We start from the raw sequence: 40797 nt of genomic DNA, 5'->3' as shown, positions 1-40797 counted from the left end.
TCTATAGCCGTTTCGCTTTTTTAGTCTCATATTGATCTATCATTTTCATAGTTTGATCGTAGACAGGATAGTCGACCATTTTCCCACCCACTTGAATTGATGCAATGCCTTGTTGTTGGGCGTCTTCGAAGGCTTCTTTGATTGTTTTTAGCTGTTGTGTATTCTTCGCTCGTTACTGAATAAACGCTATGAAGCTGTTCAATTTGATTCGGGTGAATTAATAGTTTCCCTCGAAAGCCGAGCGCTTTATGATACATGCTCTCTTTTCCAAATCCATCTGAATCTTTGAAATCAGTATAAACAGAGTCGATCGGTGACTCTAGTCCTGCGGCTCTCGATGCAAGGACGACTTGTGATCTGGCATGAAGTAATGAAGTCCCATCTTCTGTTTTCTGAATGCTCAAATCTAGACAATAGTCTTCCGCACCAAACGCTAATTGACGAATAGTTGGAGAAGCCTTTGCGATCTCCATCACATTCCACATACCTTCAGCGCTTTCAATGATTGGTACGATCTCATTACACCTCGACGTGAGTGCTTCAATCTTTTGAATATCAATTGCACTTGTCACCTTTGGAACCATTAACGAATAGCTGACAAGTTCTTCAACTGCTCGTAAATCGTCTTGCCAATACTCCGTTTCTAAATCGTTGATTCGTATAAACAGTTGTCGTGGCGATTGTTGTTGCAACGCGTGAATGAGCATCGCTCTAGCATCAGCTTTACGCTCTTTTGCCACCGCATCTTCTAAATCAAAAATTACTGCATCGGCGTCTGACTCAATGCCTTTTGTAATCAATTTCTCTGAACTCGCCGGAACGAACAACCAAGAAAGTGGTCGAATCATTGTTGTTTCAACACTTTATTTAAAAGTTCATGCTTTTCTTTTGGTGCGTAATCTTTCTTGTAAACCATCATTGTGCGAAGGAAATGGATGACAATTTTGCCGTCTTGATTATAGCCATACGTCTTAATCCGAACGATGCCAACGTTATCTCGAGACTTTGATTCTCGCTTCTCTAGTATTTCACTATAGGAATGAATCGTATCGCCTTCAAAAACCGGATTAGGAAGCTTCACCTCATCCCACCCTAAGTTCGCCATGACGTTTTGTGAGACGTCTGACACTGATTGACCTGTGACGAGCGCAATCGTAAATGCCGAATTGACTAACACTCGGTCGAAATCCGTTTGCTCTGCGTAAACCTTATCAAAGTGGATGGGATTTGTATTTTGTGTAAGTAATGTGAACCATTGATTATCTGTTTCTGTTACGGTTTTGCCTAGCGGATGAGGGTAAACATCTCCGATTTCAAAATCCTCATAGAACCTTCCATTCCACCCTTGCTTGATTTCATTAACTGTCACATTCAACACCCTTCCTATTTATTATTCACAAACGTTGCAGTAGTATAAAAATAACGAATGTTTATACATCATTGGAGTGAACGCTATGGATATGTCTCAACTAAAAAAACTTCATTATTACTGCTGAACAAGGCAGCATGACAAAAGCTGCTGATCTGCTTATGCTCTCACAACCTGCATTGAGCCGTTCGATCACATCACTAGAGACTGAATTAGGCGTTCCATTGTTCGACCGTAGAAACCGTAAAATTGTTCTTAACCGTTTCGGCAAAACGTTTCTTACCGAAGCGAAACAGATTCTTCAACGATGGGATCACACGCGAACGTCGATCTCAAACATGGTTGATCCTGAATCTGGGAGCGTATCGATTGCATTTGTCCACAGTTTGGGAATTGCGTACGTCCCTAAATTGTTAAAGACGGTAAAAGAACACGAACCGAAATTTTCTCTTTCCTTACAAGAAGTGAACGCCAATGCCATCATCAAGAGTTTGTTAACGAATGATATCGACTTTGGCTTTGCTACACAGTTCCAAACATTCGCCGAGCTAGAATACCAACAACTGTTCAAAGACAATCTCGTACTCGTCGTTTCCATTGATCATACGTTTGCCAAAAGAGATCAAGTCGTTACTCTTGATGAATTAACCAAGGAACCGCTCATTCAATACAGTCCCGGAACCGAGCTTAAGAAATTACTCGACGCAGCTTTCGCGGACAAAAACAAGTCGATGAACATCGCCTATGAAGGACTTGAAATTAACAGCATTATCGGAATGGTTAAAGCCAACTTAGGTGTAGCGTTTATGGCTGAGTCGATTGTCGATTCCTTATCGATGACCGGTCTTAAGAAAGTTGCTGTTGAGAACTTCAAAGTGGAACGCCCGATCTACTTCATCCACAAAAAAAACAAGGTTTTCTTTCCAATGCTGCGACTCACTTCAAGCAGATGGTGTTGGACTTCCACCACCTACCACCCCGTTAATACGAACGAGGCATTTTTAAGACATGTTGCCCGAGGTATGAAAGGATCATGTTGTTATTCACCGGGGCGACTTGATACATTCTCGTTTCACGGAACTTCCGCTCTACATCGTACTCATCAACAAAACCGTTGCCGCCGAATGTGTTAATACACGCATTTGCGGCTTCCCAGCTCGATTCACTAGCCAAATACTTCGCCATGTTCGCTTCTTCCCCGCACTTCTCGTTTTGGTCAAACTTCGTTGCGGCTCTGTCTCGAATCGCTTCTGCTGCCTTAACATTGGCATATGCCTTTGCAATTGGAAATTGAATGCCTTGATTAGAGCCAATTTTGCGATTGAATACTTCACGTTCGTTTGCATAGTTGGTCGCTTGATCGATAAAGAAATACCCGTCACCAATCGCTTCAGAGGCGAGCAATATTCGTTCTGCATTCATCCCATCTAGAACGTATTTAAAGCCTTTTCCTTCTTCACCGATTAGTGCCTTTTTCGGAATGTGCATATCTTTATACCAGATTTTATTCGTCGCATAATTGAACATCGCTCGCACCGGCTCAATAGCGAGTGAGTCTGGTTGGTTTGCACGTATTTCTCTAAGATCGATAAGAAATAGGCTAATGCCATCTGTTTTCTTTTCGACTTGTTCAAGTGGTGTTGTTCGTGCGAGTAGCATTAATAAATCTGACTGCTCGATTCGACTCGTCCAGTTCTTGTGTCCATTCACAACGTACCCATCGTTCGTCTTTACAGCTTCCGTTTCAATTGCCGATGTGTTTGAACCCGCTTGAGGCTCTGTAATTGAAAACGACTGAAAACGGATGTCACCTTTTGCAATACCTGGTAAGTATTCTTTTTTCTGCGCTTCACTTCCGTGCTTTAAAAGCGCCCCCATCGTGTACATCTGTGCGTGACAACCTGCCGCATGACCGCCGCTTCGATGAATTTCTTCAAGAACAACGTTAGCTTCTGTAATGCCATACCCTTTTCCACCGTATTCTTTTGGAATTAATACCGATAAATATCCTTTTTCCGTTAACGTGTTCACAAACTCATACGGATACTCACGGATTAGATCTAAATCTCTCCAATATTTATTTGGAAACTCACGAAGCAACGCACGAACTTCGCTTCGTAGTGTCTCAACATCTACCTCATCATGTTTGACTACCATGCGACACCCTCCTTTTGTTTCTTATATTGTAATCGCTTTAAATGTCAGAAAACAATCGCAACTGTGCATGGAATGCATAACAAAAACGCATCGATGCAAATTCTGAATCTAACTTATGCAAGATTGCGATTGTTCTTCATAAGAGGGATCGATAGACTATGACTAACTTAAAAGAAGGAGGCGTAGCGTATGCAACCACTAAAAGGCATTACTGTCGTATCAATCGAACAAGCAGTCGCCGCCCCATTTGCAAGCCGCCAACTAGCAGACCTAGGTGCTCGCGTCATAAAAATTGAACGTCCTGAAGGTGACTTTGCTCGAGGTTACGATGATACCGTGAATGGCATGTCGAGTTTTTTCACTTGGCTTAATCGTTCTAAAGAATCCGTCGTCCTTGATCTAAAGGATAAAGAAAATAAAGAACTACTAGATTCGATCTTGAGTCAAGCCGATGTTTTCCTACACAACTTAGCGCCTGGGGCAATCGACGACTCGGGTTTAGTAGTAAGCCACTTCGTGAACAGTATCCGAACTTAATTACTTGCAGCATTTCTGGATACGGGGAAACCGGTTCTTACACGAATAAAAAAAGCGTATGATTTGCTCATCCAATGTGAAACAGGCGCTGTTTCTGTTACCGGGACCGAAGACACCCCTTCGAAAACGGGCATTTCCATCGCTGATATCGCTGCTGGGATGTACGCTTTTAGCGGTATTCTTTCTGCTATTATTGCTAGAAGTCAAACGGGGAAAGGAACCCACTTAGAGATCTCAATGCTCGAAGCGCTCGGGGAATGGATGGGATTTCCGATGTACTACGAAGGGATAGGCGGTAAGAAGTTGAATCGTACCGGTGCAGCACACGCATCCATCTATCCATACGGTCCTTTTGAAACGTCTGATAAGACGATTTTCATTGGTGTACAGAACAATCGAGAATGGACAATGTTCTGTGAAAAAAATCCTTGAGGACAAGACGCTAGCGACCGATGTTCGCTTTGCGGATAATGCGCGCCGCCTCGCCAACAAAGAACGTTTAGGAGCAATCATCCAAGAGGAGTTGCAAAACCTTCTTTCAGCAGATGTGATCGAACGGCTCGATTCAGCTTCTATTGCCAATGCCAACCTTAACGATATGACTGCATTTCGAAATCATCCTCAATTAAAAGAACGTTCACGATGGACGAAAGTTGGCAGCCCCGTTGGTTTTGTTGACGCGCTACTTCCACCGATCAACAGTGAAGACTTTGATATTGTTATGCAACCAATCCCAGAGATCGGCGAGCATACCGAGCGTGTGAGAGAGGAATTCCAACAAAAACGAAGAGAACAATCGTTGTGATACTCCCCCTCTTACTTAGATGGGTGGAATGCCAGGAATGATGTAATTCGAAATCAAAAAAAAGCTGTTGAGAGTCAACAGCATGCTAATTAATCCTATGCAAATATGTAGCAAAAACGAGCAGGGCGACAGCCATTCCTGTCGTCCAGTTCAGAAACGGAACATGAAATAGTGTCGTATAAATAAGATTTAAGCCGATGATCACGACACTACAAAGAGCGAGAAATGGTACGACAAACCGTTCAAACTGAATGGACCTTCCGAATAATTGAATCATATGATTCCTCCTATTGATCAAACCAATCGTCTTCTTAAAAACTGACGTATGGATCGCATTCGCTCCATAACCCAAGTTGCTACTAAGCCAAGAAGAACAGGCAATAGCGAACGAGCCGCTTGCAACACCTCTTCATAGTTGCTTCCTAGGAGGAATGAATGACGAGTTACGTTCTGATCTATAATTGACAAACCCACATAACAAATCCCTGCAAATAGTAACAGTTGGAAAGGCATCACTTAAACTACTCCTCTCATCTAGTATACGTTCATTTCTAATTCACATCACCCAAATAGATAACCGCTTCACCTGTTTGTAAGACTTGGGCTACAAGTGCTTTTGGATATAACCGAATCGATGGTAGTTGGTCTTTATGAATCCACTCCATCCCGACCTGGTGTGAGTCTAGATTGCTTGGCTTCACTTCGTCGCCAATGATCGAGCACGCAAAATAAAACTCAATTTGATGCACATCCCCATCGAAAGACGCGAATTCATGATGTTTTCCAATGTACTCACGAAGATGAAGTAACTCTCGTACGTCACTTTCTTCCCGACTTCTTCTCTACATTCGCGGATGAGCGTTTGTTGGAGTGTTTCACCGTGCTCTTGACCGCCTCCTGGAAACAAATAGAAGTAACCGTCACGATCCTCGTTCTTCGTTAATAATACACAATTGTCGTCAATGATGATGGCTTTTGCTGAGTTGCGGATCTTCATGATTCTCTCCTTCTTGCACTTCAATAAATGATTAATACTGCTTTAACGCATCTGATTTCCCTTGAATTAGATCCGTAAATGCTTGATAAATGTTCGGAGGGTACTCGGCAATACGGTGAACAAGGTAAAGGTACCATTCACTTCCATAGGTAAGATAGATTCTTACAGCAGCTCCGTCTGCTTTTAGGCTTTCGCTTAATTCAGGGCGAATTCCATATAGAAATTCTGCCTCAATCCATTCATAGCTGAAATACTCTTTTTCTTGAATATGACTAAGAATGTCTTCATCATGCGAAGCGATCGATACAGCCTTTCTTTCTTTCACACACATTCGAACCAATTCCACATATCGTTCATTTAGCGCGTCAGAACGAGCAATATGGAGATCTTCAGGTTCTTCATATGCACCTTTTACAATTCGTACAGGTCCTTCAAACAGAAGTAATGTTTCTAGATCTGATTTCGAGCGATGCAAATGGGCTTGAATGGTCACACCGACGTTCGTGTAATCAAACGCAACATTTTTGTATACAGCTAGTATATCATCGGTTTTCGAAGATTCTTCCATACTAATCATAAGGTGAATGTCTTGTTGCTCAGCAGCTTGCGCTAATTCCCTCAAGTTCTCTTCTGCAAATTCAAGGTCAACGAGCAAACCGATATGAGACAAGTCAAAAGAAATTCTCGCTTCTAATTCGTTCTCGCGACATGCTGCAATGAGTGCTAAAAACTCTTCTTTCGCTCGTACACACGCTTCATATGATGTCGTATTTTCACCAATAAATTCGAGTGAAATTCGGTAGCCTTTACTTAATAGCTCTTCACCAACCATCAGCGCATCGTCTCTCGTTTCCCCAGCCACAAAGCGCTTTGCCGCTCGTTGAAACAACGAAAATAATGGATCTGAGTGCTGGATATATTCTTTTACTTCCAAATTTCTAGCTACTGATTTCATAGATTTTGCGAATTCTAATTCTACGACACTCATCTCTCTTTTCATGTAGCTTCCCACTCCTATTCACCTAGCTATTGGTAGTCTCATCGTTTTTTTTAACGGTTGCCTTTTCCCATATGTAGCCGTACGCCAGAGCCATTCCATCGGTCCGTAGTGGAAAGCCTTTAGCCAGTAGAAACTAAACAGCACTTGAATCGGAAATACAACGATGACAACAAGCAATCCTAATGATAGATTCAAAGACCCAAATAACCCGAATCCTATAAAGAACCCCATTCCAATAATTGATTGCAACAAATAATTGGTCAGAGCCGTTCTGCCGACAACCTGAAACGGCCTTAGAATCTTTTGCCAACGACTCGCTTGCAACAACCATAATAATGAAGAAAAGTAAAATAGTTGATGATTGGTTGCGCTAAACTGAAGCAAACCGATAAAGACTAATAGAGCATCCGTCTTATGTATAATTTGCGATACGAGCTCCCTTTTTTTTCTTGTATACGACTTAAAAATAATACGAACCAAGACCAACCATAGTCTCAAACAATGATAAAAATTTATTCTATATAAAAATATCAATGAACGGTGGAATTCTCTAATCATTGCCTTCGTTCACTGACATATCTGAAATGAACAAATGAGGAATCAGAACAAGCGAACTGTTCGTGATAAAAATTCCAAGTAGTGCGATGCCCCGAATGGCATTAATGGAATTCCAGCGATTTCCGGGTGCAAGCGGAGACAATCCTGAAGACGTTGCTATTTCGATTTCCTCCCTATCTCTCGATTTTATCAGTTAATTCTAACATTGATTGTTTTCAATCCTGGAAACTTAATAATTTTGTCGCAAAAAAACCTGTAAAACGGAATTTCTTCCTTATTTTACAGGCATCACTCTTGAACATTTTCCTCTAGAAACAAATAGAGCTGTTCATCGCTATGCGCTTTCGCTTCTTCATTGGCTTCTTCGGTGCCACCCATTGCCATTCCAGCAAGATACGGTGGCCCTCCCAATAGATGACCCGCATCTGCATAAATGATGGCTTCCGCACGATCACCGATCTCTGCTGCGATTTGCTCGGCCGCTTCATCCCCTTGCCACATGGCATCATCACGCGCTCCGAAAAGCAAGGCATTGCCCTTAAATAACGATGAATCGATTCGAGCTGCATCTGCATTTTCAGAGTTCTTAACGGCAGATTCATACGTCTTTCGGTATGCAACTGGGTTAGCAACGAGCATATTTACAATCATTCGCATCGTCGGTCCAAAATCCGCTTGATTAAAACTAATGTATGGCAACTCTTCTCCATCATACGTCCATGATGAACCGGAGCTTCGCTAAAGTCTAAGCCCATGTACGTATACTGGCTAGGCGTGTACAACACCAAATGGTTGATTTCTTCATAATAGTTCGTCAAATTAAGTCCGAGTTCCGCACCTTTTGAATAACCGATGACAGTAATCGGTTCATCTTCCAACTCTGAATACCTTAGAAAATCACCAAAGAATTCTAATGGCACTTTGTTTAAGGCTGTTGTCTGATTCGGTGCACCGAAGAAAAACAATGAATACGTTTCATACCCTTTTGATGCAAGATCTTCTGCTACTTCGAAATTACTACTCCCTTCAGACCCGCCGAATACGATAATCGGCTCTGCTGCAATTGGCTCATCCGGAATAAAGTGAAATCCATTCGCCATCCCACTTTCAAAATGCTCCACAATCCCGCCAGCAAATGAATCTGGATAGGCCTCATAATGATGATATTCAGGTTCTTCCTCATCACTCCAACCGTAACGCTCCGCATTGTAAAACCGCAATCCAAAAATCCCAACAACAATAATTGCAACAACAATACCGAGCGATAACAAAATTCGTAGAACGATTTTCATGCCAACACCCCCTCCTATGTACATTATGTGAAACGAACTTGCTTCATAACATTAGAGGAATCTTATCTCCATTTAAGAAGACACGTTCATATATAAATGATAGTGATTGGCACACCTTTCGTTGAACGGTGACTGGCAATGGATACACGCATCCGTTTTTAGATACTCATGAATCGTATGTTCTTTTTTGCACACACCACACAGTATGGCTCGTTGATCAAATTCTTCAGGCTCCCACGTTTTACGATCATGGCTTTCACAAGCATCATGACACTGATAACAAGGATAATATTTACCACAGCACTTAAATTTGATCGCAACAATGTCCTTAATTGTGTGATAGTGGGTGCATCTTGTTTGATCATCAATGGTGTGTCCATATACTTTGACCATCAGCTGTTCACATCCTTTCACGAGAATTCTTGTAAGGCAGGTAAAATCTCTTCAATTTCATTGAGTCTTCTTTGGTAATAAAAAGCACCAGCGATCAAAACCGTAAGTGTGAACGCTGCAGCAATGTAATTCAATACGTTTAGGATTTTTGAATGCTTTTTTACGATCAACAGCAGCGCCGAGATAACGCTTAAAACTATGAATGCAATTAAATGAAGACTCATAATCACATTTACGATAAATAAAACAAGCAACAAATGGGAAAGTACTAGTGCACTATTATGGTCGTACTTAGCAACGATCATATCACCATGAAACGGAGGGATGATCTCCATAATCGATTGTTCATTATCGATCTGAATGACGTATCCGCCAGGGTGAAGATTAAAAATCATACTAACCACGATCAATACACTGCAAAGTGAAGCTATCACTAAAACAGTCCACGCATATTTTTTCTTTCGCAACGTATCACGTCCTTTGACTCAAGCAAGAGAGCTACCTCATTTGTAGACATTCTCTTCTAACATACATACTCCTTTTCTATTCATTACGTTTCATTATTTAACGTTTTTAGTTGCTCTTCCAACACTTCATCTGTTCGACTTTGATTTCTTAAAAACAAATAAATGCCTACAATGATAAGAATTCCACCGCTTAATTCGACCGGTGTTAACATTTCTCCAAGAACAACAATTGCAAGTAACGATGCCCCAATCGGTTCTCCTAGCGTGCTCATGGAAACTGTTGTCGTACTCACATAATTAAGCAACATGTTGTAGATAATGTGTGCTCCTGTCGGGAAAATCGCAAGCAAAATGAAGATTAGCCAATCGTGAGTTGAGTATCCCGTTAAAGGCACACTACTAATCACGTTAAGAACAGCCATCGTTGCGCCGGCAATAAAGAAGACAATAAAGCTGTACACCCAATGATTAATTGATTTCACATTGCGCTGACCGATCAGCAAATAGAAGACGACCGAGAATACCGATAATAAGGATAGGAAGTTCCCTAACAACACTCCTTGCCCTAAGCCTACGTTCCCACCACCAACGATGACGACCCCTATAAACGCAATGCTCAATGTGAATACAGTGCTAAGTTTTATCTTTTCTTTGAAAAAGATTAGTCCCCCGATTAACGCGATCGCAGGTTGAAGCGCTAAGATGAGCGTTGAGCTTGCCACTGTCGTATGGTTCAATGATTCAAACCAAAGACCAAAGTGTGCAGACAAAAAGAATCCCGCGAAAAATAGCGCAAGCCATTCTTTTCTTGTTATCCTAAAGATAGATTGATGATGCTTGATTAAAAATGGCACTAAGATGAGACACCCTAAAAACATTCGATACATGACCATGATCGTTGACGGAGCATCTGACAACTTCACAAAAATAGCCGATAAAGAAATACAGACAATTGTAATGACGAGTAATCCATTAATTGTGCTCGCTCTCATAAAACCCACCTCCAGCGGGGACAGTCCCCCATCACGTTAATACGTTACTATGCCGGGGGACTGTCCCATGAGCTGGTAATTATAATTGATATATTACATATCAATCATTCTAAAGTAAACAGGTGATTTCATGAATCTGAACAATAAAAAAATCAATAAAATTTCCATGCGCGATCATGCATATCAGATTATTAAAGATGCCATCATCACAGGAGAGCTTGAACCACAAAGAAAACTTAAAGATGTAGAACTTTCAGATGAACTTGGAATTAGTCGGACACCTGTCCGAGAAGCCATGTTGAAGTTAGAAGACGAAGGGTTTATCGTCAGCAAACGAAATAGCTATACGATGGTTGCGCCAATTGATGTTGAAGAGGCAAAAGACGTGTATCACATCGTCATCGCGCTTGAAAGTCTCGCTCTTTCAGATGCCCTTCACGCGAGCCCTACAGAGATTGCTAAGTTAGAAGAGGTCAATGACAACTATAAACAGGCGATCAATGCCAACGACGCGAAACAATGTTTACATTATGATATCCAGTTTCACAGTGAACTCGTTAGCCTGTCCACTAACCAAGAGTTAATAAAGATGCTTGGCACGATTAAAGATAAAATCTTACGCATTGAATCCTCTTACTTTCACGAAGCTTCATCAAAAGACAAGTCGTTAAACCAACACTACGCTTTAATCGAAAGTATAAAAGAAAAAGATTTAGAACGTGCAAAACAGCTATTAGCAGACAATTGGATGAACAGTTTACAACACATTCTTGCACTGAATGAAAGCAAATAAAAAAAGTAATTCTTAATACAACAACCTGTTGGCATTAAGAATTACTTTTAGTTTGTTTGATCTACTAACAATACATATTAGCGATTATTTCTTTTTTTCATATAACTACGTCAACAAATTTGAAATGTTCATTAAACAAACTAATACTAGAAAACTAGAGACACTTTAAAACTGTTATGAACAAGTATTTTCTCTATATTTTTCACTCTTTGGTTCAACTCCCAAACACACCCATAATCCAAGGTGCAGAATACAGGATCATAAACATAACACCATAATTGACCCCATTTCGGTGCAATAGACCCGCCACAAGTCCAATCAACAATACGCCAAAAATATTAACCCAGCCTGCATCCATAAATGCAAGCATAAGTACAAGCCCCATAAATAAGCCTATCAGAGCTTCATGAGGAACAAGCTTGAATACGAACGTACAGATTTGGTTAGCAAATTTCATCGCTATATAATAAGTAAAAATCATTGCAATTGCTGCTCCAATACAGGTTGCAACAATAATTTCACTCATGGTTAATTGATGGTGTATATTATTATCTATATCAAAAACAGGTGGTGCATTAAAGAGAGCATTTCCAGGACCTATTGCGACTGGTGATAGTGGCAATCCTATCGCAATTAAAGGAATTAATATCCCTGACATATACGTCGCACTCGTCAGACTATCCATTGTAGAAATTGCTCGGGACGCTCGCTTTACTGGATCTTTGATTCTCCTAGAGAGCAATTCTCCGTAAAATACAGTCATTCCAACAGGAGAAAGAAAAAAACGTCAAAGACCCTAAAACAGAACCAAAAGAAGCAGAAATTGATTCCTTTTTCGTTAAGATTTTCAGTGGATTAGGGAATTTTTCTTTCGTTACGACCTTTTTGAATACAATTTCTTTATAGCCATATCTAGGCATAGAATTTCTTGTGTTCTGATTTAATAATTCAAAGATGCTAAAGATAATCGGTCCTATTGTTATTCCTAAAAAGAACGATATGAATACCGTTGTGTCTTGAGCCACAATTCCAGTAGCCCAGTATAATTCTCTTAACCCTTGAATTAAAAGGGCAAAAGGAACGATGACGATGAGTGAAAGTAGCTTATTCTTTGTTAATAGTGCCAAAAAGACTGCTCCACTAAAAAAGATAAGTCCTTCATAACTTACAATCGTATCGGCAAAGGGCATAATAAACATGGCTAGGCCGATACTAACTGGAATGGATACGATGGTTCCTATGACTGATCCAGATGCCATTTTTTTAATACTTAAATTTGATAACCCGTGCTGCTTTAAAACCATTGCTGGCTCTACCATTGGAGCTGCCATAACCCCTCCTGGAATACCAGCGACCGCTACCGGTATAGAATCAGTAAGTTTTTTTGCAGTAATGGCCGATATAAAAAAAGCTAAGATTGCATACGGTGATACACCCGCTAAGATTAAAGCTAGCGTGACAGGTGCTAACACCGCCGTTTCATCTGTACCTGGGGCCACACCAATAATTGTATAGAGAACGGCACCAAAAAGACCAGCAACAACCATTTGCATGATTATAATTGGATCCATACGAAATGACCTCTATTCTTCATCAATTTCTTCAAGATGACGTTTTGGCTTAATTACGATGCAAGCAATAATAAAACCTACAAATGCACTGCCTAGACCTATCGCTAAGGGCAATGGCGGTTCATTAGGTGCAAGCATGTAACCTCCCAGCGCAGGAACACTACATAAGAGGACAGCAATAACAAGGTCCTTAACTCGGACATGATCTTCCCATATTTCTACTAGGTTTTTGCGTTGACTACTCATGTGCTTTCTCTCCTCTTACCGTTTTCAAGTGGTGCTTAGCAACGTCCACTCTATATTTCTCATCTTTTAATAAAAGAGAAGCAATTTTTGGGATTTCATCCCCTTTCGCTCCTGCCATTAGAGCAATGTTCTTCGCATGTAACTTCATATGCCCCTTCTGAATACCTTCAGTAGCTAATGCCTTTAACGCCGTTAAATTTTGTGCTAAACCAACACTTGCAATGGCTTCTGATAGTTCTCTTGCAGAATTAATTTGCATGATTTCTAAGTTGGATTTTGCTTTAGGGTGAATTGCGGTTGCTCCACCTATGGTTCCAACAGCGATCGGTACCTCAATACTTCCTACCAAGTTACCGCTTGAGTTCTTTTCCCATTTCGTTAATGGTGAATAGTGCTGATTTTTACTGGCATATGCATGAGCCCTGCTTCAACAGCTCGAGTATCGTTTCCTGTCGCTAATACAATAGGAGTAATTCCATTCATAATTCCTTTGTTATGTGTTGCAGCGCGGTAAGGATCACGCTTTGCGATGTCACACGCTTGTACAATGCGATCAACAACGTCTGTACCTCCTAATTGCTCCTGTTGAACTTCACAATACACACGTACAATTCTACGATCTGCAAGGTTAGAAATAATCTTTAGTCGAGCTTCGCCACCCGTTATTTCTTCAATTCTTGGAGCGATTTTTTTCTGCCATCGTATTTGTAGCATTAGCACCCATCGCATCTAATGTATCGACATGCAAATGAACAACGAGTGAAGATGGATCTTCTTGAGAACGTACCGTAATGTCATATGCCCCTCCGCCTAGTTGTTTTAGTATTGGATCTTCCTGATTCGCTAGTCGGATTAGCTCATCCCGGTGATGCAAGATTTTCACTTTAGCTGCGTAAGGATCTTTCACATGAACGATATGTATTTGAGAGAACATATAGCTCCCATCAACTTGTGCATGGAATCCTCCTAATGTACGAGCCAATTTAGCACCATGACTGGCTGCAGCAATGACTGAAGATTCCTCAGTTGCCATAGGAATTACCCGCTCTATATCGTTAATGACAAAGTTCACAGCCACTCCAAGCGGTATTTCCATAACACCTATTGCATTTTCTACCAGTTGATCAGATAACTGGTCGTATTCGGAATTGTAATATAGAGACTTGGCTTCTTCATTCAACTGACTAAACGCAAAAACTGCTGCTTTACGATCCTCCATCGATTTTTCATGAAACTTTGTAAACTTGTGCTTCATGTTTAACACCCCTTCAGCTTTATCTTCCATTCTATGTAATTGCAAAAAGCGTTCCAAAATTGAGAACGCTTTCAAAGGGTTTTTTTTATATTTATGTGTTTCGTTTAGAAACACATTGAAAGTTTTTGTATGCAATGTACACAACTTCTACCGTATACATTCTGTTAAGTTATAGTGTTTTAGCTTATGATAAAAGCTCTTTCTACTCATATTTAGCAGTTTCATTGCTTTCGTTCGATTATTATTACTGAGTTGCAAAGCTTCAACAATAGCGGCTTTTTCAATTTCATTCGTTTTTAAATACAATTCAATATTTGTTAACGCCGTTTGATCATTTGTATGTGACGACGACTCAAGCATATAGTTTGGAAGATGAGACTTTGATATTCTCTCTCCATCGTTCGCCATAACAAATGCATATTCCAAAACATTGTGTAGTTCTCGTATATTGCCAGGCCAATCATAATTTATAAATAGTTGTTTAACCTCTGCAGAGAGCGTTAACTGTTTATGAGTACGCTCACTATAATCATTTATTAGATCGTTCGTTAAATCTAGTAAATCTACTTTCCGCTTTCGAAGTGGAGGTAGATGTATGGGGATCACATGCAATCGATAAAATAAGTCTTCACGAAATTGCTTGCTTTTGACCCGTTCTATTAAATCGACATTCGTAGCAGCTATAATTCTCACATTTACTGGAATTGATTTGTCGTCACCTATTCTCTGAATCTTTTGATCTTGTAACACACGTAATAACTTCGCTTGCAATGAGAGTGGCATATCTCCAACTTCATCAAGGAAAAGTGTGCCTTGGTTTGCTAATTCGAACTTCCCTTTACGACCTTGACGAACAGCACCAGTGAAAGCTCCTTCTACGTAACCAAAAAAACTCACTTTCAATTAACTGTTCAGGTATACTTGCACAGTTCACTTTAATCAATGGGTGTTGATGCCTCGGACTCAACTCATGCAAGAGATCTGCAGCAACTTCTTTTCCACTGCCGCTCTCACCTGTAATTAAGACCGATGCGTCTGATTGAGCCGCTCTTATTAATTTAAGATTCACCTCACGCTGCAAAGGCTCTTTTGAATCCATTTTCTGCAACAAAGAACTCGAAATTTGTTGCAGCTGACCACTTAAATAGTGTGCGTAATCTTTAAGTTGATACAGTTCATCTTCAATTGCCCTCGTTGCAGTAGCATCTCTAAATACAGACATTGCACCAATTTTGTCACCCTCATCATTATAGACCGGCATTAGATTTGCAATAATTCTTACATTCGTTTGCTTAAAATTAAACGCTACATTAATGAGTTTTTTCCCAGAGTGCAATACCTCTACGATCTTTGTATCCTTTTGGATGTCTTCTAGTTTCATATCAATGATATTCTTTTGTTTAATTCCCAATATCTCGTAATAAGACTGATTAGCATAAATAACCCTAGAGTGACAATCTATTATAATAACCCCATCGTGCATTTGATCCATAAAGGTTTTGTACACAGTGTAACCTCCTTGACAGCTTAGTAAGCTAAAAACCTAACTAAAGATGGTAATAAGTTTATCATAATGGCTACTCTCGTTCGCCTGAAACATTTATTGCTACGTGATTCAGAAAATACACCGAGTTCAATGCCCTGGCTTGACAACTCAAATCAGACACAGCAGTGCTTACTGCTGTGTCTGATTTGAATTAATTTCTAGAATCCCTATGCACTCTACACTACCCTTTGAATCAACTCCCTCAACTGTAAACACTTAGTTACTACGATTAACTGGTCACCTTATAAAACCAATTCACTGTTGCACAGGTTGAAAGCTCGTACGGATAAAGTCAGGAACCGTTGCTGACACAATTGTCACAGGATCAACGTACACATACACGATTTCTGCAGTCAAAATTGGCTCGACTTCGTCATCTTTTGTAATTACAAAGCTCACCGTCATACTTTTCGTTCCGATTCTTTCCATACGGCACCGAATCGTTAGCCAATCATTGTACCTCGCAGATTGATGGTAGTTTAGCGTAGACTTCACTAACATGTAATCAAATTGAGCTGCTTCTTTCTCTGTTAATCGTTCTGCGAAATACTCAGACACAGCAATATCAAGATACATTAAATAATGAGAATTGTAGACAACTTTTTGACCATCTACTTCTGAATAACGAACTTTCAATCGATGCGAAAATTCAAAATCATTCACTTGTTACCCCTCCTGCCATCCTAATCTACTTATCTTCAACGAAATTCGCTATATTCCTTTTTTTTCACATAAACATGATGAGCCTTACGCAACACGCTCTTCATGTTGCAAATCTTTCTGTTTGCGGATCATTAATACGAATAGACTTGCTAACAAACAAAAAAACACCCGCAAGGAAAAACGCATACGTATACGAATTAAATACGCTATAAATTAATCCTCCGCCGTAAGCCGCAGAAGCTGCACCCGCTTGATGAAAAGCAAAAATCCACCCATAGACAATTCCAGTCTGCTTCACCCCAAATCGTTCTCTCGTTAAATTAATGGTTGGTGGAACGGTCGCAATCCAATCTAGCCCATAAAAGATTGTAAAAAGAGCAATAAGTACAACGTTACCTTCCATCAATGCGAAAGGAAGAATGGCTAATGACACCCCGCGCAAGCTGTAATACCAAAACAATAGCCAACGGTTATCAAAACGATCAGATAACCACCCTGATAATGTCGTACCGATTAAATTAAATACACCCATAAACGAGAGGATCGACGTCGCCGTCACTAAAGGAATCCCAAAACTAAGACAATATGAAATAAAGTGTGTCCCAATTAACCCATTCGTAGAAAACCCACATATGAAGAAACTTAACGACAATAGCCAAAACACTCTCGATTTAACTGCTAGCCTTAACCCTCGAAATGCATCTGAGATGACTGGTTTCTTAACCGTATCCTTCTCATTATCTACATAGTTTGCTGCTCCATAAGGGCGGAGCCCGACATCTTCTGGTTTGTTTTTCATAAATAAAAGGATGAGCAACAACATGACACTACAAATCCCAATCATCAAGCCCATCGCGATCCGCCATGAGTAATTGCTAATGAGTACAGCGAGCAATGGCAACAAGATTAATTGGCCGGTAGCAGTGCTTGCCGTTAAGATCCCAACAACAAGCCCTCTTCGCTTCTCAAACCAATAATTTGCGACAAAGGGACTAATGACGGTTAGGAAAAGACTCGCCCCTAACCCAATAATCACACCCCAAATGATAATTAAGTGCCAAGGCTCTGTCATAACGAGCGTAAGTAGACTCCCTGTTAACAACGTCAGCATAGACATGATCATCATTCGCCTTAAACCGACACTTTCCAATAACGCTGCAATAAAAGGACCTGCAATTCCATATAAAAATAAGCTAACCCCAAACGCCAAGGCAATGGCGGAGCGATCCCAACCAAAGTCACGTTGGAACGGTGTCATCAACACACCCGATGACGCAATCGTGACACCCGCTGCAATAATTGAAAAGAACGTGATGGCGAGTATCACCCATCCGTAATGAAGGTTTCTCATACGATACAAATCCGTTCACCATCTTTGAGCAACAGAACCGAAGTTTTCATCATGCACCCCTCCTGTTTCAATCATAACCGCCTCTTAATCATTCGTTAAATTAAAGTTTATGATGGATATCATCATTTTTTCTGATACTATGAAACGTAAAGAGGTGAGCAAATGGATATCAAGCATTTAGTAACCTTTCTAAAAGTCATAGAAACCGGGAGTTTTACTCGAGCAGCAGAACTGTTAGGATACACACAATCGAGTGTCACAGCACACATTCAAACGATCGAAGAACATTTAAACGCCCCACTCTTTGATCGATTGGGTCGTAAAATCCATTTGACCGATGCCGGAAAAGAAGCACTCCCTCATATTAAAAATGTGCTTGAACACTACAAGCGCCTTGAAAGTATAGGAAGTGACGAAACCACCATTAAAGGTGAATTAAAAATTACAGCTACAGAATCCATTACCTTATATCGCCTCGAACCCATTCTTAGTGCCTTCAAGGAACAACATCCAGATGTGAAACTAACGCTAAGCAATGCAACATGTAGCATGAATAAATCTGCCGTTCTAGACGGCGATACCGATTTTGCTTTCGTTTTACTACCTCTCGTTGAAGAAGCCGACCTCGTCGCGCACACCTTAACAAAAGAAGAGATTGTCGTTGTCGGTAACCAACGTATTCAAGATCACGTGCTACAACCTAACGAATCGCTTCAAGAAAGTATTCTGTTAAATGAATACGCCTGCAGCTACCGAAGTATTTTTGAACAATCGTTAAAAGAAAAGAACATCACCGCTGTTCAATCTATGGAATTGTGGAGTGTGGAAGCACTTAAACGTTGTGCAGTGAGTGGCTTAGGCATCACTTGTTTACCAAGAATGACAGTTGAAACCGAGCTTGAAACTGGTACATTAAAAAGGATTCCCTTCCATATGGAACCTACATTGTATTCGCAATTAATCTATAGAAAAGATAAATGGCTCTCCCCCGCGATCAAAGCATTTATCGATATTGTGTTAGAGCAACCATACGTTCAACAAAAAGAAATAAGCATCGATTGAGTTTATCAATCAATGCTTATTTCTTTGTTTCTACAACGTGATGAACGTCGCAACTGCGGAACCTGCAGCAACGATCACAAGCAACGTCAACACAATCGGTTTACCAATTGAGAACTTGTTATAGACATAGACACTTGGACAAATAAGAATAAGAACTGCTAAAGCAAACCCTATACCTTCAACCATATAGTGAGTGTCATACTGATTGCTATGAATTAGAAAATACAACCCTGCTCCGATGAGGAGAAGCAAGCCGTAAGAATAAACAACCATTGTATTCATTTTTGCTTCTTGATTCATGTAATCATCCTTTATTTATTCTCTTTAATTTATTGTACAACGTTGCAACAGAGATTTCTAATTTTTGAGCTGCTTGTTGTTTACCAGAATAGGAGTCTTCAAACTGATCCAACACTTGTTTAATATACTGTTGTTCTGAACTCTGAACGTAATTAGCTAAAGATAAGTCGCTGTAAATTTGAGAAGAGGGGATAATAGATTGCCTTTGTGTACGAACAGCTTCAGGTAGATGGCTTACTTCTAACTCGTGAGTTGTCATCATACTTAGTGCATAATATAACGCATTCTTCAATTCTCGAACATTTCCAGGCCAAGCATTAGAAGCGAGTGCCGTCATTGCCTCTCTGGATACAACTACTTTACGATCATTAATTGTATAGTTTTTAGATATATGTTCAACTAGCTCAGGCAAATCTTCCTTACGATCTCTTAATGCAGGAACTTTTAAATGTATTACACATAGCCGGTAATATAGATCTTCTCGAAACAGTCCTTTTTGCACACGCTCATATAAATTCTGATTAGTCGCAGCAATAATTCTTACATCAACTTCTTTTTCTTTTACTCCTCCTACCTTACGAATCTTTCCTTCTTGTAGCACTCGAAGTAACTTCACTTGTAGATCTATAGGCATTTCCCCAACTTCATCAAGAAATAAAGTTCCTTCATGCGCAGCCTGAAATAATCCTGACTTCCCCATTTTATTTGCATGAGTAAATGCCCCTGTTTCGTAACCAAATAGTTCACTTTCCATTAACTCTTTAGGAAAAGCCGCACAATTCACTGGTATAAACACTCGATTTGCGCGCTCACTCGCTTGATGAATCGCTTGTGCAAACATTTCTTTTCCTGAACCACTTTCACCAGTTAGTAATACTGGGAATATAACATTTGCCGCTTTTTTTTAGCGATTTCAATTGTCTCTTTTAATCCCCCTCGATTACCAATGATATTTTCGAACGTATAGTTGCTACGGTAGTTCGAATGAAGCACTTCTTCGAGGTGTTGTATACGTTTTTGTTGAACATTAAGTTGATCTAATAATTCAACAACTTCGTCCTTACCTTTACATACAGACACGGCTCCAATAACTTTTCCGTTTTCAAAGATTGGTGCCATATCTACGACATACTCTCTCCCTTGTAATTTTCGATACACCCCTGTACGTTTTTTTCCGTCAATTAGTGTTTGTACAAGCTGTGCATTAGGTCTAACAGCACTAAGTGGTCGACCTAGAATCTCTTCTCGCTCAACCCCAGTTATCAGAGTATATTCAGTATTTATTTTAACGACAATTCCTTCTTCATTAATAACAAGAACGCCATCTTGAATTGATTCAATTATGTGGTCTTCTAGCAACGGTATGCCTCCTCGATTTTAGGATAGTGTATCAGCAATTATCACTCCCCACCACTCCTCTAATTTCTTAGAAATTAAATCTAATAACTTAGAAATATACAGATGAATGTGTATTGTTTTCATCCTTTTTTTATTGGCACGGTAATTGCAAGTTCATACATTGAGAGGTGAACATAATGAAATCGATCCGCATTGGAACTGGTGCTGGGTTTGCAGGAGACAGAATTGATAACGCTGTCAACCTAGCTCTACACGGAAATATTAATTACTTAGTTCTAGAAGGACTTGCAGAACGAACAACGATCCAAGCACACTTAGACCGATTAACAGATCCACAAAAGGGATATGGTCAATTCCTAGAAGAACGAATGAGAACATTATTACCTATTTGTAAGGAAAAGAACATTACCATTATTACAAACCTAGGTGCTGCGAACCCTGAGCAAGCAGCAAAAATTACTAAAGCAGTCGCAGAAACATTAAATCTACACATCTCAATTTCTGTCGTTACGCAACCATCGCTAAGAAATGTCGTTCAGAACTACAATCCTACCCTTTGGGAAACGAATGAACCACTCTCTATGAGTCGCAATGCGTTTATTTCAGCTGATGCGTATTTAGGTGCTGAAGAGATGCTCCCAGCACTACAGGGTCAACCAGATGTTGTCATTACAGGAAGAGTCGCGGACCCGTCCCTTTTTCTAGCACCTATGATTCATGAGTTTAAATGGAAACTAGATGATTGGGAACTCCTCGGTAAGGGTACAGTAGTCGGTCATTTACTAGAGTGTGGAGCTCAAGTGACTGGTGGGTACTTTGCCGATGGAGTGAGGAAACACGTCAACCAACTAGCTACAGTAGGGATGCCAATTGCAGAGATCTTTAGTAATGGCGAAGCAACAATTAGCAAAACCCCTAATTCTGGTGGTGAAGTATCCGTTCGTACATGCAAAGAGCAACTGCTCTATGAAGTCATGGACCCTGCTGCCTACCTTACTCCCGACGTATGCGCTGATTTTAGCCAAGTTACCTTTACAGAAGTTGCAAAAGACATCATAAAAGTGAACGGTGCAACAGGAAGAAAACGCCCAGATGATTTTAAGCTAACTATTGGCATTGACCAAGGGTTCATTGGAGAAGCAATGATCAATTATGTTGGCTATGCTTCTTTAGAACGAGCAAAACTTGCAAAATCCATTGTTGTAGAACGATTACTAGCTCATGGTCTAGAAACAAATGCAATTCATACAGAATTACTTGGTGCTTATCAAACAACTCATCCATCTGAAGTTCTACTGCGCGTAGCTGTAAAGAGTTCTGAACATAAATCTGTAGAACTCGTTGGTTATGAAGTTGAATCATTGTGGTTAAACGGTCCAGGAGGACCAGGGGGAGTTAGAAAATCTACTAGAAGAGTCTTATCTGCTTATTCAGCAACAATCCCTAGGTCAACAATTACTAATCTAAGAAAGGAAGATGACTATGACACCACTTTATAAACTTGCTCATGCACGAGCCGGGGACAAAGGAGAACATACAACAATTAGCATATTTGCTTATGATGATCAAGATTATCCTATTTTAGTAGAACAATTAACTACGCAAGCCGTTTCCACTTTTTTTCGCAGATTTACATGTTCAAGATGTTGAACGCTATACACTTCCAAATTTATCGTGCATCCACTTTGTCTTGTATGGCACCCGACCAGGAGGTGTCTCATCAGCACTAACTTTTGATGCTCATGGAAAGTCGTTGTCTTGGAGAATGTTAGATTTTGAACTTAAGAACTAGCCACCAAATGAAAGCGCTTCAATTAAGTTAGAGGGGGAATACTATGCTAGCCGTTCTAGGCTTTTTAACGATTGCAATTTTCTTATACTCCATCTTATCTAAACGTTTATCTGTGATCGTCGCTTTAGTACTTGTACCGATCATCTTTGGTATCATCGGTGGGTTTGGGCTCGAGCTTGGGGAATTTATGTTGGAAGGACTACAATTGGTTGCTCCTACTGGTGTTATGCTTGGATTTGCGATTCTATATTTTGGAGTATTAAGCAATGCTGGAATGTTTGATCCAATACTTTCTCGCATCTTAAAAATAGTAAAAGGCGACCCCTTAAAAGTTGTTATCGGGACGTTACTTTTTGCAATGATTGCCCAATTAGACGGATCTGGAGCTTCTACTTTCCTTATCGTAATCCCTGCACTATTGCCTCTGTATGATCGATTAGGGATGAGTAGGATTGTTCTGGCAGGTATGGTCGGTCTTGGAGCGGGACTTATGAATATTATGCCTTGGGGAGGTCCAACAGCTAGGGCAGGAACTGCTATAGGAATTGACCCAGGAGAAGTGTTTATTCCTTTACTGCCTTCAATGGGGGTTGGATTTCTATGGTTATTATTTGTCGCTTACTGGGTTGGAAAAAAGGAACAAAAACGATTAGGTATTCAAGACTATGAGTACGACCTACAAACTGAAATGAGCGAAGAAGAACGTGGGATGCGACGTCCGAAATTATTCATTCCAAATGTTCTTCTTACTATACTCACACTCACGACGCTCGTCATGCAATGGCTTCCCTTACCGGTTGTTTTTATCGTTGCGTTTGTTATCGCTTTGATGCTAAATTACCCAAAGCCAGATCAACAAATGGACCAAATTCAGCGACAAGCAAAGGGAGCTATCCCCGTGCTTGCGATCATCTTCGCAGCTGGCATATTCACTGGTATTCTTACCGGTACAGGCATGATTGACGCCATGGCCCTAGCTCTAGTTAGTGTAGTTCCAGATGGCATTGGCGGTTCGATGCCTGCTTTAGTCGCATTAATCAGCGTCCCTCTCAGCTTGGTCTTCAATCCGGATGCTTACTACTTCGGTGTAATGCCAATTTTAGCTCAATCTGCTGAAATGTATGGCGTACCCGCTATTGAGATTGCACAAGCATCCGTACTCGGTCAGATGACTGTCGGCTTTCCTTTAAGCCCGTTAACCGCTTCTACGTTTTTACTAATCGGTTTAGCACAAGTAGAACTCGCCGATCATCAAAGATTCATGTTTAAATGGGCGTTTCTGACAACCATTGTAATGGCTATCTTTGCAATTCTAACTGGAGTTATTTCTGCTTGGTAAACAAGTCGCTCGGAACAGCATTCCTGCACTCACCTTAGGAATGCTGTTTCTACTTTCATTATCTCTATAAGAAAACTTCACGATTGTACCTATAGTAACTTTACAGCTCAACTACCACTACAACGCCATCTTTATTCGTACCCGATATCTTATAAGGTTGCTCGTTTGGAATGACAACACGATCGAGCTGTTCTTTTGGGTAATAGTTAATGGCATAGGCTTCGTCTGAATCAAGTTCTACGACTAATGACTTTTCTTCTTCGAGGAATTCGATATATTCTTCAAGCACGAACCCTTTCTCATGCATAATCACACTGTGAGGGATGCCGACATAGCGTAAATGCCACGGCTCATATTGAATGCCTGTTATCTCTTCTTTTCCTTTAGGATAGCGGATGACAAATCCATACTTCCAACTATGTTCCTCTACCCATCTTCCTTCCGTGGAAGATTCGATCGGCCCCTCCATACTACTAATGTCGAGCGCTAGCCCTGTGTTATGTTCACTAAATCCTGGAGGCATTGCATAATCAGATCCTCTCTCATCATACAGTCTTGCTTGTGCCTCGTTGTCCCGGTAACCACTCGTTAACAGAAATTGCTCTACACCATCTTCATTTGCGTCGTTCACCATTTGGTTAAATTTCTCTGCAATCGGAAGAGGCAATTGAATTCTTTCATTTAACAACGAATAGAAGGTTGTTACCTGTTGTTGTTCAAACAACGTGACGAGGTCACCTTCGATTACGAATTCATCATTCATCGGATATTCTTGATTAACTAAAACGAGACTGCTTGATTCACCTCGTCTGAATCAATCGTGATTTCACGTCCCTCAAACTCGTGGGAAGCTGTACGAACGTCCACGTATGTATGATCTGTGATTGCTTGAAATAAAATCATGCTCACAATAACTGTAATCACTAAAAAAAAGCCATATAAAACCCACGTTCTCATGTTAAAAACTCCCTCAATTACGATCTACTATGATCATAAAAGAGTGTTCTTAACGAAAACGTGTAGAATCTTAAAGATTTCTTAAATGTCTTGATTATGAACTCGGTAATTGAACTCGAAAGGTCGTTTTTATCGCATCACTTTCTACATCGATCTTTCCTTCATGTTGTTCTGCAATGTTCTGAGCAATAAAAAGGCCTAACCCACTACGTTGACTCGCCTCATGATCCTTGCTTTATCACCCGTATAGAACATATCAAAAACGTGAGGTAAATCTTCGGGGATGATTCGGTTGCCATAATTGATCACGCGTATCTCGACGACTTCTTCATCGACTGCTATTCCTTCAACATCGATGTACAACCCTTCCGCGCCATACTTCGCTGCATTTGATAATAAATTCTCAAATAACCTTGCTAATAAGCTCCCATCACCTGTAATCATTAATGGTGCAGGAAGGTTAGACCTTATTTCAACATGCTCTGCTTGAAAAATCGGATACATCTCTTCTGTTAACTGCTGAAGTAATTCAGTAAGGTCGATCGTTTCTTTACGTAACGGTGCTTTTCCGTAGTTCAACTTTGTCATTTCGAATAACTCATCAATAAGCCGCTCTAGTCGTTGAGACTTTGTATGGACAATTTTGAGGAAGTGTTGCTTTTGTTGTTCAGTGAGTGACTCATCTTGCATGACGATTTCTAAATACCCAATTAATGACGTCAACGGCGTGCGTAAGTCATGCGCTAAGTTCCCGACCAAGTAATCTTTACTCGACTCTTGGAACTCTCCCTTTTCAATCGCCATTTTTAATTGCTTCTTCGCCGTATTAATATCGGTAGCTACTGATTCGAACTCATCGTTCGATTGAATGTTCACTTCTTTCGTAAAGTCTCCATTCGCTAGATCATGAATACCACTCGAGATTTTTGAGAAGTAAACCGAGTATTTTTTTCGTCAAAATAAAGAAAAACAAAATAGCGATTGGGATAAATAAAAGCAAGAAGAAATACAAATCCCCCACCATATTCATAAACAACCGAACCCGAAAAAGCACACCACCATAATCCGCATTATCATAATAATAGTTTTGTAAAAAGCGATAAATCACATACGTACTAAGCCCAGATAACAAAAGACTTAGACCAAATGTATACACCATCTTTAAGCGGAATCCACTTTTATATCTAGCCATTGAAAGTGTACCCCACGCCCCATACCGTCTTGATCAGCTTATGACGACGTTCAGGTTCCTTAATTTTCTTTCGTAACGTTCGAATATGTACCATCACCGTGTTTGTTCCATACGCTTCATCAATTCCCCAAACCCGATTTAAAATGCGCTCGGCACTAAATACTTTTTTTGGGATGCGTTGCTAAGAGGACTAGAATTGCGAACTCTTTTGGCGTAAGAACAATTTCGTCACCTGCGACATTGACACGATGTTCATCAACCAGAATTTCTAAATCACCGAAGCTCAGTACGTGACCTTCAGTAGCCGTTTGCTGATGGAACGTTTTGTACCTTCTTAAATGAGCGTTTACTCGCGCGATCAATTCCATCTGCTTAAATGGCTTTGTCATGTAATCGTCTGCTCCAATTACGAGACCTTGGACTTTATCAAAATCACTCGTTTTCGCACTCAAGAAAATAATCGGCACGATCATTTTCTTTTCACGAATCGTCTTCGCGACTTGAAACCCATCCACTTCTGGCATCATCACATCTAAAATAATAAGATCAACGATGTGATTCGATACGAGATGCAATGCCTCTTTCCCATCACCTGCTATGAGAACTGAATAACCTTCTTGACGCAACTGATACGAAACGAGCTCAGAGATCTCTCGGTCATCATCAACAATTAAAATCGTTCCTTCCATACAAGTCACCTCAACCTTACCATTCATTAACCTACTAACTGTAAGCCAAAAATATCCGCTTCACAACCGTTCCCTTATCTTTCCTCTTTTTCCTAACTTTATTTGATTGCACAAAGAAGAGGCATAGCGGGAGAGCTACTCCCGCTATGCCTCTTTATTCTTGAAGATTATAAAACGAATGGATGGTCACAAGTGAAGCAAATGCGAGCAGACGCCGCTCTTCTGATAACCCGTGTGCAATATCGATGATATGTCCCCCGTTTGGAAATAGCGCTAATGATTCTTGCGGCACACCACCGACCCGAATTTTCATCCACTCTTCATCTTGGACATCTCGCAAGGTAATCGTATCACCGTGAAACCCTGCGTTTAAAAGCGCTAAATATGTACCGTCCGGATCCTTCAAATGAATCTTCAAGAAAATCAACTCATGCCACTTGTATGTAAATTTCGCAATCACATTGCCCTGGGAATCCTTTAAGTAAAAAGGACACAAGCCGAACTTCTTTTCAATCGTGTACTTGTCATCTTCAGAAAGATGGAACTGAAACGTCATGTTCATCCAAATTCTTAAGTTAATAATTCTAAGAATCGCAATGAAAATCATGTTCGATGCATTCACTTCTTCTGCATAAGCTATCCGCTTACCCTTAACCGTAAAAAAAATGAATTCCATATCGCCAGTGAGTTTCTCGCATCGCCATGACCCGTGAGCTTTCAAGTAGTGGTTTCATAGATCCTTCAAGCTCGTCTGGCGAAACACTCATGACCCCTTCAGCCGTTAAATGCTTAAGCCAAAATGCGCCGGCGTACGTTAACACCGCCATCACGAATATCGTGATAAACCACGAAATTAACGACACGAAGAGAGTAGCATTCTCGTAAAATTGATACAATAACAAACCGAAAATAACTGTCAGCACAGATAAAATGTGCCCGATAATAAACGCACGACGTATCCGTCTTTTCTGTAAACCTTCAAAATTCATCCAACGCCCCCTTTAACTAAAAGCCTAGATCTTGCTCTTTCGTATAGTGTAACAAGAACGGTTGGAACAACAAGTGATTGACAAAGACAAATGCGACGATGAATATCCCATTAAAATAACCAGGCAGGCTCGTAAAAAAACGCAACGAAAATCATAATACAAAACGCAACTACATATGGCATCATAATGAGTACTTTGGACGTCTTAGTTATTCTGTTCACACCTAACACGCCGCGCACTGATTTCGATCGATTCGTCCCATGCATTGTTTCCATGTAAAGGAGGCTTGGCAATACGTACAGATCGGTAATCTCATACTCTCACACCTTTCTCTAGGACCCCGAAACCGTTATTGCTGTTATGAATGATCCATGTAGATAACATTGGCTCGTTCAACGAGGAGAGGTAACACATCATTTAGCTCCATAATTTCTTCCAAATAAACGACTCCTGATCGTTGTTTACTACTCTGTAGATAATTTACAACAGCAACAGCCACTTCTCCTGTTATAAACGTATTATTGTTTCCAGTAATACTCGCTTCATATTGAACGCTTTTTCCTTGTTTTACACCGCTCACCACTGTTTTAACAGTATACAAATCCGTACCAATGCGTAACTTCTCAAACAGTTTCAGTGATAAAGAAAGAAACATGCGGTACGCTCGTTTCATTACTTCCACACGTAACAAATAGGATAGTCCAAGCTTCTTGAATACGACAATTCCGATAGTCGCCAACTTTGAGTCATAAAAAAGCGCGAAGACGTCTTCGTTACGTCAACTGTCTGTTGCAAAATGTGTTGGTCTGCAAGATTAAATCGATACGCAGTTCGTTTGCCAATACTATGATGAAAAGTCGATCTTTTTCCGTGACTGAATGGTTTTACCCGTTTTTCCGTGCCGTTTTCCATTAGAGCATAATCTTTTTGTATGTGATTTAATAACCAGTTTACACCATCACGACCATGAACCTCACCAATGCCTAACATCAAGTACGTATCAATCTGTTCTACTTGATCCATTTTCTTAGACAATTGGCTAGCTAACAGATTCGATAGACCTGGGGATAGCCCTACTCCTATGACTGCGCTAGACTGAGATTTTTTTTGCTAGCTCATCTAATACCATTACTTGTGAGAGTGATTCGTACGATGGAGAAATATCAATATAATCAATGTGATGTTGAAAACAAAACTTAATAAAATTCGGATGCTTCTGCTCGATACACATGACACATAGATCTACGTCTTTTAACCAGTCTGGATAGTCACCGGTATTCATTACATCAATGAGCTGAGGAGTTACCTTGTTATCTACCTCCTCTGAGAAGGCTTTTGCTTTTCTCATACTTCTACCAGCTGCAATTACGTTATTTGAATGTTGCATCAGTAGCCGCTCACAAATGACTCTTCCTACTTGGCCATATCCTCCTATGACTGCAATGGTTTTCGTTTCCATTCCACCCGTACCTCTTCTTGTTTTTTTATATTTTTCTATTCGATTGGCAACAACAGTTCACATACGTGCCGCTCAACGCGCTGCCATTTATAACGCTCACTATTAGTGCAGCTCGGAGCGTGAACTGCTCTGATTGAGCAATCTCAGGTAGTTGATTCTACATTGTTTAAGCGACTCTTCTGTGTGCTCAATTACAAAAAAACGCAATGCGTACTCCATTAAAGATTCCGATATGGGCTGGATTTATGTTCTGTTCTTGCCTACTAACCATTATCCCTACACAGTATCGACACTTTTCCTTCGCTGTCGTACACTGCTGCCCTTATAATCCTTTCCTTCATCCACACTTTAAATGACTCCATCATCTCAGCTTGCTACGAAGAGCCGTACTCACCGATGCTTCGTTCGTAAGCAAATCTCAATGCTGGAATTTCTTCTGCTGTATCGTTCAAGTTTCCCATCCCCTCTCTAAGAAAAAGGTATAGATAGTTAAAATGATTTGCGTGAATTTTTTTAATATAAAGAAGCCCCTTCTCTTAAGGCGTAGAAAAGGAACTTCTTTCTTAATCCTATGCGGGTAATGCCATCGATCGAATGCGCTTAGAACGTCCTGTTCGAACAGCAAACGTGACAATTGCACTCGTTAAACAAACCAGTGTACATATAATTGAGACCAGTATCAGAAGAATTCCATCCGTTGCAATGACCATTGAAAGCACGACGAATAAGTAGACGAATACTAAAAACAACTGATATATGCCTGAGATGATCCGAATAACAAGTTGATGAAACAACGCTAAAATTACAGGAATAACAAAAACTAAGCTAATAAAACCAAGCGTTTGAATAAGATGCAAAGGATTGGTATACGATACACCATTTGGACCAAGTTGTTCTGATGCGATCACTAAAATTAATCCGATGGCAGCAAGCCAACTAACCGTTGCAACGCCTACTCTAGAAACCATAATCCGCCTCCACGTTAGTCATGATAAACCTTGTCGGTAATGCTCAGATTCACGATTCATTTGGAATAATTGTTGAGCAAAATAAAACCCTACTACTGCGATGATAAAGCTAAGCATTTCAACGGATGTCCAATAGTTGAAGTAATTGAGGAATAGAACGACACCAATGAGAACATACAGTATTTTCCTAAGATCTTTTCGAATCACCTTCATATATTCAACCCACCATCAATTAAATTGGAGTTCTCGCATTCACTTAACTAGGTCATTTTACCATATTGTAATTTGAAATTTTAGACTTTAATGGAGTTGTAACAAACATAAAGAAAAACACCTTACAAATCGCTGGTGCTTTTCTTTATGCTTTTACGTTTGAATGAATTCTATGCCAAACGGATTTTGACCGACTGGTATTTGTGCAACAATATCGTTCGAAGCAAGGTCGATGATTAAGACGTTGTTCAAGCTTTGTTGGGTGACGTAAGCGACGTTTTTATCACTGTTCACTCGAATCCCTCTTAAATTTCCTGGTGTTTGGAGCTGTTCGACAATCTGATTATTAGTTCCATCAATACTATAGATAACATTTTGACTAACCGCATAAACCATATTTGTTCTCACATTCACATCAACGTCAGTTACTTGGGCTCCTAATGGCACTACTGTGATCACTGTATTAGACGCTCCATCAACGACAGAAAGCCCGCCACTTAATGATGCAACATAAACACGATTTGTAACCGGGTTTATATTCGCTTGGTAACCTTGTGGTGATAGTCCTGTAATAATCGTTTCTCTAACTAAAGAGGCCGAGTTGAATACTTCAAGTTGGTCATTTCCAGAAATCGGTACGTACAAGCGTTGAAGTGTCTCTGAAATCACGACATCTTGAGGTGATCCAGTATTCGTTTCAACCGTAGTAGTGATGGTTTCAGTAGTCCCATCAATCTCTGTAACGTTTCGAGGATTACTTGTAACATAAACACGATTGTTAGTCGGATTTACACCAACGCCGTTAGGCAGATTGCCAGGAAGCGTAATTGTATTCACTAAGTTGTTTGAATTCGCGTCAATAATCCCTAAGCTACTTCCAAAATAGTTCGTCACATACACGTTACCAAGATTTACGTCAGCAGCTAAAAACGTAGGACCATTAAATCCTGATATGTTAGCAATTACGCTTTCAAGGTCAGTATCAATGACACTCACACTGTTGCTGTTATTATTTGCTACATAAAGAAGATCTGGTCCAGCTGGTACTGTGGGCGATGTAGGTGATGTTGGCATTGTCGGAGACGTTGGGGGTTGTGGTGGTTCAATCGTACTTGGTCCGTTGATCAGGTTGTTCTCGATTTTCACTCTTTTATTAACCATCGATCATTCCTCCTCCAGAACATTCACTATGGTATGTTAGGCATTATTCTTAGGTGCTTTGACTAGCACGAATTAGAAAAGCGATGAGGCTATTCACACCCTCATCGCTTTCCACATTTAACCGAACCTCATTATGCAACCGCAACCTTTTTCTTCAACACAAACATAACAATTAACCAACCGATTTGAATAAGCAACGGTAAGATAAAGATGGATGCGAAGACGAGAATATTGAGCAGGATAATTTCTGGCGTCTGCACGGCTCCTGCACCATCGACTTCTCTTTGTGTCAAAAAGTAACTTCCGATGGCAAAGATAGCGATCCAAAAACCAGTAACAATCCACCAAAAAAATCCATGAAATCTTCATCAAGACACCTCAGATTCTTTTTTTGAAATTCCAACTACTGATGGGATACGGTACTTCAGAAATTTGATTACTCAGGCGCTACAATTTCAACTTTAATTCGATCAGGATCTTCAAAATAAACCGCATAATGATTCTCTCCACCGGCATAAGGATGATGCTCTTCATATAACACCGTGACTCCTTGATCTTTTAATTGTAGTGTTAGCTGATCGACATGCTTTTTGGAGTCTGCATAAAAAGCTAGGTGATTGAGTCCCGTTCGTTTACGATGATACGCTACATCCAAATAACGCTCTTCCGTTTGCACAAAAACGAGGTACGTGTCACCAAGCTTCCAACTTACACCTAACTCCCACTGTTGATTCTTGAAATAACCCAAACTTTCCAACAATGACCCCCAAAACACCGTAGACCTCTCTAGGTCAGAAACATACATTTCAATATGATGAATCAACCCACGTTTCATTTTGCCTCCCCCTATTACGATCGTTTAGCAATCCAATGAAACAGTACAATCATTAAAAAAATATACAATTAAACCAGCAGCTAAAAGGATCGAAGCAACGTTCCCCAGAAGACAAACACACTAAATAAAGCTTTATGTAATACAGACCTTGGTACATTACTCTCTTGAAAAAACATTGAATCATCCTTAACTTTTTTTTAATCTATTCGATTTCCTTAAGGTGCATGACGATCGCTTCATTCACGTCAGTAGCATTATCTAAATTCGTAGCATGATGTGCATCTTTAATCGTCATAAGTCTAGCGTTGGCTAATTGACGAGCTAAATCGGCTTGTTGCCTTTTGATCATATGATCATGGTCTCCTTGTAAGATCAGCGTTGGGCACTTCACTTCTGCTAATTGATCGCCACTTTCCATTCTTGAGACAGCTGCCCATAAGCGAACCCAATCGGTTAATGACATCGCTGACACAACATTTTCAATGTACGCTTTATTGTCTTTATTAAACGTAGATAAAGTGCGCGCTTGGATTTTCGCTAACCAACGCATCGGAATAAATCGGCTAGAAAAGCGATTGATTGGGACGAACAGCTTTTCATACCAATTGTATGTATTCGTATAGGGCGTTCCAATAAGAATCAATGATAGAACACGTTCAGGATCGTGAATGGCTGCTTGCAAAGAAATATGGCCACCCATTGATAAACCACAGAGGTGTACTCGCTCAATCTCTAAATATTCAATAAGATCAAGAAGGTCTTTGACCAAATCTTTTGAATCCACTTTCCCAGCAGGTAAAGATGATTTGCCATGCCCTCGAACATCCCAGACAATTACCTTGTACCATTGTGATAAATGCTCAACTTGCGGTCTCCATTGTAGGTGGTCCCAAGTTGCTCCGTGAGTGAAAACAATCGGTTCACCTTCTCCATATACCTCATAGTAAAGCTGAACATCCTTCATGTTTGCATAAGGCACCGCGTTCCCTCGTTTCATACAACGACTTGTGGTCATTGTAACACGCGTTTTAATTGATGTATCACGAAAAAGCGTAAATCCTATGTAGGATGTACGCTACAGCTTCCCGTGTCGTCAACGTAAACTTGTGGTTAAGGTTTCTCGATAAACACTTCTCCGTTTTCATCAAGCAAAGGAGTAAGTCCAACACCTTGTGGCTGCCACGTTTGCAAATAATGAACGCCCGTAACGTTGTCGACAATGACCATCGTTAGACCATATTGATAGTTTTGAACTTCCTTTTCTGTAAACCGTTTTGCTTTAGACATTGTACATCCCTCCGTAATTGAATGAACTAACAAAGCTTAAAACACGTATATCCTTATGAAAACACGGTGATCCCTGAAATAAATAATACGCCGATGATCACTGCCCAAAGTACAATTCCAATTGTCATCCAAAGACTGACGTACGCTCGGTTTGCTCCTGCTGCAAGTGCAATTCCCGCTGCAAGATGAAACGCTAGTAAGATACCGGCTAATGCAACACCCGGAACTCCGTATTTCTCAAAATAGTGTTTCGCACGAATCGCTCGTTTACTCGGTTCTTTTTCTTTTTTTCTTCTTTTTACTTTTTATTTTTGAACGGAGTTTATCGATTCCCCAAATAAATGCCATAACAGAAACCCAGTTTCCAATGATCGCTACGATCATCACCGGAATCGTCGGGAAGCCTAACATTAGTCCAAATGGAATCGCCCCATATGATTCAAAAAAATGGAATGAGAGATAAAACAAAAATAAAGATCAGTTGTAAAAGTACGTTACCTTCAAGAAATGGTAACAGTGAGAAGTACGTTTCTTGGATTTGTTCAAGTACCATTAAAAAAACTCCCTTCGTCGATGTCTGCCTTTAGTATCCTCGATTAAACGAGTATTAGCAGTACATTGTGCATGAAAGGAGGGAGATTCGGGTTAAACGGAGGCATATGAGCAACCATTTTCACTACATATTCTGTTGATCAGAGGCATTCCACTTCTTTTTGAGTAACAAATAGAACAAAACGGCCCAGAATACCGGTACGATAATATAAAGGCTGGCGGCTGCCCATTCTCCACGCAGTATATAGTCAAAACCTTGCGTAACATGAAAGTTCGGGAACGCTTTAATAAAGTTTACATCCAGGTTCGAGTTCACGATTCCTTCTAGCATGAAATAAACGATAATAATCGGCCACCCGTACAGACTCACTTCAATTGTGTTCTTAGAATACTCTGCAATGAGCGTCCCTAAAAAGAGAAACATAAACAACATCGGCAACGAGAACAACAATCCACCAACTGCATGTAAGAACTCGTAACGAAAAACAATCATCGCAACAATTAATAGTCCCATCGCAATCACGAGTGTAATCGTTGACTTCGCGACTAAGAGCTCAGCTCGGCTCACTTTATATAATTTCAACACCTTTAGCGTCCGATGTTCTCGTTCCTCAACGAGAATATTCCCTTGGATGTACATAACGACAAATGCTGATATAAATCCTAAAACAGAAGGAATTGCATTAAAGAAAACAATCTCATATTGGTCTACATTAAAGCCGAATTGATTCAAGATATACACCGTTGAAACCATAATGAGTGCACTAAAGAGCACAATCATGATTTGACCATTCCAAATAATGTCTTGAAATTCTCGCTGAATTAATATCCGAATTCGTCTAAAGTCCATGCGCTTCCCTCATCTTCTTACCAATTTAGTAACGCTTTTAACTCTCCGTACTTCGATTTCGATAAAGGTACGACTTGTTCATTTCGGCTATCGAGCGTAAGACTATAACTGTTCTTACTCCAGACGATGACTTCCCTGACTCGTTGCAAATTCACTAAGTACGAACGGTGGCAACGATAAAACCCATACGGTAAAAGCTTAGTCTCTAGATCTTTCATTGTAACGGTTGAATAGAACTCTTCATTATTAACGTGTAAAACAGTTTGACGTTCTCTCGTTTCAATGTAATCAATCTCTAAAGGATCAAAAAGAATAAACTTATCTTCCGTCTTCGCTGAAATCTTCTCAAATCGTTGTTGAAACAGTTCTTCATCGTTCGGAATCTCGTCTTTTACTTCTTCTTGCTCGATGATTTCCTCATCAAGTTCGACTTCTTGCATTCCCCGGTCATTTAATCTGTAGACTTTTGACCCTAAGCGAATGCCTTCTTCTAATGATGAGGTTAGTAAAATGACAACACCATGCATCTTCTTAATTTCTTCCAAAACATGATTAAATACCTTTTTGGATTGCAAATCCAACTGGTACGTTGGCTCTTTAAATACATAGATCCTCGTTTTTTTGAATGAGGCTTCGAGCAAACTGTAGCCTTTTTTTGTTCATAATACGTGAGTAGCTTTATTTTCTTCGTTCTTACGTGAGTGAGCTCGGTTAACGTTAAGATTTTTGAGGTATCAAAGTCAACGTTATACAATTGCCCCCAAAAGCGCACCATTTTCTCTGGTGTTAGACGAGGATATTCTCCCATATCTGGAGAATAGATAAACAACTCCTTCTGTCCAGCAACCGCGTTCCCGTCATACATAATTTCATTCGCAAGGTAACTTTTATCCTGTTCGAAAAGGGACAAAAAAAAGCGTCCATATGTTCAATATCAGCTTGAATGGCTGCAACGTCATGATCCTGGACAGTCAAATCAAATGGAGGAAGCAGCTCTTTATTACCGATTATTTTGCCTGAGCCTTTGAGTGTAAGTGCCATCCACATCGGTCTCCTTTAAGCTTCTTAGTATGACAATCGCTCACGAAAACGTCTTATGTATTGCATAGAAAGAGGAATTTCACGTCTAAACGGTGGTAGAATCCGTTCGAAAAGAGATCGGAGTCTCCCTTTAGTGTGGGGTATTTTAATCATTTCTATGATTTGTCTTTTTTATGGAGTTGGATTACTTCATTCTTTATAAATGCTATTAGATTTCTTATGGATTTACTAAAGAAATCATAAAGAATCTATATAACTACAACTAACTGTAGATTAACTACCAACACATGATACCACATCAAAGCTCGTATCTTTACTCGCAAGCAACCATTCTTAAAAAACCAACTAATAAAATAAAAAAAGATTGCACGGAGTAAAGCGAACACTTACGTTTCTACTTTACCCGTACAATCTTTCAGTAACGTTCAATTATTAAATGGTTTAGCCAAACCAACGCTTAAGCTTTAGAATCAGTTTGCTCATCTGTAGCAATCTTTTGTGTCTCTTTAGGATCAACGTCATCATCCATGAGCTTGCTTGTTGACTTTTTGAATTCAGAAATGGTTTTCCCAAACGCGCCGCCAATCTCTGGCAATTTCTTGGGTCCAAAAATAAGCAATGCCAATAAAAGAATTAGAATAAGACTAGGAATTCCAATGTTAAGTGGACTCATTTCATTTTCCCTCCTTTAAAATCGATTAATCTTCGTCTTCAACGAGGATTCCAGGGTTTTCAAAGTACTCAAGCATTCCTTCAGCTGCTCGATACGCTAATGCGCCAACTGTTGGTGTCGGGTTGTTACCACTATTGTGTGAAAACGTAGAAGCACCAACGACGAAGAGATTTTCACAATCCCATACTTGAGAGTAGTTGTTTACAACAGATGTTTCACTTGAAGCACCCATGATCGTTCCACCTGTGTTATGCGTCGTTTGGTATGGAACAATGTTATAGTCACCAGTCGCTTGATTCGTTTGTGTAACGATATCTGCACCCATTTGCTTCATGATCTCTTCAGAGCGTTCAGCTTGATGTGCAGCAAGCTTACGATCTTGATCCGTAAAGTTATATGTCATACGAAGTAACGGGTCACCGTTCTCGTCTGTATACGTCGGATCAAGGTCAAGATAGTTGTATCGGTATGGCATGCTTGCACCTTGGCAACCAATTGAAAGCGTGCGATAGAAGTAATGAGTCGAAGCTTTCTTGAACTCACTTCCCCAAGACTTTGTATCTGGCGGTACTGGGTTCGTTGCAATTGGACGAATTCCCGTTTGGTTTAATGAAAGAACACCGCCATGAATAAAGTCAAGATCACTATGGTCAAAGTTGTCGGCATTGTAGTCTTCCACTCCACCACCGAGAGCTCCCGCACCAGCGTACAAGTTGAACTGCTTGTCTTCAAACATTCCTTGAGCACCAGACATGATTTGGTAGCAGTAGTGCTTTCCTACAACACCTTCTTCTGTTTCTGGATCATATGGCTGACCAATGCCTGATTGAAGCATAAGACGAGTGTTGTTCAACACGTACGTTGTGAGAATCACCATATCTGCTGGTTGGTAATACTGTTGTCCATCATTACCATCGATATAGTAAACGCCGACTGCTTGACCGTCTTCATGTGCAACTTCACGGACGTTAGCATGCGTTTTGATTTCAAAGTTACCAGTATCAACTGCTGTTGGAATTACAGTAATTAATGGATCAGACTTTGCTTGATAGTCACAACCGAAACGCTCACAAAATGAACAGAATTGACATTGGTAAATCGTTTTACCGTCAGGGTTCGTATAATTCTCTGAAAGGTTTGCAGATGGACGTTGATGTGGGTGTAATCCCAACTCAGCCGAAGCGTCTTTAAATAAACGAATTGCTGGTGTTTCTTTCATTGGCGGTGTTGGGTATTCCTCAGACATCCATGGTGTCATGTCATTTTGCTCACCAGAGATTCCCGCTGTTTTTTTCCCATTTCGTATAATAAGGCTCGAGCTCATCATATGTAATGCCCCAGTCTTGTAACGTAATGCCTTCTTCGATCTTATCTTCGCCGTAACGATCGATCGTCTGTGTACGGATTTCAAAGTCATAAGGGAAGAAACGAGGTGCTTGACCATTCCAGTGAATTCCTGCTCCACCAAGGTCTGTACCAAGTACAAATGAACCTGTTTGACGCATTGGAAGTGCAGTCATATCTTTATCATTACGGAAACTAACGGTTTCCTTTGAAAGATCTTGCATTAAATCGTGATCTAATGCATATTTAAGTTCGTCTTTTTGCATGATGAAGTCTGCAGGAGTTCGATCCGCACCGCGTTCTAGTCCGAGTACTTCAATGCCTGCTTTTGCTAGTTCAGCTGCAATAATTCCGCCTGCCCAACCGACACCGACGACAACGGCTTGTTTTTTTCGGTAATTCAATAGCCATATTTTATTCAATCCTTTTTTTAGTTGTGATGTTCGTGTAAGCTAATTGGTTCCATATCGTGGAATTCTTCGTCTTCAATAATATTCATGTATGCCATTTGGCACCTGGATACTTCTTCATTCTCCAGCCGTCCATGTTTTTGTTTCCACCGTAAACAGGATCTGAATACACGCCACGTAGCGTTGCAGTTCTTAATAAACTAAAGAATTGTGATGACGACATTCCATTCATGTCAACGTCACCAGCTTCGAACTTTTCTAAGATTGCATCTTGTTGTTCTTCAGTAAGATCGAAGTAGTTTTCACCATCATGACTTGCTTTTGCTTCTTTTTGAATCAGACGAACACCTTGTAAAAATGCATCACGACGTAAAAGTGCCGATTGCGTTCCTTGTGTTGCTTCTCCTTCTTCAAACGGGCCATCCATATACTCACGTGCGTTAAATCCCCATGAGCCTGCAAGCTGACGGTCAATGAAATAAGGTACTGAAAGTGCGATTGCCCCTGGTCCTACTTCATCTTCTGGGAAGATTCGCTCTACCGCTGAACTTAATACACGGAAATCTTCTTGGCGCTTAAAGAACAAACGCGCTTCCATGTAATCATTGCTGCCGTTCCCGTGATTGTGGTCTCCATTGCTCGTTGACGTTGACGTATCTGAAGAGCCGTTGAATAGCATCCCGCCAATCAAACCACCACCAATTAATCCACCGACTGCAAAGCTACCGTTCTTAATAAACTCTCTTCGGGTAAGACCTGAAGGTTTTTTTCTCATCTGCCATAGCCGTTGACTCCTTTTTGTTTTCATAACAAATTGACCGGTCGCGATTGACCCGTCTCGTTAATCTTTGTTGTTAAGCCCCCTGCTTACAACATGCTTAGCCCCGTAACTCCCCCTACTCATAGACATTCACAAATGTACAATCCTATGTACTAATGGTGTATCTTGCACCTTGCATCCAGAAATTGTTAATCTAGTCTATTTTAAAATCTGAATACATCCTATGCAATCACTTCGACTCCCGAAACATCGAACAGCTGTTAATCTTATATGTGTATACCTAAGGAAGAAACTAAACATATGTAAATCATGAACTTATATGGAAAGGTCCACCTCCGATTTCCATATTATATACTAACATATAAAACCTAACAATTGCAGTGTCTTATTAAAAACAGTTATGGCCGATTCTCATAATTATTTGCTTCACAATCACATTATTTTGACCACTAATAACTAACCGATTCAATGTCATAAAAAAATCCCCCATACAAAAAAAATGTATGGAGGAGCTAAAAATGGTTACCAACCGTTTATGATTGTAACATGTATATTCATCATTACGTAGGGGTTTTTATACATCCAAAACACTGATTATCTTCTAACTACAACTACAGTTTTTTTATTTCTGTATATTTATGACTTTTTCTTCAGTCGCTCTTTTAACATTCGCATATTTCGTGAATCGAAATTCATAGGAAAAGGAAATTTCTGTGTCCTATGGACCCTACTAGATTCCCCGAAACTAAAACGTGGCATTTTATCTAATTTCATGTAAAATTGTCTATTTTATCGTCATAACAGCTATTCGCTTGTCGTTACGACTCATGGCAGCTTGTTATACTAAGTGTAGAATTCATTTTTAAGGCGGGTCTTCGTTATGAATGTTATTGAAAAATACCAATCACTTCTCATCATACTTGCTATCGGTCTTGGTCTACTGCTCGGTCAAATCGTCATGATTGAACGCCATGCAGAACTGTTCATCTTGCCTCTCTTAATCGCTATGCTCTATGGACTGTTCCTCTCCATTCCGCTTAAAGGATTTCTGAGTGCTTTTCAACACCGCAGGTTTTTAGGGTCGAGTGTGTTTCTTAATTTCGTATGGACACCTATTTTTGCTTGGGTGTTAGGTGCACTCTTTTTAGCAGATCACCCTGCCCTTTGGCTAGGATTTATTTTGTTACTCGTCACCCCATGTACAGACTGGTATCTTATTTTCACGTCGATTGCAAAAGGTAACGTGCATTTGTCTACATCTGTGTTGCCCGTTAACCTCCTATTGCAAGTCATCTTATTACCACTATACTTATTGATCTTTGCTGGCACGATGGAAATGGTACACCTACCGACAATCCTTGAAAGTGTGCTCTTCGTCCTGTTTCTCCCATTTATTCTCGCTACATTGACGCGATTAATCTTTCGTAACAGAACCAACTTCTTACAATCAAAGGTCCTACCTTTCTTTAGCACTGCTCAGCTCGTCTTTCTCTGCTTAGCGATTGTGGCGATGTTCGCTTCACAAGGCACCTATTTAATGGACAACCTAGAA

General features: G+C 40.2%; 48 protein-coding genes and 9 pseudogenes (1 of these 57 only partly in view). 9 read left to right on the top strand and 48 right to left on the bottom strand.

The window, feature by feature from the left end:
* Nucleotides 1-26: 26 nt before the first annotated feature.
* On the bottom strand, nt 27-848 hold the full coding sequence (locus JCM19055_RS08205) for a CoA ester lyase (protein WP_042359392.1): 822 nt from the start codon (nt 846-848) through the stop codon (nt 27-29).
* A complete protein-coding gene (locus JCM19055_RS08200; RefSeq protein ID WP_042359391.1) occupies nt 845-1369 on the bottom strand; it encodes a MaoC family dehydratase in 525 nt (174 codons plus the stop codon). The genes JCM19055_RS08205 and JCM19055_RS08200 overlap by 4 nt, the downstream gene beginning before the upstream one ends.
* Nucleotides 1370-1482: 113 nt before the next feature.
* On the opposite strand from JCM19055_RS08200, the pseudogene JCM19055_RS25300 reads away from it, so the two are divergent.
* Nucleotides 1483-2271 (top strand): annotated as a pseudogene (locus JCM19055_RS25300) (LysR family transcriptional regulator); the annotation flags it as partial.
* Between the two features lie 79 nt (nt 2272-2350).
* Here JCM19055_RS25300 and JCM19055_RS28980 read toward each other — a convergent pair.
* Nucleotides 2351-3526: an acyl-CoA dehydrogenase family protein gene (locus JCM19055_RS28980; RefSeq protein WP_042359390.1), complete on the bottom strand. Its 1176-nt coding sequence runs from the start codon at nt 3524-3526 to the stop codon at nt 2351-2353.
* Between the two features lie 189 nt (nt 3527-3715).
* Here JCM19055_RS28980 and JCM19055_RS31520 point away from each other — a divergent pair.
* The 3 genes and pseudogenes from JCM19055_RS31520 (at nt 3716) to JCM19055_RS28975 (ending at nt 4868) form a co-directional block, all read left to right on the top strand.
* Nucleotides 3716-4125: pseudogene (locus JCM19055_RS31520) on the top strand (CoA transferase).
* A 1-nt stretch (nt 4126) separates the two neighbouring features.
* Nucleotides 4127-4495 carry a CoA transferase gene (locus JCM19055_RS31515; RefSeq protein WP_370543050.1) on the top strand — a complete coding sequence of 123 codons (369 nt, stop codon included), beginning with the start codon at nt 4127-4129 and terminating at the stop codon, nt 4493-4495.
* Complete coding sequence (locus JCM19055_RS28975; RefSeq protein WP_265181948.1) at nt 4479-4868, top strand: CoA transferase; 390 nt, start codon at nt 4479-4481, stop codon at nt 4866-4868. The genes JCM19055_RS31515 and JCM19055_RS28975 overlap by 17 nt, the downstream gene beginning before the upstream one ends.
* 85 nt (nt 4869-4953) lie before the next feature.
* Here JCM19055_RS28975 and JCM19055_RS08185 read toward each other — a convergent pair whose 3' ends face one another.
* From JCM19055_RS08185 to JCM19055_RS08145, 10 genes and pseudogenes are all read right to left on the bottom strand, one after another.
* Entirely contained in the window at nt 4954-5145 is a 192-nt protein-coding gene (locus tag JCM19055_RS08185; RefSeq protein WP_042359389.1) for a hypothetical protein, read from the bottom strand.
* Nucleotides 5146-5162: 17 nt separating this feature from the next.
* The gene (locus JCM19055_RS08180; protein ID WP_265181947.1) at nt 5163-5381 is read right to left on the bottom strand and encodes a hypothetical protein; all 219 of its coding nucleotides are present in this window, start codon (nt 5379-5381) and stop codon (nt 5163-5165) included.
* 38 nt (nt 5382-5419) lie between these two features.
* Nucleotides 5420-5865 (bottom strand): annotated as a pseudogene (locus JCM19055_RS08175) (NUDIX domain-containing protein).
* Nucleotides 5866-5896: 31 nt separating this feature from the next.
* On the bottom strand, nt 5897-6865 hold the full coding sequence (locus tag JCM19055_RS08170; RefSeq protein WP_265181946.1) for a proline dehydrogenase family protein: 969 nt from the start codon (nt 6863-6865) through the stop codon (nt 5897-5899).
* An 18-nt stretch (nt 6866-6883) separates the two neighbouring features.
* Nucleotides 6884-7351: a DUF418 domain-containing protein gene (locus JCM19055_RS08165; protein ID WP_042359387.1), complete on the bottom strand. Its 468-nt coding sequence runs from the start codon at nt 7349-7351 to the stop codon at nt 6884-6886.
* A 360-nt stretch (nt 7352-7711) separates the two neighbouring features.
* The gene (locus tag JCM19055_RS08160) at nt 7712-8074 is read right to left on the bottom strand and encodes an acyl-CoA thioester hydrolase/BAAT C-terminal domain-containing protein (protein WP_265181945.1); all 363 of its coding nucleotides are present in this window, start codon (nt 8072-8074) and stop codon (nt 7712-7714) included.
* Nucleotides 8071-8715 (bottom strand): acyl-CoA thioester hydrolase/BAAT C-terminal domain-containing protein, encoded by a 645-nt coding sequence (locus tag JCM19055_RS08155; RefSeq protein WP_042359385.1) that lies wholly within the window; start codon nt 8713-8715, stop codon nt 8071-8073. Before JCM19055_RS08155 ends, JCM19055_RS08160 begins: the two co-directional genes overlap by 4 nt.
* A gap of 72 nt (nt 8716-8787) precedes the next feature.
* Nucleotides 8788-9108, bottom strand: a complete 321-nt coding sequence (locus JCM19055_RS25295) for a CHY zinc finger protein (RefSeq protein ID WP_081833544.1) — start codon at nt 9106-9108, stop codon at nt 8788-8790.
* A 17-nt stretch (nt 9109-9125) separates the two neighbouring features.
* Complete coding sequence (locus tag JCM19055_RS08150; RefSeq protein ID WP_152549809.1) at nt 9126-9512, bottom strand: hypothetical protein; 387 nt, start codon at nt 9510-9512, stop codon at nt 9126-9128.
* Between the two features lie 146 nt (nt 9513-9658).
* Complete coding sequence (locus JCM19055_RS08145) at nt 9659-10567, bottom strand: DMT family transporter (RefSeq protein ID WP_042359383.1); 909 nt, start codon at nt 10565-10567, stop codon at nt 9659-9661.
* 166 nt (nt 10568-10733) lie between these two features.
* On the opposite strand from JCM19055_RS08145, the gene JCM19055_RS08140 reads away from it, so the two are divergent.
* Nucleotides 10734-11360, top strand: a complete 627-nt coding sequence (locus JCM19055_RS08140) for a GntR family transcriptional regulator (RefSeq protein ID WP_265181944.1) — start codon at nt 10734-10736, stop codon at nt 11358-11360.
* A gap of 214 nt (nt 11361-11574) precedes the next feature.
* Here the strand turns inward: JCM19055_RS08140 and JCM19055_RS31510 are convergent, their stop codons facing one another.
* The 9 genes and pseudogenes from JCM19055_RS31510 to JCM19055_RS08110 form a co-directional block, all read right to left on the bottom strand.
* Nucleotides 11575-12045, bottom strand: a complete 471-nt coding sequence (locus JCM19055_RS31510) for a hypothetical protein (protein WP_370543049.1) — start codon at nt 12043-12045, stop codon at nt 11575-11577.
* A gap of 46 nt (nt 12046-12091) precedes the next feature.
* A complete protein-coding gene (locus JCM19055_RS31505) occupies nt 12092-12931 on the bottom strand; it encodes a tripartite tricarboxylate transporter permease (RefSeq protein ID WP_370543048.1) in 840 nt (279 codons plus the stop codon).
* 12 nt (nt 12932-12943) lie between these two features.
* The gene (locus tag JCM19055_RS08130; protein WP_042359381.1) at nt 12944-13177 is read right to left on the bottom strand and encodes a hypothetical protein; all 234 of its coding nucleotides are present in this window, start codon (nt 13175-13177) and stop codon (nt 12944-12946) included.
* Nucleotides 13170-13891, bottom strand: a pseudogene (locus tag JCM19055_RS28970) (hypothetical protein). Before JCM19055_RS28970 ends, JCM19055_RS08130 begins: the two are co-directional and overlap by 8 nt.
* A complete protein-coding gene (locus tag JCM19055_RS28965; protein WP_265181943.1) occupies nt 13848-14432 on the bottom strand; it encodes a hypothetical protein in 585 nt (194 codons plus the stop codon). Before JCM19055_RS28965 ends, JCM19055_RS28970 begins: the two are co-directional and overlap by 44 nt.
* A 147-nt stretch (nt 14433-14579) precedes the next feature.
* On the bottom strand, nt 14580-15329 hold the full coding sequence (locus JCM19055_RS23280; RefSeq protein WP_052366096.1) for a sigma-54-dependent Fis family transcriptional regulator: 750 nt from the start codon (nt 15327-15329) through the stop codon (nt 14580-14582).
* Entirely contained in the window at nt 15271-15939 is a 669-nt protein-coding gene (locus JCM19055_RS23275; RefSeq protein WP_052366095.1) for a sigma 54-interacting transcriptional regulator, read from the bottom strand. The genes JCM19055_RS23280 and JCM19055_RS23275 overlap by 59 nt, the downstream gene beginning before the upstream one ends.
* A 294-nt stretch (nt 15940-16233) precedes the next feature.
* The gene (locus tag JCM19055_RS08115; protein ID WP_042359380.1) at nt 16234-16641 is read right to left on the bottom strand and encodes a thioesterase family protein; all 408 of its coding nucleotides are present in this window, start codon (nt 16639-16641) and stop codon (nt 16234-16236) included.
* Between the two features lie 84 nt (nt 16642-16725).
* A pseudogene (locus JCM19055_RS08110) lies at nt 16726-17992 on the bottom strand (MFS transporter).
* A 162-nt stretch (nt 17993-18154) separates the two neighbouring features.
* On the opposite strand from JCM19055_RS08110, the gene JCM19055_RS08105 reads away from it, so the two are divergent.
* Nucleotides 18155-19054, top strand: coding sequence for a LysR family transcriptional regulator (locus JCM19055_RS08105; RefSeq protein WP_042359379.1), 900 nt, complete (start codon nt 18155-18157; stop codon nt 19052-19054).
* A gap of 30 nt (nt 19055-19084) precedes the next feature.
* Here JCM19055_RS08105 and JCM19055_RS08100 read toward each other — a convergent pair whose 3' ends face one another.
* Genes JCM19055_RS08100 through JCM19055_RS28955 form a run of 3 tightly spaced genes read right to left on the bottom strand, consistent with a single transcriptional unit; the run spans nt 19085 to nt 20713 of the window.
* Nucleotides 19085-19354, bottom strand: a complete 270-nt coding sequence (locus JCM19055_RS08100; RefSeq protein WP_042359378.1) for a hypothetical protein — start codon at nt 19352-19354, stop codon at nt 19085-19087.
* A gap of 4 nt (nt 19355-19358) precedes the next feature.
* Complete coding sequence (locus JCM19055_RS28960; protein WP_305047336.1) at nt 19359-20240, bottom strand: sigma-54-dependent Fis family transcriptional regulator; 882 nt, start codon at nt 20238-20240, stop codon at nt 19359-19361.
* Nucleotides 20222-20713, bottom strand: coding sequence for a PAS domain-containing protein (locus JCM19055_RS28955; protein ID WP_265181941.1), 492 nt, complete (start codon nt 20711-20713; stop codon nt 20222-20224). Before JCM19055_RS28955 ends, JCM19055_RS28960 begins: the two co-directional genes overlap by 19 nt.
* A 176-nt stretch (nt 20714-20889) precedes the next feature.
* Here JCM19055_RS28955 and JCM19055_RS08090 point away from each other — a divergent pair, with 176 nt between their 5' ends.
* Together JCM19055_RS08090 and JCM19055_RS08080 are read left to right on the top strand one after the other, a co-directional pair.
* Complete coding sequence (locus JCM19055_RS08090) at nt 20890-22212, top strand: acyclic terpene utilization AtuA family protein (RefSeq protein WP_042359377.1); 1323 nt, start codon at nt 20890-20892, stop codon at nt 22210-22212.
* Between the two features lie 336 nt (nt 22213-22548).
* A complete protein-coding gene (locus JCM19055_RS08080) occupies nt 22549-23844 on the top strand; it encodes a CitMHS family transporter (protein ID WP_042359376.1) in 1296 nt (431 codons plus the stop codon).
* A gap of 100 nt (nt 23845-23944) precedes the next feature.
* On the opposite strand, the gene JCM19055_RS08075 is transcribed toward JCM19055_RS08080, so the two are convergent.
* From JCM19055_RS08075 to JCM19055_RS07980, 23 genes and pseudogenes are all read right to left on the bottom strand, one after another.
* Nucleotides 23945-24607, bottom strand: a complete 663-nt coding sequence (locus tag JCM19055_RS08075; protein WP_052366094.1) for a M15 family metallopeptidase — start codon at nt 24605-24607, stop codon at nt 23945-23947.
* A gap of 17 nt (nt 24608-24624) precedes the next feature.
* Nucleotides 24625-24801: a hypothetical protein gene (locus tag JCM19055_RS27245; RefSeq protein WP_193745362.1), complete on the bottom strand. Its 177-nt coding sequence runs from the start codon at nt 24799-24801 to the stop codon at nt 24625-24627.
* Between the two features lie 94 nt (nt 24802-24895).
* Nucleotides 24896-25993: pseudogene (locus JCM19055_RS08070) on the bottom strand (ATP-binding protein).
* A pseudogene (locus JCM19055_RS08065) lies at nt 25986-26682 on the bottom strand (response regulator transcription factor). Before JCM19055_RS08065 ends, JCM19055_RS08070 begins: the two co-directional pseudogenes overlap by 8 nt.
* Before the next feature lie 154 nt (nt 26683-26836).
* Nucleotides 26837-27358, bottom strand: a complete 522-nt coding sequence (locus tag JCM19055_RS08060; RefSeq protein ID WP_042359375.1) for a hypothetical protein — start codon at nt 27356-27358, stop codon at nt 26837-26839.
* The gene (locus JCM19055_RS08055; protein ID WP_042359374.1) at nt 27333-27671 is read right to left on the bottom strand and encodes a hypothetical protein; all 339 of its coding nucleotides are present in this window, start codon (nt 27669-27671) and stop codon (nt 27333-27335) included. Before JCM19055_RS08055 ends, JCM19055_RS08060 begins: the two co-directional genes overlap by 26 nt.
* Nucleotides 27672-28029: 358 nt before the next feature.
* On the bottom strand, nt 28030-28410 hold the full coding sequence (locus JCM19055_RS08050) for a hypothetical protein (RefSeq protein WP_265181940.1): 381 nt from the start codon (nt 28408-28410) through the stop codon (nt 28030-28032).
* Complete coding sequence (locus JCM19055_RS08045) at nt 28344-28706, bottom strand: hypothetical protein (RefSeq protein ID WP_152549808.1); 363 nt, start codon at nt 28704-28706, stop codon at nt 28344-28346. The genes JCM19055_RS08050 and JCM19055_RS08045 overlap by 67 nt, the downstream gene beginning before the upstream one ends.
* A 55-nt stretch (nt 28707-28761) precedes the next feature.
* Nucleotides 28762-29130 carry a saccharopine dehydrogenase NADP-binding domain-containing protein gene (locus JCM19055_RS08040; RefSeq protein ID WP_042359371.1) on the bottom strand — a complete coding sequence of 123 codons (369 nt, stop codon included), beginning with the start codon at nt 29128-29130 and terminating at the stop codon, nt 28762-28764.
* A 569-nt stretch (nt 29131-29699) separates the two neighbouring features.
* The gene (locus tag JCM19055_RS08035) at nt 29700-30098 is read right to left on the bottom strand and encodes a hypothetical protein (protein WP_042359370.1); all 399 of its coding nucleotides are present in this window, start codon (nt 30096-30098) and stop codon (nt 29700-29702) included.
* Between the two features lie 18 nt (nt 30099-30116).
* Nucleotides 30117-30311: a hypothetical protein gene (locus JCM19055_RS08030; RefSeq protein ID WP_042359369.1), complete on the bottom strand. Its 195-nt coding sequence runs from the start codon at nt 30309-30311 to the stop codon at nt 30117-30119.
* Nucleotides 30312-30464: 153 nt separating this feature from the next.
* Nucleotides 30465-31472 (bottom strand): YncE family protein, encoded by a 1008-nt coding sequence (locus JCM19055_RS08025; protein ID WP_042359368.1) that lies wholly within the window; start codon nt 31470-31472, stop codon nt 30465-30467.
* Between the two features lie 131 nt (nt 31473-31603).
* Nucleotides 31604-31765 carry a DUF3923 family protein gene (locus tag JCM19055_RS08020; RefSeq protein WP_370543047.1) on the bottom strand — a complete coding sequence of 54 codons (162 nt, stop codon included), beginning with the start codon at nt 31763-31765 and terminating at the stop codon, nt 31604-31606.
* A gap of 143 nt (nt 31766-31908) precedes the next feature.
* On the bottom strand, nt 31909-32307 hold the full coding sequence (locus JCM19055_RS08015; RefSeq protein ID WP_042359366.1) for a VOC family protein: 399 nt from the start codon (nt 32305-32307) through the stop codon (nt 31909-31911).
* A 202-nt stretch (nt 32308-32509) separates the two neighbouring features.
* A complete protein-coding gene (locus JCM19055_RS08010; RefSeq protein ID WP_265181939.1) occupies nt 32510-33286 on the bottom strand; it encodes an alpha/beta fold hydrolase in 777 nt (258 codons plus the stop codon).
* Between the two features lie 131 nt (nt 33287-33417).
* Nucleotides 33418-33594 carry a DUF6440 family protein gene (locus JCM19055_RS27240; protein WP_193745361.1) on the bottom strand — a complete coding sequence of 59 codons (177 nt, stop codon included), beginning with the start codon at nt 33592-33594 and terminating at the stop codon, nt 33418-33420.
* Nucleotides 33595-33861: 267 nt separating this feature from the next.
* Nucleotides 33862-34005, bottom strand: a complete 144-nt coding sequence (locus JCM19055_RS28950) for a hypothetical protein (protein WP_265181938.1) — start codon at nt 34003-34005, stop codon at nt 33862-33864.
* A 265-nt stretch (nt 34006-34270) separates the two neighbouring features.
* Nucleotides 34271-34996, bottom strand: a complete 726-nt coding sequence (locus JCM19055_RS08005) for an ABC transporter permease (protein WP_042359365.1) — start codon at nt 34994-34996, stop codon at nt 34271-34273.
* A 17-nt stretch (nt 34997-35013) separates the two neighbouring features.
* Entirely contained in the window at nt 35014-35637 is a 624-nt protein-coding gene (locus tag JCM19055_RS08000) for a LytTR family DNA-binding domain-containing protein (protein ID WP_052366093.1), read from the bottom strand.
* A 145-nt stretch (nt 35638-35782) separates the two neighbouring features.
* Nucleotides 35783-36037 carry a hypothetical protein gene (locus JCM19055_RS07995; RefSeq protein WP_042359364.1) on the bottom strand — a complete coding sequence of 85 codons (255 nt, stop codon included), beginning with the start codon at nt 36035-36037 and terminating at the stop codon, nt 35783-35785.
* A 457-nt stretch (nt 36038-36494) separates the two neighbouring features.
* Nucleotides 36495-36710, bottom strand: coding sequence for a twin-arginine translocase TatA/TatE family subunit (gene tatA / locus JCM19055_RS07990; RefSeq protein WP_042359363.1), 216 nt, complete (start codon nt 36708-36710; stop codon nt 36495-36497).
* 25 nt (nt 36711-36735) lie between these two features.
* Nucleotides 36736-38458: pseudogene (locus JCM19055_RS07985) on the bottom strand (GMC family oxidoreductase).
* Nucleotides 38459-38549: 91 nt separating this feature from the next.
* Nucleotides 38550-39239, bottom strand: coding sequence for a gluconate 2-dehydrogenase subunit 3 family protein (locus JCM19055_RS07980; protein WP_370543046.1), 690 nt, complete (start codon nt 39237-39239; stop codon nt 38550-38552).
* Nucleotides 39240-40125: 886 nt separating this feature from the next.
* On the opposite strand from JCM19055_RS07980, the pseudogene JCM19055_RS07975 reads away from it, so the two are divergent.
* Nucleotides 40126-40797, top strand: a pseudogene (locus tag JCM19055_RS07975) (arsenic resistance protein); it runs 289 nt beyond the window's last position.

The sequence above is a fragment of the Geomicrobium sp. JCM 19055 genome (assembly GCF_000698185.1).
In the GTDB taxonomy this organism is placed as follows: domain Bacteria; phylum Bacillota; class Bacilli; order Bacillales; family Marinococcaceae; genus Geomicrobium_A; species Geomicrobium_A sediminis.
The sequence above is the reverse complement of the archived record's forward strand: the minus strand, read 5'-3'. Positions and strand labels throughout refer to the sequence as shown.

Bases quoted from the DNA above. Each gene is read 5' to 3' on its own strand.
- JCM19055_RS08205 (WP_042359392.1), bottom strand. From the start codon at position 848: ATGATTCGACCACTTTCTTGGTTGTTCGTTCCGGCGAGTTCAGAGAAA.
- JCM19055_RS28980 (WP_042359390.1), bottom strand. From the start codon at position 3,526: ATGGTAGTCAAACATGATGAGGTAGATGTTGAGACACTACGAAGCGAA.
- JCM19055_RS08185 (WP_042359389.1), bottom strand. From the start codon at position 5,145: ATGATTCAATTATTCGGAAGGTCCATTCAGTTTGAACGGTTTGTCGTA.
- JCM19055_RS08180 (WP_265181947.1), bottom strand. From the start codon at position 5,381: ATGCCTTTCCAACTGTTACTATTTGCAGGGATTTGTTATGTGGGTTTG.
- JCM19055_RS08170 (WP_265181946.1), bottom strand. From the start codon at position 6,865: ATGAAAAGAGAGATGAGTGTCGTAGAATTAGAATTCGCAAAATCTATG.
- JCM19055_RS08160 (WP_265181945.1), bottom strand. From the start codon at position 8,074: ATGATTGTAAATATGCTCGTTGCTAACCCAGTTGCATACCGAAAGACG.
- JCM19055_RS08155 (WP_042359385.1), bottom strand. From the start codon at position 8,715: ATGAAAATCGTTCTACGAATTTTGTTATCGCTCGGTATTGTTGTTGCA.
- JCM19055_RS25295 (WP_081833544.1), bottom strand. From the start codon at position 9,108: ATGGTCAAAGTATATGGACACACCATTGATGATCAAACAAGATGCACC.
- JCM19055_RS08145 (WP_042359383.1), bottom strand. From the start codon at position 10,567: ATGAGAGCGAGCACAATTAATGGATTACTCGTCATTACAATTGTCTGT.
- JCM19055_RS08140 (WP_265181944.1), top strand. From the start codon at position 10,734: ATGCGCGATCATGCATATCAGATTATTAAAGATGCCATCATCACAGGA.
- JCM19055_RS31510 (WP_370543049.1), bottom strand. From the start codon at position 12,045: ATGGATAGTCTGACGAGTGCGACGTATATGTCAGGGATATTAATTCCT.
- JCM19055_RS31505 (WP_370543048.1), bottom strand. From the start codon at position 12,931: ATGGATCCAATTATAATCATGCAAATGGTTGTTGCTGGTCTTTTTGGT.
- JCM19055_RS08130 (WP_042359381.1), bottom strand. From the start codon at position 13,177: ATGAGTAGTCAACGCAAAAACCTAGTAGAAATATGGGAAGATCATGTC.
- JCM19055_RS28965 (WP_265181943.1), bottom strand. From the start codon at position 14,432: ATGAAGCACAAGTTTACAAAGTTTCATGAAAAATCGATGGAGGATCGT.
- JCM19055_RS08105 (WP_042359379.1), top strand. From the start codon at position 18,155: ATGGATATCAAGCATTTAGTAACCTTTCTAAAAGTCATAGAAACCGGG.
- JCM19055_RS08100 (WP_042359378.1), bottom strand. From the start codon at position 19,354: ATGAATCAAGAAGCAAAAATGAATACAATGGTTGTTTATTCTTACGGC.
- JCM19055_RS08090 (WP_042359377.1), top strand. From the start codon at position 20,890: ATGAAATCGATCCGCATTGGAACTGGTGCTGGGTTTGCAGGAGACAGA.
- JCM19055_RS08080 (WP_042359376.1), top strand. From the start codon at position 22,549: ATGCTAGCCGTTCTAGGCTTTTTAACGATTGCAATTTTCTTATACTCC.
- JCM19055_RS08075 (WP_052366094.1), bottom strand. From the start codon at position 24,607: ATGAATGATGAATTCGTAATCGAAGGTGACCTCGTCACGTTGTTTGAA.
- JCM19055_RS27245 (WP_193745362.1), bottom strand. From the start codon at position 24,801: ATGAGAACGTGGGTTTTATATGGCTTTTTTTTAGTGATTACAGTTATT.
- JCM19055_RS08060 (WP_042359375.1), bottom strand. From the start codon at position 27,358: ATGGAATTCATTTTTTTTACGGTTAAGGGTAAGCGGATAGCTTATGCA.
- JCM19055_RS08055 (WP_042359374.1), bottom strand. From the start codon at position 27,671: ATGAATTTTGAAGGTTTACAGAAAAGACGGATACGTCGTGCGTTTATT.
- JCM19055_RS08040 (WP_042359371.1), bottom strand. From the start codon at position 29,130: ATGGAAACGAAAACCATTGCAGTCATAGGAGGATATGGCCAAGTAGGA.
- JCM19055_RS08035 (WP_042359370.1), bottom strand. From the start codon at position 30,098: ATGGTTTCTAGAGTAGGCGTTGCAACGGTTAGTTGGCTTGCTGCCATC.
- JCM19055_RS08030 (WP_042359369.1), bottom strand. From the start codon at position 30,311: ATGAAGGTGATTCGAAAAGATCTTAGGAAAATACTGTATGTTCTCATT.
- JCM19055_RS08025 (WP_042359368.1), bottom strand. From the start codon at position 31,472: ATGGTTAATAAAAGAGTGAAAATCGAGAACAACCTGATCAACGGACCA.
- JCM19055_RS08015 (WP_042359366.1), bottom strand. From the start codon at position 32,307: ATGAAACGTGGGTTGATTCATCATATTGAAATGTATGTTTCTGACCTA.
- JCM19055_RS27240 (WP_193745361.1), bottom strand. From the start codon at position 33,594: ATGTCTAAAGCAAAACGGTTTACAGAAAAGGAAGTTCAAAACTATCAA.
- JCM19055_RS28950 (WP_265181938.1), bottom strand. From the start codon at position 34,005: ATGTTAGGCTTCCCGACGATTCCGGTGATGATCGTAGCGATCATTGGA.
- JCM19055_RS08005 (WP_042359365.1), bottom strand. From the start codon at position 34,996: ATGGACTTTAGACGAATTCGGATATTAATTCAGCGAGAATTTCAAGAC.
- JCM19055_RS07995 (WP_042359364.1), bottom strand. From the start codon at position 36,037: ATGGCACTTACACTCAAAGGCTCAGGCAAAATAATCGGTAATAAAGAG.
- tatA (WP_042359363.1), bottom strand. From the start codon at position 36,710: ATGAGTCCACTTAACATTGGAATTCCTAGTCTTATTCTAATTCTTTTA.
- JCM19055_RS07980 (WP_370543046.1), bottom strand. From the start codon at position 39,239: ATGAGAAAAAAACCTTCAGGTCTTACCCGAAGAGAGTTTATTAAGAAC.